Here is a 56387-nt window from a genome sequence, read left to right as displayed (position 1 = left end):
TCAGGGGCGTCTACGACGACGTGGTCGCCGAAGTCGTGGACGAGCTGCACGCGCGCGTGGAGGCGGTGCTGGCCGGCGGCATCGCCCCCGACCGCATCGTCGTCGATCCCGGTCTCGGCTTCTCCAAGGACGGCGAGCACGACCTCGTCCTCCTCGCCCACCTCGACCGGCTGCTCGGCCTCGGCCACCCGCTGCTCGTCGCCGCCTCCCGCAAGCGCTTCCTCGGCCGGGTCCTGGCCGGGCCGGAGGGCGCCCCGCCGCCCGCACGCGAGCGGGACGCGGCCACGGCCGCCGTCTCCGCGCTCGCGGCGCACGCGGGCGCGTGGGCGGTGCGCGTGCACGAGGTCCGCGCGACGGCGGACGCCGTACGGGTCGCACGCGCCGTGGAAGGAGCGCGCGACATCGACCGCACGCCGGGCGCACAGAATCCCGTACCAGGCGCGCACTCCATCGAAGGAGCCCGGTGAGCGCCCCGCACACCGACGTCGAGCAGGTGGAGGCCGCGAACACCGCCTACTACGAGGCGGTGGAGCGCGGCGACTTCGAGGAACTGTCCTCGCTCTGGCTCACCCCGGCCGACCTCGGCGTCGACGAGACCTACCACGACCCGGCCGACAGCGGCGTGATCTCCTGCGTGCACCCCGGCTGGCCGGTGCTCACCGGCCGCGGCGAGGTGCTCAGGTCGTACGCCCTGATCATGGCGAACACCGACTACATCCAGTTCTTCCTCACCGACGTGCATGTCTCGGTCACCGGTGACACCGCGCTCGTCACCTGCACCGAGAACATCCTCAGCGGCGGCCCCGCGCCCGAGGGCAGCGAGGAGCTCGGCCCGCTCGTCGGCCAGCTGGTGGTCGCCACCAACGTCTTCCGCCGTACCCCGCACGGCTGGAAGATCTGGTCCCACCACGCCTCTCCCGTGCTGGCCGAAACCGATGACGAAGAAGGCGACGACACCCCCTCCTGAGTGGGTAGGCGCCCCACAGGGACCAACACGTGGTTGGAATCACCCGGCTCCGGGTAGGGGCGGCTACCAACCCATGAGCCGCCGGGTTCCCCGGGGGAAACACCCGATGAACCCTCCGGGACCGGCGCGGGCGCATGCCCCCGTGGAACGGCCCTGTCAGTGCCCGCAGGTAGATTCGTCCGAGGCCGGTGTGCCGTCCGCACACGGTTCGGACCGGCCGTCAACGACGATTGCAGGAGTGATTCGCGTGGATCGTGTCGCGCTGAGCGGCCTCAAGGCCCGCGGGCACCACGGTGTGTTCCCCAAGGAGCGCGAGGAGGGCCAGACCTTCATCGTGGACCTCGTGCTGGGCCTGGACACCCGGCCGGCCGCAGCCGACGACGACCTGGCGAAGACCGTGCACTACGGCATCGTGGCGGAGGAGGTCGTGGCCGTCGTCGAGGGCGAGCCCGTCAACCTCATCGAAACCCTCGCCGAGCGCATCGCCCAGGCCTGTCTGAAGCACGAAGGGGTCCAGGAGGTCGAGGTCCGCGTCCACAAACCGGACGCGCCGATCACGGTCCCCTTCGACGACGTGACCGTCACCATCATCCGGAGCCGAGTATGACCGCGTTCTTCACCGAGGGTTCCAGCGATCCGACCGTACAGCCGGTACCCGCCTCCGTCGTCGAGAAAGTGGACGCCGCCGACACCACCCTGCACAACCCGCAGCGAGCCGTGATCTCCCTGGGCTCGAACCTCGGCAACCGCCTGGAGACCCTCCAGGGCGCCATCGACGCGCTGGAGGACACCCCCGGCCTGCGCGTCAAGGCCGTCTCCCCCGTCTACGAGACCGAGCCGTGGGGCGTGCAGCCCGGCAGCCAGCCCTCGTACTTCAACGCGGTCGTGGTCCTGAAGACCACCCTTCCCCCGTCGTCGCTGCTGGAGCGCGCGCAGGCGGTCGAGGAGGCCTTCCACCGGGTGCGGGACGAGCGCTGGGGGCCGCGCACCCTCGACGTCGACATCGTCGCCTACGCCGACGTCGTCTCCGACGACCCGGCGCTCACCCTGCCCCACCCGCGGGCCCATGAGCGGGCCTTCGTCCTCGCCCCGTGGCACGACGTGGAACCCGAGGCCCAGCTGCCCGGACGCGGCGCGGTGGCCGATCTGCTCGGCACCGTCGCCCAGGAAGGCGTCTTTGCTCGCGGGGATCTGGAACTCCGACTGCCCGAGTAGTCGTTAAGGTCGAGACGACCACAGTCCGTGGGAGCCCGGGGGAGCTGAAGGGACACCGTGAGAGAGCTGCGTATCAGGGAGCTGGCCGGCGTGTTCGTCGTGGCCGGCGTCCTGTCCTGGGCGGGCGCCCGCCTCTGGAACTCGATCGGGACCCTGCCGAGCGTCCCCCTGGCCGCCCCCGTCGTCCTCGCCCTGATCGCCGCGGTGCTGCTGGCCACGGCGCTCTCGATCCGCTCCCGCCTCAGGGCGCAGCGCGAGCGCCGCCCGGGCGCCAAGGGCGTCGACCCCCTGATGGCCGCCCGAGCGGTCGTCTTCGGCCAGGCCAGCGCCCTGGTCGCCGCCCTGGTCGCGGGCATGTACGGCGGCACGGGCGTCTTCCTGCTGGAGGTCCTCGACATCCCCGCCCGCCGCGACCAGGCCATCTACGCCGGCTTCTCGGTCGTCGCGGGCATCGCCGTCATAGCGGCGGCCATTTTCCTGGAGCGCGTCTGCAAGCTCCCGGAGGACGACGAGCACAACGGCACGGGAGCCGCACCGGCCGCGTGACGAGCAGGCGCGTCAGCGCGCCATGATGAGGCTCATCGCCTCGTTGCGGGTGGCCGCGTCCCGCAGCTGTCCGCGCACCGCCGAGGTGAGCGTCTTCGCGCCGGGCTTGCGTATGCCGCGCATCGACATGCACATGTGCTCGCACTCCACGACGACGATCACGCCACGCGGCTCCAGGATCTCCATCAGGGAATCCGCGATCTGCGTGGTGAGTCGTTCCTGCACCTGCGGACGGCGGGCGTAGACATCGACGAGCCGGGCCAGCTTGGACAGTCCGGTGATCTTCCCGGAGGTCGCCGGGATGTACCCGACGTGCGCCACTCCCCGGAACGGCACCAGATGGTGCTCGCACGTGCTGTAGACCTCGATGTCCTTCACCAGCACCATCTCGTCGTGCCCGATGTCGAACGTCGTGGTCAGCACATCCTCGGGCTGCTGCCACAGGCCCGCGAATATCTCCTTGTAGGCCCTGGCCACCCGCCCCGGCGTCTCCTTCAGACCCTCGCGGTCCGGATCCTCGCCGACCGCGATCAGCAGTTCCCGCACGGCGTTCTCGGCGCGCTTCTCGTCGAACTCGCCGATGCGGCCCTCGCCGTCGAGCGTCACGGGGTCGGTCATGTGGTGCCTCGTTCCTGTGCGGGTGGCGCGTGTGGGTCACGCGTCTGAACTGCGGACATACGACGATGCCGCGCCCCCCAGGCTAAAACCAGGGGGACGCGGCATCCATTCCGGGGCCGGTGGGATCACCGGGCCCGGGTCAGCTCTCCGGGCGCTCCTCGGGAGCGGGCTCCGGGGTCGGCTCGGCGACCGTCGACTTGGCGGTGGTGATCGCCGGAGTCGAGCCGTTGGCGCCGTTCGTCAGGGCGAGCTCCTTGGGGGAGAGCACCGGCGGACGGGTGGACGGCGTACGGCGCGAGGACCCGGTCCACGCGGGCCGCGGCGGGCGCTTGACGATACCGGCGAAGATCTCGGCGATCTCCTCCTTGCCCAGCGTCTCCCGCTCCAGCAGCGCGAGAACGAGGTTGTCGAGGACGTCGCGGTTCTCGACCAGGATCTCCCAGGCCTCGTTGTGCGCGGTCTCGATGAGCTTCTTGACCTCTTCGTCGACCAGCGCGGCGACCTCTTCCGAGTAGTCGCGCTGGTGAGCCATCTCACGGCCGAGGAACGGCTCGGTGTTGTCCCCACCGAACTTGATCGCGCCGAGGCGCTCGGTCATGCCGTACTGCGTGACCATCGCGCGGGCCGTGGCGGTGGCCTTCTCGATGTCGTTCGCGGCACCCGTGGTCGGGTCGTGGAAGACGAGCTCCTCGGCCGCGCGGCCGCCCAGCATGTACGCCAGCTGGTCCAGCATTTCGTTGCGCGTCGTGGAGTACTTGTCCTCGTCCGGCAGGACCATCGTGTAACCGAGGGCCCGGCCTCGCGACAGGATCGTGATCTTGTGGACCGGGTCGGAGTTCGGGGAGGCCGCCGCGACCAGGGCGTGGCCGCCCTCGTGGTACGCGGTGATCTTCTTTTCCTTGTCCGACATGATCCGGGTCCGCTTCTGCGGGCCCGCCACGACACGGTCGATGGCCTCGTCGAGCATGTGGTTGTCGATCAGCTTCTTGTCCGAGCGGGCCGTCAGCAGGGCGGCCTCGTTCAGGACGTTGGACAGATCGGCACCGGTGAAGCCCGGAGTACGGCGGGCGACGGCGGACAGGTCGACATCGGGGGCGACCGGCTTGCCCTTCTGGTGGACCTTGAGGATCTCCAGACGGCCCAGCATGTCGGGGCGGTCGACCGCGATCTGGCGGTCGAAGCGGCCGGGGCGCAGGAGGGCCGGGTCCAGGATGTCGGGACGGTTCGTGGCGGCGATCAGGATGACGCCGCCCTTCACGTCGAAGCCGTCCATCTCGACGAGCAGCTGGTTCAGGGTCTGCTCGCGCTCGTCGTGACCACCGCCGAGGCCGGCGCCGCGGTGGCGGCCGACCGCGTCGATCTCGTCGACGAAGACGATCGCCGGGGCGTTCGCCTTGGCCTGCTCGAACAGGTCACGGACTCGGGAGGCACCGACACCGACGAACATCTCGACGAAGTCGGAACCGGAGATCGAGTAGAACGGCACGCCGGCCTCGCCCGCGACGGCACGCGCGAGCAGGGTCTTGCCGGTGCCGGGCGGGCCGTACAGCAGTACGCCCTTGGGAATCTTGGCGCCCACGGCCTGGAACTTGGCGGGCTCCTGGAGGAATTCCTTGATCTCGTGGAGTTCCTCGACCGCCTCGTCGGAACCGGCGACGTCGGCGAACGTCGTCTTCGGGGTGTCCTTGGTGATGAGCTTGGCCTTGGACTTCCCGAAGTTCATGACCCGGGAGCCGCCGCCCTGCATCTGATTCATCAGGAACAGGAACACGACCACGATGAGAACGAAGGGCAGCAGCGAGAGCAGGATGCTCACAAAGGCGTTCTGCTTCGTCGGCGAGACCGTGTAGCCGTCCGGGATCTGCTTGTCCTGGAACTTGGTCTGCAGGGTGGTGGCCAGGGCCGCGCCCTGGTCGCCGATGTAGCTCGCCTGGATCTTCGAGCTGTCCTCGATCTTTTCGCCGTCCTTGAGCTGGACCTTGATGGTCTGCTCGTCGCCGGTGGTCAGCTTGGCTGATTCGACCTTGTTGTCATTGATCGCCTGGACGACCTGGCCGGTGTCCACCGTCTTGTAGCCACCGGACGAGCCGACGACCTGCATCAACACGACCACGGCAAGGACGGCCAGCACGATCCACATGACCGGCCCACGGAAGTATCGCTTCACGTCCATCCATACGGAGCGGAGCCGCCCCGTCCCTCCTGCCATAGTGAGTTTGATAAGACAGTTCTTCTGACGGTACCCCAGCATTGTGGACCGAAGCCGCACGAAGCCGCTCGGCCGGCCGGCAATCCCGTCTCTGCATGCTCCAACGGTGCGGACCGCGCTGGGGTTCCCGATCGTCCTACCGGCGTCGCCCTTGTGGCTCAGCGCACGGCCGAGCCCGGGGGTCAGCCGCCGTAGACGTGGGGCGCGAGCGTACCGACGAACGGGAGGTTGCGGTACTTCTCGGCGTAGTCGAGGCCGTAGCCGACGACGAACTCGTTGGGAATGTCGAAGCCCACCCATTCGACGTCGATGGCGACCTTGGCGGCGTCCGGCTTGCGCAGCAGGGTGCACACCTTGAGGGACTCGGGCTCGCGCGAGCCGAGGTTGGACAGCAGCCAGGACAGGGTCAGCCCGGAGTCGATGATGTCCTCGACGATCAGGACGTGCTTGCCCTTGATGTCGGTGTCGAGGTCCTTGAGGATCCGCACCACCCCGGAGGACTGGGTGCCCGCCCCGTAGGAGGACACGGCCATCCAGTCCATGGTGACGGGGGTGGACAGCGCCCGCGCGAGGTCCGCCATCACCATCACCGCGCCCTTGAGGACGCCGACGATGAGCAGGTCCTTGCCCGCGTACTCCGCGTCGATCTTCGCGGCGAGCTCGATGAGCTTCGCGTCGATCTCTTCCTTGGTGATGAGTACCTGCTGAAGGTCGGCACCCATGTCGTTCGCGTCCACCCGCATCACTTTCGGTCGTCCCACCGGCCGTCCGCCCCCCTGGCGGGGGGCAAGGATTCAGCCTTGCCGAATCACCAGTCTGCCACCCTGGCGCTGGGCCACGACTTTGCCGGGGAGATTGATGACCCCCTGGCCGCGCCATCCGGTGATCAGGCGGTCGACTTCCTCGATGTGCCGGGCGAACAGCGAGCCGGCCGGAGCGCCCGCCTCGATGGCGGCGCGGCGCAGGATCCGGCGGCGTACGGCGGGCGGGAGGGCGTAGAGCTTGGCGCACTCCAGCAGCCCCGCGGCGTCCCGGACGCCGGTCTCGGCCTGGCCCGCCCAGGCGTCGAGGGCGTCGGCGTCGTCGCGGGACAGTTGCGCCGTACGGGCGAGCGCCTCCACGACGCCTTTGCCGAGGGCCTTTTCCAGGGCGGGCAGGCCCTCGTGGCGCAGGCGGGAGCGGGTGTAGGCGGGGTCGGCGTTGTGGGGGTCGTCCCAGACGGGCAGGGACTGGACCATGCAGGCCCGGCGGGCGGTCTGCCGGTCGATCTCCAGGAAGGGGCGCCGGTAACGGCCGCCGGCCCCCGAGACCGCGGCCATGCCGGACAGGGAGCGGATGCCGGAGCCGCGGGCGAGGCCGAGCAGGACGGTTTCGGCCTGGTCGTCGCGGGTGTGGCCGAGGAGGATCGCGGCGGCGCCGTGGCGCTGGGCGGCGGCGTCCAGGGCGGCGTAGCGGACGTCGCGGGCGGCGGCCTCGGGTCCGCCTTCGCGGCCGACGGTGACGGCGGCGGATTCGACCGGGTCGAGGCCGAGTTGCCGCAGGCGGAGGACGACTTCCTCGGCGCGCAGGTCGGAGCCGGGCTGGAGGCCGTGGTCGACGGTGACGCCGCCGGCCCGGATGCCGAGCTTGGGTGCCTCGAAGGCGAGGGCGGAGGCGAGGGCCATGGAGTCGGCGCCGCCGGAGCACGCCACGAGCACGAGCGGCGACGGCGGGCGCTCGTGCGGGGTGTGCTCGGGGGAGGTCTGTTGGTCGTTGAGGATGTCGTGGAGGACGCGGCGGACCGCCAGGCGTATCGCCGCGACCGCAGGATGGGGACCCATGTCCGGTTCCCTTCATGAAGTTTTCGGGGGGTGAGCCCGGGGTTCGGTCACTCAGAGTGTGTAGATGGTGACAGAACCGGGCGGTTCCCCGAGCATTGCACGCCTACCCATGGCTCACGGTCCCTCGGACGGGTGATTGAAGGGGCGTTCGCCTGCCGTCGGCCGGATTCGTTTCACGACCCCGCACGGGGGTTCACGACTCGGCCTTGCGGTGCACCCGCGTGACCCAGTCCGCCGGTTTGGCGATCTCCGCCTTGGTCGGGAGGGTGTTCGGGGAGGTCCACACGCGGTTGAAGCCGTCCATGCCGACCTCGTCGACGACGGCCCGCACGAAGCGTTCCCCGTCGCGGTACTGGCGGAGCTTGGCGTCCAGGCCGAGCAGTTTGCGCAGGGCGATGTCCAGCCGGGAGGCGCCCTTGGCCCGGCGCTGCTGGAACTTCTCGCGGATCTCCGCGACGGACGGCACGACGGCCGGGCCGACGCCGTCCATGACGAAGTCGGCGTGCCCCTCCAGCAGGGACATCACGGCGGTGATACGGCCGAGGATCTCGCGCTGGGCCGGGGTCTGCACGATCTCGACGAAGGAGCGGCCGCCGTCGTCCTCCTCCGCCTCGGGGCGGCCTCCGGCGAGGGACTGGGCGGCCTCGCGGACGCGCTCCAGGACGGTCATGGGGTCCACGTCGGTCTCCCCCAAGAACGACTGGATTTCGCCCTGGAGGTGGTCCTGCAGCCAGGGCACGGCGGTGAACTGGGTGCGGTGGGTCTCCTCGTGCAGGCACACCCACAGCCGGAAGTCGTGCGGCTGGACGTCGAGTTCGCGCTCGACGTGGACGATGTTCGGCGCGACGAGCAGCAGCCGCCCGCCGCCGTTCGCGCCCGCGGGGAGTTCGCGGGTGGCGGGGGCGAAGGTCTCGTACTGGCCGAGGACACGGGAGGCGAGGAACGACAGCAGCATGCCGAGCTCCACGCCGGTGACCTTGCCGCCGACGGCGCCGAGGACCGCGTTGCCGGGGCCGGAGCCGCGGCGCTCCTGCATCTTGTCGAACAGCGGCTTGAGCAGTTCCCGGAAGCCGGCGACATTGGCCCGGACCCAGCCGGGGCGGTCGACGACCAGGACGGGGGTGTCGTGGGTCTCCTCGGTGCCCAGCCGGGTGAAGCCCCGGACGTGTTCCTCCGAGGCCTTGGCGTGCCGGCGCAGCTCCGCGACGACGGCCCGGGCCTCGTCGCGGCTGATCTCGGGGCCCGGCCGCATGAGCCGGGTCGCGGTCGCCACCGCGAGATTCCAGTCGACCATCCCAGTTGCGGCACCACCGATGCTCGTCATGCGTCAACCGTACGTGAGCGCCGCCGTTGCGGGCAGGGCGTCGGCGGTCGGCACGTTCGGGTGCGGTTCAGCCGCAGCCGCACGCCGCCAGGGCCGTGGCCGCCGCGTCCAGGGCCGACTGGGCCGCTGACGGGTCGGTGGTGTCGGTGGCCAGGAAGGCGAAGGCCAGCAGGTGCCCGTCCTGGTCGACGACCGTGCCGGCGAGGGCGTTCACGCCGGTCAGGGTGCCGGTCTTCGCTCGTACGACGCCGGCCGCGCCGTCCGTGTAGCGGCTGGTCAGGGTGCCGGTGAAGCCCGCCACGGGCAGGCCGGTGAGGATCGGGCGAAGTTCGGGGTGGGCCGGGTCGCCCGACTTCGCCAGCAGGGCGGTCAGGGTGTCGGCCGTGAGGCGGTCGTCGCGGTTCAGGCCGCTGCCGTCCTTGAAGTCGGCGCCTTTCACCGGCACTCCGAGCTTTTTGAGCTCGGCGCGCAGGGCGCGGCCCGCGCCGTCGAAGTCGGCGCGTTCGCCGGTGGCGAGGGCGGTCTGGCGGGCGAGGGCCTCGGCGATGTCGTTGTCGCTGTGGGTGAGCATGCGTTCGACCAGGGCCGCGAGCGGCGGCGAGGAGACCTCGGCGAGGGTCCGGGCGCGGCCGGTCGCCTTGGAGGGGCCCGGGGAGGTGGTCTTGATGCCGTGGCCCTTGAGGAGGCCGGCGAAGGTGCGGGACGCCTCGGCCGCCGGGTCCGCCGCGCGGGGCGCCGGGCCGCTGACGGAGTCGTCGGTGCGGGCCTCGTCGGCCATCAGGGCGCTGACCTGGGCGAGGTTGTCGTTGACCCCGATCGGGTGGTCCGCGTCGCCCGCGTAGAGCGTGGTGTCGTACGACAGGGTCACCTCGCGCATGCCGTCCTTCTTCAGGGCGGTGGCGGTGTCCTCGGCGAGGGCGCGCAGGCTGGCCCAGCCCTCGGCGTCCTTGCGGGCGGTGAGCGTGGGGTCTCCGCCGCCGACCAGGACGAGTTCGCCGGTGTCGGGTTCCAGGGCGGCGCGGGTGGTGAGGCGGTGGTCGGGGCCGAGGGCGGACAGGGCCGCGGCGGCGGTGGCGATCTTCGTGGTGGAGGCCGGGGTGAGCGCGGTGCCCGAGCCGGTGCCGTACAGGCGCTTGCCGGTGGTCACGTCGACGACGGCGGCGGATCGGCGCCCGCCGAGCGCGGAGGTGTCCAGGAGCGGGTCCAGGACGCCGGCCAGGGCCTTGGCGCCGGGGGCGGATCTCACCCCGCCGGCCGAGCCGCCGAGGCCGCTGAGGACTGATGCGGCGCTGGGGGCGGCGTGGGGCGCCGTGGCCGTCGTAGCGGAATCACGACCGTGATCTGCGCCACCCGTGTGCTCCTGGGCGGCTGCCCGGTCCCGCTCGGCCGTACGCTGACCCGAGGAGTCCCAGGGACCGGCGGTGGACACCGCACCCACGGCGAGCGCGAGGCCGACGGTGGCGGCGCCGGCGGTGTACTGCCAGGTCTTTACCCTGATGACCTGCGCCGAGGCGGCTCGGCCGAGCCGTGCCAGGCGCGGTCGGCCGGCTGTGACGGCCTGTGCGAGACGCGGTCGTACGGCGTTCGCGAGCCGCGCCACCCGCGGTCCCGCGGCCCGCCAAGGCCTCAGCTCTGGCACGACCACCAGCCCCTTTCGCGATCACACACCTGCGTGAGGGACACTTAACCACCAGAACTATGTGTTGATCATGGAGGAGCCACCGGTGGAGTTCGACGTCACGATCGAGATTCCGAAGGGTTCGCGGAACAAGTACGAGGTGGACCACGAGACCGGTCGGATCCGCCTGGACCGTCGCCTCTTCACCTCGACCAGCTACCCGGCCGACTACGGCTTCGTCGAGAACACCCTCGGCGAGGACGGCGACCCGCTGGACGCGCTGGTCATCCTGGACGAGCCGACCTTCCCGGGCTGCCTCATCCAGTGCCGCGCGATCGGCATGTTCCGGATGACGGACGAGGCCGGCGGCGACGACAAGCTGCTGTGCGTCCCGGCGCACGACCCGCGCGTGGAGCACCTGCGCGACATCCACCACGTGTCGGAGTTCGACCGCCTGGAGATCCAGCACTTCTTCGAGGTCTACAAGGACCTGGAGCCCGGCAAGTCCGTCGAGGGCGCCGACTGGGTCGGCCGTACCGAGGCCGAGGCCGAGATCGAGCGGTCCTACAAGCGCTTCAAGGACCAGGGCGGCCACTGAGCCCCCAGGTCACCGACGGGCCGCACGCGACGCGTGCGGCCCTTTGGCATGGGTGTGCGCATACTGAAGCCTGGCCTGAATGCGTCGTACAGGGAGCGCTGCGCAAGTGACGGACGCGGAGGACCGCAAGCCGCAGTCGGACGAGGCGACCGGCACGTTCGACCCTGAGATCACATCCGAGTTCGCCATTCCCCAGGGGCTCGCCGTACCCAAGGCCGGCGGTGAGCCGGAGACCACGTCCGAGTTCGCCCTGCCGCGCGGGCTGGACACCCGCCCGGGTCCGGTGGCCGAGCCCGAGAAGTCGGCGTTCAGTACGCCGCGGACCTACCACGCCAAGGACGCGCCCCCCGTGTTCACCCCGGCGTCCGGGGTGCCAGCGGTCAGTCTGACCAAGGACGTGCCCTGGCAGGACCGGATGCGCACGATGCTGCGCATGCCGGTGACCGAGCGGCCCGCGCCGGAGCGGATTCCGAAGACCGAGGACGAGGGTCCGGCCGTCCCCCGCGTGCTCGACCTGACCCTGCGGATCGGCGAGCTGCTGCTGGCGGGCGGGGAGGGCGCGGAGGACGTCGAGGCGGCGATGTTCGCGGTCTGCCGGTCCTACGGCCTGGACCGCTGCGAGCCGAACGTCACCTTCACACTGCTGTCGATCTCCTACCAGCCGTCGCTGGTGGACGACCCGGTGACGGCCTCGCGGACCGTGCGGCGGCGCGGGACCGACTACACGCGGCTCGCGGCCGTGTTCCGGCTGGTGGACGACCTCAGCGATCCGGAGAGCCATGTCTCCCTGGAGGAGTCCTACCGGCGGCTCGCGGAGATCCGCCGCAACCGGCACCCGTATCCGACCTGGGTGCTGACCTCGGCGAGCGGACTGCTGGCCGGCGCCGCCTCGGTGCTGGTCGGTGGTGATCTGATCGTGTTCGTGGCCGCGGCGGTGGGCGCGATGCTCGGCGACCGGCTGGCGTGGCTGTGCGCGGGGCGCGGGCTGCCGGAGTTCTACCAGTTCATGGTGGCCGCGATGCCGCCGGCCGCGATAGGCATCGCCCTCAACCTCGCGCACGTGGACGCCAAGGCGTCCGCGGTGATCACCGGTGGGCTGTTCGCGCTCCTGCCCGGGCGGGCGCTGGTGGCGGGGGTGCAGGACGGTCTGACCGGGTTCTACATCACCGCGGCCGCGCGGCTGCTGGAGGTCATGTACTTCTTCGTCGGGATCGTCGCCGGGGTGCTGGTGATCCTGTACTTCGGCGTGAACCTCGGCGCCAAGCTGAACCCGGACGCGGCCCTGAACATCTCCGAGCGGCCGCTGTGGCAGATCGGCGCCTCGATGCTGCTGTCGCTGACCTTCGCGGTGCTGCTGCAGCAGGAGCGGTCCACCGTGCTGGCGGTCACCCTGAACGGCGGAGTCGCCTGGTCGGTGTACGGGGCGCTGCACTACACCGGCGGCCTGTCGCCGGTCGCCTCCACGGCCGTGGCGGCGGGCCTGGTGGGGCTGTTCGGGCAGCTGCTGTCGCGGTTCCGGTTCGCTTCGGCGCTGCCGTACACGACCGCGGCGATCGGGCCGCTGCTGCCGGGCTCGTCGACCTACTTCGGGCTGCTGTCCATCGCTCAGAACGAGGTGGACAAGGGGCTGGTGTCGCTGGCGACGGCGGCATCCCTGGCGATGGCCATCGCGATCGGCGTCAACCTGGGGTCGGAGATCTCGCGGTTGTTCCTGCGGCTTCCGGCCGGGGCCGGGGAGGGACGCAAGGCGGCGAAGCGGACCCGGGGGTTCTGAACTCCTCGCGGGTCCGCGTCCGTCACCGGTGTTGCTAGTAGCCCTGGTTGGGCGGGTACTGGTCGTTCGGCCGGCCGCCGTACTGCTGCTGGTTGCCGTAACCCTGCGGGTACTGCTGGGCGTAGGGCTGCTGCTGGCCGTAGTACTGCTGCTGCTGCGGGGGCTGGTCGGTCGGGTCGATGCGGCGGAGCTGGGTCGTCGCGTCGTCCATCATCTGCGGGTGCTGCTGGTGGGGGGGCCGGGCCGCCGGGGCCTGGGCCGCCGCCCGCTTCTTCTTGGCGCGCTCGCGCAGGTACTCGACGATGATCGGGACGACCGAGAGGAAGACGATCAGGATGAGGATCGCCTCGACGTTTTTCGCGATGAAGTCGATCTGGCCGAGCCAGTACCCGGCCACGGTGACTCCGGTGCCCCAGGCGATGCCGCCGATGATGTTGTACGTCAGGAAGGTGCGGTACTTCATGCGGCCGGCGCCGGCCACGATGGGCGCGAAGGTCCGCACGATCGGCACGAATCGGGCCAGCACGATCGCCTTCGGGCCGTACTTCTCCATGAACTCATGGGCCTTCTCCAGGTTCTCCTGTTTGAAGAGCTTGGAGTTGGGGCGGTTGAAGAGCCTCGGGCCGAAGAACTTGCCGATCATGTAGCCGACCTGGTCACCGATGACGGCGGCCAGCACGATCAGGGTGCAGACCAGCCACAGGGGCTGGGTGATGTACGTCCCCTCGGCCACGAAGAGACCTGCCGTGAACAGCAGCGAGTCACCGGGCAGGAACGCGAAGAGGCCGGATTCGGCGAAGACGATCAGAAGGATGCCGGGCAGCGCGAAGGCCTCGATGAGGTATTCCGGGCTGAGCCACTCGGGGCCGAGCGCAAGCGTGGTCACGGGTTGTGGCTCCTGCGGGGGTGGGGCGGGCGGGGGCTGGTGCTCAAAAGTACCAACGCGGTACCCCTATCAACGCACCGCCGGAGGCCCAGGTTCCATGGGTGCGCACAGGATGCCTTTTACGGCGGCCCGGGGAAGGCTGTCCACCATGGGAATCGATGAATACGGCGGCGGACAGGGCCCTCAGCCCGATGTCCTGGTGGTGACCACGAACGACGTACCCGGTCACCGGGTCCAGGAGGTCATCGGGGAAGTGTTCGGGTTGACGGTGCGCTCCCGGCATCTGGGCAGCCAGATCGGCGCGGGGCTGAAGTCGATGGTCGGCGGTGAGCTCAAGGGGCTCACCAAGACGCTCGTGCAGACCCGCAACCAGGCCATGGAACGGTTGGTGGAGCAGGCACGCGCGCGTGGCGCCAATGCAGTGCTCGCCTTCCGCTTCGATGTGACCGATGCCTCGGACGTCGGCACCGAGGTGTGCGCGTACGGCACGGCCGTGGTCCTGGTCCGGGAGTAGCGGCACTCCCGGACCGGGGATCACGCGGTGCGGCGGGCGGCGTTGGCGCGGATGGCGTCGCGCAGGTGGGCCGCCATGCCTGGGTGCATGGCGTCGTAGAACGCCGTGAAGCGTTCGTCGGCGACGTACATGTCACCCAGGCACTGGTGCATCTCGTACGGGCATTCGTAGAACCACCTGCCGAGGTACCGGCGGTGCTCCTCCGCCAGCTCCATGGCCGCCTCGCCGGTCGGCGGCTCACCGGAGGTCATCAGGGCCTTGTAGCGCTCGCCCCACTCGGCCCCCTCGTCCTGCATCCGCTTCCAGTCGTCCTTGGTGTATGCCGCCGCGCGGCGCTGCGACTCGGCGTACGCCTCCGTGCTGCCCCAGCGTGCCTGCGCCTCCTCGGCGTACTGCTCGGGGTCGTGGTCGCCGAAGACCTCGAAGCGCTCTTCGGGGGTGAGGTTGATGCCCATCGTGCGTGCCTCCATGGCCTGTTCCACGGCCGTCGCCATCTTCTGCAGCTTCTCGATCCGGGCGGTCAGCAGGTCGTGCTGGCGGCGCAGGTGCGCGCGCGGGTCTGCTTTTCCGGCGGCCTGATCGTCGAGCAGGGCGGCGACCTCGTCGAGCGGAAAGCCGAGCTCCCGGTAGAACAGGATCTGCTGCAACCGGTCGAGGTCGCCGTCGCTGTAGCGCCGGTGGCCCGCGTGGTTGCGCTCGCTGGGGACGAGCAGGCCGATGTCGTCGTAGTGGTGCAGTGTGCGCACCGTCACTCCGGCGAAGCCCGCGACCTGTCCCACGGAGTAGCTCACGTCGTCCGCTCCCTTCTCGGTACGCGCTCCACGATGAATCCTCACGCCACGTGAGGCGCAAGCCCATGGAATACGACCGTATTACCCGGTTTGCCGGTTTAACGTGTCCCCGTGCCCCAGGAGACCGCGCCGCAGGCGCCCGCCGCGCCGGCGACCTCGGCCCGCGCCCTGCTGCCGCTGATCCTCCCCGCCCTGGTGGTGGGCGTGGCTGCCGCCCTGCTGTTCCTCGGGGTGAGCGAGGCGGCCGAGGCCCTCCAGCACGTGCTCTGGCAGGACCTGCCCGACGCGCTGGGGGTGGGCCGCTTCTCCGTGCCGTGGATGCTGACCGTGCTGACCGCGACCGGGGTGGCCGTCGGGCTGGTGGTCTGGAAGGCGCCCGGGCACGCCGGGCCCGATCCGGCCACCACCGGGCTCGACGCGCCCGCGCTGCCGCCCGTCGTCCTGCCGGGACTGCTGCTGGCGACCGCTCTGATGCTCGCGGGCGGGCCGAGCCTCGGCCCGGAGAACCCGATCATCGCCGTCAATGTCGGGCTGGCCCTCTGGCTCGGGCACCGGCTCCTGCCCCGGGTGCCGGGCGGCCTGTGGGCGGCGCTGGCGGAGGCCGCGACGATCGGCGCGCTGTTCGGCACGCCGGTGGCCGCGGCGCTGGTGATCTCGGAGGCGCTGGCCGGGCGGCCGGCCAAGGGGGCGCTGTGGGACAACGTCTTCGCGCCCCTCGTCGCGGCCGCCGCCGGGGCGATCACCACCGAACTGGTCGCCCGTCCCACCTTCGACCTGGGTCTTCCCGCCTTCGACCACCCCGGCTGGGGCGATCTGCTCGCGGCGCCGGTGGTCGCGTCCGCCGCCGCGCTGCTCGGCATGGCGGCCGTGTACGCCTTCCCGTACGTCCACGCCGCCTTCGGAAAGCTGCGGCACCCGATGCTGATGCTTCCGGTGGGCGGGCTCGTGCTGGGGCTGCTGGGGGCCCTGGGCGGCCATCTGACGCTCTTCAAGGGGCTGGAGGAGGTCGGGGAGCTCGCGGCCGACCCCGGCGGCTGGACGGCGGGTGAGTTCGCGGGGATGGCGGTGGTGAAGCTGGCCGCGCTGCTCGTCGCCGCCTGCTGCGGCTTCCGGGGCGGGCGGATCTTCCCGGCCGTGTTCGTCGGGGCGGCCCTCGGTCTGTGCGCCCACGCCCTGGTGCCGGGGGTGCATCCGGCGGTCGGCGTCTCGGCGGGCGTGCTCGGGGTGCTGCTGGCGGTGACCCGGCAGGGCTGGGTGAGCCTGTTCGTCGCCGCCGTCCTGGTGGCTTCCCCCGCGGTCCTGGCCCTGCTGTGCATCGCGTCGCTGCCCGCCTGGCTGCTGGTGACGGGGCGCCCGCAGATGCAGCTGCGCGAGGACGGCACCCCGCTCCGCTGAACTCCCCACCCCCTTTGGAGAAGTCGATGGCACTGCACCAAGGACCCGGCCGTTCCGACGACCTGCCCCCGTCCGTCAACCCCTTCTACGGTCAGGCCAATCCGGTCGGCGGCATGACCGAGGCACCGCCCCGGCACCGGCTCCCGGACAGCCCGCTGCCGCCGATGACGGCGTACCAGCTGGTCCACGACGAGTTGATGCTGGACGGCAACGCCCGGCTGAATCTGGCCACCTTCGTCACCACCTGGATGGAGCCGCAGGCCGGGGTGCTGATGGCGGAGTGCCGGGACAAGAACATGATCGACAAGGACGAGTACCCGCGCACCGCCGAGCTGGAGCGGCGCTGTGTGGCGATGCTCGCCGACCTGTGGAACGCGCCCGATCCGGCGGCCGCCGTGGGCTGTTCGACGACCGGTTCCAGCGAGGCGTGCATGCTGGCGGGGATGGCGTTCAAGCGGCGGTGGAGCAGACGGAACACCGGAGGTCGCCCGAATCTCGTCATGGGCGTCAACGTCCAGGTGTGCTGGGAGAAGTTCTGCAACTTCTGGGAGGTGGAGGCCCGTCCGGTCCCCATGGAGGGCGGGCGGTTCCACCTCGATCCCCAGGCGGCGGCCGAGCTGTGCGACGAGAACACCATCGGGGTCGTGGGCATCCTCGGCTCCACCTTCGACGGCTCCTACGAGCCGATCGCCGAGCTGTGCGCCGCCCTGGACGCCCTCCAGGAGCGCACCGGGCTCGACATCCCGGTGCACGTGGACGGCGCCTCGGGCGCGATGGTCGCGCCCTTCCTCGACGAGGACCTGGTGTGGGACTTCCGCCTCCCGCGCGTGGCCTCGATCAACACCTCCGGGCACAAGTACGGGCTGGTCTACCCGGGCGTCGGCTGGGCGCTGTGGCGGGACAAGGACGCCCTGCCCGACGAACTCGTCTTCCACGTGAACTACCTGGGCGGCGACATGCCGACCTTCGCGCTGAACTTCTCCCGCCCCGGCGCCCAGGTCGTCGCGCAGTACTACACCTTCCTGCGGCTGGGCCGCGAGGGCTACCGGGCCGTGCAGCAGGCCTCGCGGGACGTCGCGACCCGGCTGGCCGGACAGATCGAAGCCCTCGGCGACTTCGACCTGCTCACCCGGGGCGACCAGTTGCCCGTCTTCGCCTTCACCACGGCGCCGGAGGTGAAGGCGTACGACGTCTTCGACGTGTCCCGCAGGCTGCGCGAGCGCGGCTGGCTGGTGCCCGCGTACACCTTCCCGCCGAACCGGGAGGACCTGTCGGTGCTGCGGGTGGTGTGCCGCAACGGCTTCTCGACCGACCTCGCGGCGCTCCTCCTGGACGACCTCCAGCGCCTGCTGCCGGAACTCAGAAGGCAACCAGGTCCCTTGGGGCGGGACGCGGGCCAGGCGACGGCCTTTCATCACTAGCCCGCACGGCCCCGCCCCACCCCGCGCGGGCGGCGGCTCACTTGCTGAGCCGCCCGAACCGCCGCACCGCCAGCGGGAAGAACACCGCCAGGAGCACCAAGGGCCAGACGACCGCCGCCGCCACCTGATCCGTGCCGGTGCCGCCGAACAGGTCGCGGACCGCCGTCGCCGTGGCGGACATCGGGTTCCACTCGACGACCGTGCCCAGCCAGTCGGGCATGGACTCCGGATGGGCGAGGGCGTTGGACAGGAAGCCGACCGGCCAGACCAGGATCTGCACCGCCTGCACCATCTCCGGCTTCCCGGCCACCAGCGCCAGGTGGATGCCGATCCAGAGCATGGCGAAGCGGAAGAGCAGCAGCAGCCCCACCGCGCCCAGGAAGGCCCCGGGCCCGCCGTCCACCCGCCAGCCCAGGGCGTAGCCGACGCCCATGAGGACGAACAGGGACAGTGCCGACTGGAGCATGTCGGCCGCCGAACGGCCCACCAGCACCGCTCCGTTGGCCATCGGCAGGGAGCGGAAGCGGTCGATCACCCCCTTGTTGAGGTCCTGGGTGACCGCGATCATCGTGCCCTCCAGGCCGAAGGCCATGGTGAGCGCCAGCATGCCGGGGACCAGATAGTCGATGTAGGAGCCCTGGACGCCCCGGCCGCCGCCGATGAGGTAGCCGAACATCAGCAGCAGCATCACCGGGAAGACCAGGTTCACCACGACCTGCACCGGCTGGCGTGCCCAGTGGGCCAGCTCGCGGCGGGTCATGGTCCAGGAGTCGGTCAGTGCGTAGGCGGTCATACGGCCTCCTTCACTCGGTGATCGCCGGTGAGGTGCAGGAACACCTCGTCCAGCGTCGGGCGGCGCAGGGCGATGTCCTCCGCCTCGATGCCGGCCTCCTCAAGGGCGCGTACGACTCCGGAGAGCGCCGCCATCCGGTCGGTGACCGGGGCGCTCAGCAGCCGGCGGTCGGCGTCGGCCCGGACCGTCGCCGGGTCGAGCGGCAGCAGGGCGAGGGCGGCGCCGAGCTGGCCCGCGTCCCGCAGGACGACGTCGATGCGGTCGCCGCCGAGGGCGGACTTCAGCTCGTCGGCGGTGCCGTCGGCGATGACCCGGCCCGCGTCGACGACCGAGATCCGGTCGGCGAGCTGGTCGGCCTCCTCCAGGTACTGGGTGGTGAGCAGGACCGTCGTACCGCCGCCGACCAGGGAGCGGACCGCGGCCCACACCTCGGCGCGGCCGCGGGGGTCGAGGCCGGTCGTGGGTTCGTCCAGGAACAGCACCTCCGGGTCGGTGATCAGGGACGCGGCGAGGTCCAGCCGGCGCCGCATGCCGCCGCTGTACTGCCGTACCGCCTTGCGTCCGGTGTCGGCGAGTCCGAAGCGCTCCAGGAGCTCGTCGGCCCGCACGCGCGCGGGGCGGGCGCCCAGGTGGTAGAGGCGGCCGAACAGCTCCAGGTTCTGCCTGCCGCTGAGTTCCTCGTCGAGGGCCGCGTGCTGGCCGAGCAGGCCGATGCGGAAGCGGACCGCGCGGGCCTCGGTCAGCACGTCGTGACCGGCCACCTCGATCCGGCCCGCGTCGGGTCGCAGGAGGGTCGACAGCACCCGGACCAAGGTGGTCTTGCCCGCGCCGTTCGGCCCCAGCACCCCGTGCACGGTGCCGCGCCCGACCCGGAGGTCCAGCCCGTCCAGTGCCTTCTTCTCGCCGTACTTCTTGTGCGCGCCTTCGACGGTGATCGCCGGATCGGCCACGGACTCTCCTTTACTAGTCAAAGTTGACTACGGGCCCCGAGGGTAATACCCGGCCCCTCGGTCGTCAAACTTGATTAGCCCGCATCTCCCGGATGCGGCTCCCCCGTCGCGTACGGGTTCTCCTCGCCCTCGGCGAGGACGCCGACGAACGGCTCGCCCTCCCCCGCGAAGGTGTACGCGCCGCCCTCGATCCGCTCGATCAGCCCCTGGGTCCACTCGGCCTCGGCGTCGGCCGTGTGCACCCAGAGGTTCATGATCTCGCCGATGTGGCCCAGCTGGCCGGGGCCGTTCTCGGGCACGTAGTGCTCGGTGACGGCCGACCGCCACTCCTCGCTGCGCCGGATGCGCTCCCTGAGCAGGGCCACCGTCTCCGCGCGCGGGAGGTCCACCATGAAGCCGATGGCCGCCGACTTCACGTCCATCTTCTGGTCGTAGGAGACCAGCGCCTCACGGACCAGCCGCAGGTACTCCTCGGTACCTTGGTCCGTGATCTCGTACTCGGTGCGGGGCGGCCCCCCCGCGGTGGAGGGCGCGATCTCGTGCGCGTGCAGCAGTCCCTGTTTCGCCATCTGCTTCAGGGCGTGATAGATCGAGCCGGGTTTGGCGTTGGACCACTCGTGCGCGCCCCAGTACTCCAGGTCGTTGCGCACCTGGTAGCCGTGGGCCCGCCCGTGCTGACGCACCGCGCCGAGCACCAGGAGACGGATCGCTGACATGCGCCCCAGGTTATGACCTCAGCTTTCGGCGAGGGCAACCAGCTCGAAGGCCGTCTTCCCGTCCAGGGACTCCCGGATGATGTCGGCGTGGCCCGCGTGCCGGGCGGTCTCGCGGATCAGGTGCAGCACCAGCCAGCGCAGGGAGACCCGGCCCTCCGGGGGGAACCAGGGCATCTCGGGCAGCGCGAAGGTGTCGTCGAGGCTCGGTGCCGAGTGGATCAGGGCCTCCGTCTCGGCGGCGACCTTCTCCCAGTAGTCCAGCTGCGAGGCGAGCGTCTCCCCCTCGACCAGCACGAAGCACTCGTGCCAGTTCGACCGGTCCCGCTGCACGGCCGGCGGCTCGCCCTTGGCCAGCGAGACCCAGTACTGCTCGACCTCGGCCACATGCTTGACCAGGCCGGCCAGGGACAGCTCGCTGGCGCTGGGCCGCGAGGACGCCTGCTCGTCGGTGAGCGCGAGCACCGAGCGGCGGATGCCGCCGCGCTGCTCGTCCAGGAAGCCGAGCAGCGCTCCGCGCTCGTCGCCGGGTGCTTCCGCGGGAACGTGGGTGACCATGGCGGCCGCCTTCCGTCGATGGGGCTCCTTGCCTGACACCCACGAAACTACGGACCATTGAGGTCAGTTGCTGTCCTCAATGGCCCGCCCCGGAGAAAAAATCTGCGGCCAGGGAAAAGACCCAGCCGAAGAAGAGACCTAGAAGGGGAACCCGCTGCGTCCGTGCTGCACGGAGATCCACTTCAGCGTGGAGAACGCGTCCAGCATGGTGTCGCCGTTGAGGCGGCCGACGCCGGAGTGCTTCTCGCCGCCGAAGGGCACGATCGGCTCGTCGTGCACGGTGCCGTCGTTCACATGGAACATGCCGGTGTCGATCCGCTTGGCGAAGGACACGCCCCGCTCGATGTCACCGGTGTGGACGGCGCCGCTCAGGCCGTACGGGGTGTCGTTGACGAGGCGCACGGCCTCCTCCTCGCCGTCGAACGGGACGAGGAAGACGACCGGTCCGAAGACCTCCTGCTGGAGCAGGGCGGAGTCGGCCGGCAACCCGGTCAGCACGGACGGCTCGACCAGGTTGTCGGTGGTCGTCCCCCGCACCAGGGCGGTGGCTCCCTCGGCGACGGCCTGCTCGACGACACCGGACAGGGCGTCCGCCTGCGAGGAGTTGATGACCGGGCCGATGACGGTCTCGGGGTCGCGCGGGTCGCCCGCCTTGAGCGTGCGCACCTTGGCGACGAACTTCTCGGTGAACTCGTCGGCGACGGTACGGTCGACCAGGACCCGGTTGGCGGCCATGCAGACCTGGCCCTGGTGGACGTAGCGGCTGAAGACCGCGGCGTCGACGGCGTAGTCGAGGTCGGCGTCGTCGAGGACCACCAGGGCGCTGTTGCCGCCGAGTTCGAGGACCGAGCGCTTGAAGTGCGAGGCGCAGACGGTGGCCACATGGCGGCCGACCTTGTCGGAGCCGGTGAAGGAGATGACCTTCGGGACCGGGTGCTCGATGAAGGCGTCGCCGATCTCCGCTATGTCGGTGACGACGACATTGAGCAGTCCGGCGGGCAGGCCCGCGTCCTCGAAGAGCCTCGCGACCAGGGTGCCGCCGACGATCGGGGTGTTCTGGTGCGGCTTGAGCACGACGGCGTTGCCGAGCGCGAGGGCGGGGGCGACGGACTTCAGCGACAGCAGGAAGGGGAAGTTGAAGGGGCTGATCACACCGACGACGCCGACCGGGACGCGGTAGACGCGGTTCTCCTTGCCGTCCACCGGCGAGGGGATGATCCGACCCTCGGGGCGCAGCGCCAGGTGGACCGCCTCGCGCAGGAACTCCTTGGCGAGGTGGAGCTCGAAGGCCGCCTTCAGCCGGGTGCCGCCCAGCTCGGCGATGATCATCTCGCTGATCTCCGCCTCCCGGTCCTCGATCAGCCGCAGGGCCTTCTCGAAGACGGCGCGACGCGCGTACGCGTTGGTCGCGGCCCATTCCTTCTGGGCGCGGGCGGCGGCCCGGTAGGCCTGATCCACCTCGTCGACCGTGGCTATGGTGATCGAGGCGAGCTTCTCACCGTCGTACGGGTTGAAGTCGATGATGTCCCAGGAACCTGTGCCCGGGCGCCACTCACCGTCGATGTACTGCTGGGCCAGGTCGGTGAAGCAGGACGACATGTGATCCCTCGAATCCCTAGCGGACACCTGATCAGTTTCTGATCATCTCCACGGTCTGATCACACGTCATCGTACTTGTGTTTCAAGACAGTTGAAGGAGTCCTCGGAGAAGATCGCGGCTCTCGGCCGGCCCCGGGCTGTCCTGCTGGAGCTCCTTGAGCGCCTTCTCGTACTGGGCGACGTCCTCCTGCTTGTCCAGATACAGCGCACTGGTGAGCTGCTCCAGATAGACGACGTCCGACAGGTCGGACTCCGGGAAGCTGAGGATGGTGAAGGCGCCGGACTCGCCGGAGTGCCCGCCGAAGCTGAACGGCATGATCTGCAGCCGGACGTTGGGGCGCTCGGAGACCTCGATCAGATGCTGGAGCTGGCCGCGCATCACCTCGCGGTCGCCGTAGGGGCGGCGCAGGGCGGCCTCGTCGAGGACGATGTGGAGCTCGGGGGAGCTCTCGTCGACGAGGTGCTTCTGCCGCTCCAGCCGCAGCGCCACCCGCCGCTCGACGTCGGCCTCGCTCGCGCCCTTCATCCCGCGCCGGACGACCGCGCGGGCGTAGGCCTCGGTCTGGAGCAGGCCGTGCACGAACTGCACCTCGTACACCCGGATCAGCGCGGCGGCGCCCTCCAGGCCGACATAGGTGGGGAACCAGCTGGGCAGCACGTCGGAGTAACTGTGCCACCAGCCCGCGACGTTGGCCTCCTTGGCGAGGGCGAGCAGCGACGTGCGCTCGACCTCGTCGGTGATGCCGTACAGCGTCAACAGGTCTTCCACGTCCCTGGTCTTGAAGCTCACCCGGCCCAACTCCATCCGGCTGATCTTCGACTCGGACGCGCGGATCGAGTACCCCGCGGCCTCACGCGTGATCCCGCGCGCCTCACGCAGCCGCCTGAGTTGCGAGCCGAGCAGCATGCGCCGCACCACCGATCCGGGCTCTCCCGCGCTCACGTTCGCCAGCCTCCCCAACCTCTCCAGGGCCCGAAGTCTGCCACTAAAACACTCCGAGCTGTACTCGTCCGATTACAGAGAAGGAAAGAAGCCAAAGATTTCCCTCAGGAAGGAGGAAGCAGAAGGCAAGCCGGGAGTACCAAGATGGCGGAAAAAATGGCCAACAAGCGGTACGGGAGGGTCCAATTCGGTCACGTGCACGTGCATCTGCCCTTGCATCTGCTGTACGCATCCGAAACCATGGTCCCGCGCAACCGCTGCATCGCAACGACCGCGAATTCCCGGGAGTGCCTCGCATGGGGACGAATGGATCGACCATGCTCGAGCCGTTACGGCAGGGCCTTCCGCCGCTCGATCCCGCGGCCGTGTCCAACGCCGCCTCCTGCGCACTGCCCGCCCGTTACGAAGCCGTACGCGAGGCCCGGCACTTCACCCGCAGAACCCTCGACCAGTGGGACACGGGCGAGCGCTTCGACGACGTCTGTCTGGTGGTGTCCGAACTCGTCACCAACGCGCTCCGGCACGCGCTGCCCGCGCACCACACGCGCGTGCCCGACCAGACGCCTCCGGTACGGCTGCATCTGATGCGGTGGACCGAGCGGCTGGTGTGCGCGGTGCGCGACCCCAGCCACGACAGCCCCGTCGCCCGCGACTCGGACGACTTCTCGGCGGAGTCCGGACGCGGCCTGTTCCTGGTGGACTCCTTCGCCGACAGCTGGGGCTGGCACCCGCTGGCCGGCACACTCAACGGCAAGGTGGTCTGGGCACTGTTCCGGCTGCCGCACAAGCCGCAGCCGAGCCCCGCCGACTGAGGGGCCGCGGCGCTGTACGGCGCCGCGGCCCTACGCGCGTCACACGCGCATGACGTCCCGGCCACCGTCCCGATAGCCGGAAAAGTCCCCCGAATTGCCCGGCCGGATCTCAGCCCGCTATCAGGTGATCGAACTCGCCGTCCTTGATGCCCAGCAGCATCGCCTCGATCTCGGCGCGTGTGTAGACGAGCGCCGGACCGTCCGGGAACCGCGAGTTGCGCACGGCGACATCGCCGCCGGGCAATCGGGCGAACTCCACGCAGGATCCCTGCGAGTTGCTGTGCCTGCTCTTCTGCCAGGCCACACCGCCGATCTGGGCGGCGGCCATGCCGTTGTACACGCCGGACGCGTCTTCAACGTCGTACACGTCGTGGTCCACAGGTCGCTCCCCGGTGGTGCACTGGCTGGTGAGGCCATTGATGCAATGGTCAACTGACCCGGATCATAACCTTGTTCAAGTGCTGATGCATGGGAGGATGCACGGCCAGATGCACGTGCACGCGGGGTGTTCCTGCGGTTACAGCTGTGACGTGCGCGTCGGCGAAGCCGTTCCGGCGTCTGCCCCGGAGCTCGCAGAACATGCGACCGCCATCCCCCGTCCGAGCCGGATCGTCCGGATCGAATCCCTCGTGTACTAGGAACAGACGCGCACGGAGCCGTTCATGTTCCGCCATCCGACCGACGGTCCGGCGACCGGACCGACCGGACCGTCGCCCTCCCAGTGGACGCCCGCCGTCCGCCTCGCCGGCACCGGGCGACCACCTGGTGCCGGAGGCCTGTGCACCCGGCACCAGCCCGCGCAAGCGCCCGCACCCGATGACGGGGAGGTCGTCATCGGGTGCGGTGTCCGGATCGGGTCTTCGTCGGGTATACGACCGGGCAGTGGGCCGAGGTCGGCCGGACAGGCGTGCGGAAACACTCGTACGAATGGGGGCGGCCCCGTACGTCGGTGAGCGCAGTGTCCGCCTGGTGACGGGTGCGGTGTCGGCCGTTGCCTCAGCGGCTCGCGTACGGCAGCAGCGCCATCTCGCGGGCGTTCTTGACGGCCTTGGCCAGCTGCCGCTGCTGTTGCGCGGAGACCCGGGTCACGCGGCGGCTGCGGATCTTGCCGCGGTCGGAGACGAACTTCCGCAGCAGGTCGGTGTCCTTGTAGTCGACGTACTCGATCCCGGCCCGGTCGAGCGGGTTGGGGCGGTTCTTGGCGGGCATGCGGTCGCTCTTGCGGGGCATGGCGGGTCAGACCTCCAGGAGGGTGTCGAAGGCGGGCGGCAGCCGCTTCCAGGCGTCGCGCCCGGCGGCGTACTCGGCGTCGGTCAGCAGGCAGGACTCCAGCAGTTGGGCGAGGCCGTCCCGGTCCAGGCCGGGCGAGGTGAACACCAGGTGCTGGCCGCGGTCGCCGTGCTCGGGGTGCCAGTCCAGCGCGGCGGCGGCCCGGCGTACCGGCGGGACCATCTCCCAGGCCGCGTCGGGCAGCGAGGCGAGCCAGGGGCCGGCGCTCTCCACGCACAGGGCGCCCCCGGCCGCGTCCCAGTGCAGTAGCGTGTCCGGCTTGTCGGCGAGCCAGAACCTGCCCCTGCTGCGGGCGGCGGCACAGGTCAGGTCCTCCAGCGCCGCGTACAGCCGCTCCGGATGGAAGGGCCGGCGCCGGTGCCACACCAGCGTGGCCACGCCGTGCGCGTCGGCCTCGGCGGGCAGCAGCGCGCAGGCCGGGTGCTGGGCGGCCGCGGCGGCCTCGACGTCGAACCCGGCGCGTGCGGCGCCCGCCAGGTCGCCGTGGCCGATCAGGACCCGGCGGGCGGTCGGGTGCAGCTGGGCGAGCAGTTCCCGGTCCTCGTCGTCGGCCTCCGGGGAGTCGAGGAGGGCCAGCACGGGGGCGTACTCCAGCTGGCGCGCGAAGGTGTCGGCGACCGTGCGCTGGTCGGTGGCGGCGGCTGCCAGGCCCCGCTCGGCCAGGTCGTCGCCGTTGCCGAGGTACGGCAGCAGCAGCGCCGGGTCGACGGCGGTCACCACTCCGGTGACGGTGAGGCCGCCGGAGGTGACGACCTCCGCCATCGCCTTGGGTTCGACGGAGTCCCACAGCTCGACGACCGCGAGCGAGGTGCCGCCCGCGGCTTCGAGGCGCTTCAGCTCCGGCACCAGGTCCTCGCGCAGGGCGCAGCAGGCGCAGTCGTTGACGAGGGGGGCCTCTCCGGTGTCCAGGACGCCGGTGGCGTCGCGGACCGTCCGTACGACCGTGCCCGCCGGGGCCGTGGCCAGGTCGTGGTGGAGCACGACGCTGCCGGGGACCTCGGCGAGCAGCCGGTCCACGGCGGCCCTGCGGGCGTCGGCGTGCAGTCCGCCGACGAGCACGACGGGGAGCATCAGTCCTGCTTTCCGTACCGGCGCTCGAAGCGCTCCACCCGTCCCGCGGTGTCCAGCACGCGCGCGGTGCCGGTGTAGAAGGGGTGGCTGACGTCGGAGATCTCGACGTCCACGACGGGGTAGGTGTGGCCGTCCTCCCACTCGATGGTCTTCTCGCTCGTCATCGTCGAGCGGGTGAGGAAGGCGTAGTCGGCGGCGCGGTCGCGGAAGACGACGGGGCCGTAGGGCGGGTGGATTCCCTCGCGCATGTCCTCAGCGCTCCTCTCGGAAGTCGACGTGGCGGCCGGCGACCGGGTCGTACTTGCGCAGGGTCAGGCGGTCCGGGTCGTTGCGGCGGTTCTTGCGGGTCACGTAGGTGTAGCCGGTGCCGGCGGTGGACCGGAGCTTGATGACCGGCCGGAGTTCGTTGCGAGCCATGCTGGTACCTTACTGAAAATGAATTCCATTTACACACCGCGTTCGAGAGAGGTGCGTCACCTGTGTCCGCCCACTGCATGCTGACCGGCGCCCGGCCCGGCTTCGGCAACCACATCTCCCACTCCCACCGGCGGACCTCCCGCCGCTTCGACCCCAACATCCAGTCCAAGCGGTACTGGCTGCCGAGCGAGGGCCGCCATGTGCGGCTGAGGCTGAGCGCGAAGGGGATCAAGACCGTCGACTCGATCGGGGTCGAGGCGGCGGTGGCACGCATCCGCGCGCGGGGGGTGCGGGTCTGATGGCGAAGCAGAACACGCGGGAGGTACGGGGCTGATGGCGAAGCAGAGCAAGATCGCGAAGAACGAGAAGCGGCAGGAGATCGTCGCGCGATACGCCCGGCGGCGGGCCGAGCTGAAGGAGATCATCCGGCGGCCGTCGTCGACGGAGGCCGAACGGCTCGCGGCACAGCGGGAGCTGCGGCGCCAGCCGCGCGACGCGAGCCCCACGCGCGTGCGCAACCGGGACCAGGTCGACGGGCGCCCGCGCGGCTACTTCCGGACGTTCGGGCTGTCCCGGGTGTCGCTGCGGCAGCAGGCACACGCGGGCTATCTCCCAGGGGTGCGCAAGTCGTCCTGGTGACGGTCGTCGCCCTGGTCCTGGTTACGTCCTGGTAGCTTGCTGCGGTCGTGGCGTCCTAACCGGCTCATCCTGGGGGCTTGCAGTGACTTCGGCGAGGTACGCGCGCGTGGCGCGCAGGCGGATGCGGATCATGGCCGCGGCCACGGGGCTGACCGGCGTGCTCGTGCTGGGCGGGTGCGGCGACGGCGACTCCTCGGACGACGCCTCGCCCAGCGCGAGCGCCACGCCGTCCGCCACGGGGGCCGACACCGGCGGGGGCGGCGGGAGTACGGCGTCCCCCGCCGGTGACCTGGAGGGCAGCTGGCTCGCCACGACCAAGGGCAAGGCGGTGGCGCTGGTCGTCACCGGCAGCAAGGCGGGGCTGTTCGCGACCGGCGGGACCGTGTGCAGCGGCACCGCGCGCGGGACGATCGAACTCACCTGCACGGACGGCAGCAAGGACCGGTCGAGCGGGACGGTCGAATCCGTCGGCGCGAACACGCTCAAGGTGACCTGGGACAGCGGTCTGGGCACCGAGACCTACCGGAAGGCAGACGGCGCCACTCTGCCCACGGGGCTGCCGACGGCGGGCCAGTAGGCCCGGAGCCGCCGGGCCCCGGAGGTTCGGCAACCTGCGCACAGCCGTATGCGGGATGAGCGGCACACAGCCGGATACGGGATGAGCGGCATACAGCCGTATGCGGGATGATCGGTGCACGCGATCGTATGCGTGATGATCGGTGCACGCGATCCGTCACGCACGCCTCAGAGGACACCACATGCGCGCCACCGCCCTCCCCCTCGCCGCCCTCGCCGCGGCGCTTCTGCTGACCTCCTGCGGCGACAGTGAGGGCGGTGACGGCGGCGGGGACGCGAAGCAGGGCGACAAGGCCACGGCCGCCTGCCGGCTCGCCGCCCTGGAGGTGCAGGTCGGTCCGGCCAACGCCGCCCCGGCCGCCGGGGACACCGGCAACGTGCCCGTCACCCTCACCAACGACGGCGCCGACTGCACCCTGGCCGGCCTGCCCTCGGTCACCCTCAAGGCGGGCGGCACCTCGGCGGAGGTGGCCCCCGACGCGGCGGCGACGCAGGAGGAGCGGACGCTCGCGCAGGGCGGCTCGGTGTCCGTCACCGTCACCTATGTGCGCGCGGAGGCGGGCAGCGGCCTCGCCGTGAAGACGGCCGACTTCGCGCTGCCCGGCGCCGACACCTCGCACAGCTTCCCCTGGACGTACGGCGATGTCGCGCTCAAGGGCGACCAGCCCGACGCCACGGTGAGCGGATTCCAGCAGGGCGACTGAGCTCACTCCAGCCGGCGCCTGGCCCGCACCTGGGCCTGATCGGCGGCCTCCGCGCCCTCGGTCCAGCCCGCCGCGTCGGTCACGCCGCGCAGCCGGGTCGTGGTGGTCTCGGGGAACATGTGGTCGACCCGGGCGGTGACCGCGACCTCCCGGGAGGCCAGGACCGGCAGCAGGTCGTCGCTCACCTGGGTCTCGGCGGCCCGCGCCAGCCGGGTGCCGATGCGGTGGGCGTAGGCGGCGAGGAAGGACTGCCGGAACGTCTTGGTCCGCTTGCGCCCGCCGGCGCGTTGGGCCGCCTCCGCCTTCGTCATCGCGGTCTGCGCCTGCACGAGGAGCGAGGTGTGGAGCAGCTCGACCACCTCCAGATCGGCCTCGAACCCGACGACGGTGGAGAAGCCGACGGCCTCGTTCCACACCGCGCGGCAGTGGTTCGCGGCGGCCACCGCGTCCAGCAGCATCGCCTTGGCCTGCTCGTACGGCGGCTCGACGCCGATCCGGCAGGCGCCGGGGGCGTCGGGCGCGGGCGACCGGGCCGCCAGCAGCGCCTCGTCGACGCTGTGCCGGGCCATCAGCTCCTGCGCCTTGGCGGTCAGCGCCTCCGCCTCCTCCGGGAACCCCGTCCCCTCCGCCTTGGCGAGCAGCGCGCGGATCCGGGTCAGCATGCGGGACTCGGGCCTGCGGGAGTGCCGTGGATCGTCGAGGGGTTCCAGGGGCGGCAGGCGCAGCAGCAGGCGGTACAGCTCCAAGACGGCGGTGGCGTGCGTGAAACGGTCGCCCGCGCGCGTGGGCGGCGCGTCCAGCTCGTCGAGCTGCGCCCGCCACCGCGGGCCGCGCGGCACGTCGTCCGGCGCCTGCGCGTGGATGAGGGCGGCGAGCAGGCACAGATGTACGTCGTCCAGGTCGCGCCGGACTACGCGTACGACGTCGGCGGGCTGCCAGCCGCGCCGCCAGGCCGCCGCGACGAACTCCCGGCCCCGGCGCTCCAGTTCCGCGTCCGCCCCGGCGTCGGCGGCGAGGAGGGAGGCGCCGGTGTCCAGGGCGCTGTCGGAGTCGGTGTGGAGGGCGGCCTCGAAGGCGCGGTCCACGGTGCCGCGCGTGCCACTCTTGCTGTTCTTGCCGCTCGAACTGTTCGTGCTGCTCACCCGCCGATCGTCTCACTCCCCGAAAATCGGTCGCCCGCGCGCGTGGGTGCTCCGAGCATGGCTCGCATGGTGGACACGTCTTTGTACGCGGCGTTCCTGGTCGCCGCCTTCGCGCTCTGCATCACCCCGGGCCCCGACATGATGTTCATCGTGGCGATGGGCGGGCGGGGCGGACCCACGGCGGGAGTGATGGCGGCGTTCGGGGTGGCCTGCGCGATGCTCGTCCACACGGTCGCCGCGGCGCTCGGTCTGTCGGCGCTGTTCACGACGCTGCCGACGCTGTACCACGTGCTGCGCTGGGTGGGCGCGGCCTATCTGCTCTACCTCGCGGTGAAGGCGTTCCGGGACCGCTCGGTGCCGGGCGAGGACGGGACCGCCGACACCGGCTCGGGCATGCGGCGGGCCTTCTGGCAGGGTGCCGTCACCAATCTGCTGAACCCCAAGGTGATCCTGTTCAACGTGGCGTTCCTGCCGCAGTTCGTGGACCCGTCGCTCGGGCATGTGCCGGGACAGCTGCTGCTGCTCGGCGGGACGCTGGTGCTGATGGGGTTCCTCTGGGACGGCTGCGTGGGCCTGCTGGCCGGCCGGCTGGCGGACCTGCTCCGCCGCAGCAGGCGGGTGAACCGCTGGCTCAACATCGTCTCCGGCACGGTGTTCACGGGCCTCGCGGTGCGGCTGGCGGTGACCTCGCCGAAGTAGCCGAGGGCCGTTGTCAGACCCTCCTGCCACACTCCTGACATGACCGACCGGTGGGCTCTCGCACCGGCCGAGGACGGTGGCACGGAGCTCGCCCCCCTCGGCCCGGACGGGCTGCCCGCGGGGCCGGTCGTGCGGGAGCCGGATCTCGCCGCGGCGGTGCGCGGCAGGCCGGAGGTCGCGCGCTGGGTCTGGCGTTCCACCGCCGAGGTCTACCCGCGCCTGCTCGCCACGGGGGTGCGAGTGGAGCGGTGCTACGACATCGAGGACGCCGAGACCCTCCTGCTCGGCCACGAGGGGCGGTACGGCGAGCCCCGTTCCGCGGCCGCGGCCCTGGCCCGGCTGCGCGGCGGCCCCGTACCGCCCGACCCGCCCCAGCGGCCCGCCGAGCCGGGCGCCCAGTCCTCGCTCTTCGAGCCGCAGGCCGTCCACGTGCCGCTGGCCGACCTGCTGGAGGTCTACGCCGAGCAGCAGCGGCGGCACGACAAGGCCGCGCACCCGGAGCGGATGCGGCTGCTGACGGCCGCCGAGTCGGCGGGGATGCTGGTCGCCGCCGAGATGAACCGCGCCGGGCTGCCGTGGAGCGCCGACGTCCACCGCCGGGTGCTGCACGACCTGCTCGGCGAGCGGTACGCGGGCGGTGGCGAGCCCCGTCGCCTCGCCGAGCTGGCCGACGAGGTGTCCGCCGCCTTCGGCCGCCGGGTCCGGCCCGATCTGCCCGCCGATGTCGTCAAGGCCTTCGCGCAGGCCGGCATCAAGGTCCGGTCGACCCGGCGCTGGGAGATCGCGTCCGTCGACCATCCGGCCGTGGCGCCGCTGCTCGAATACAAGAAGCTGTACCGGATCTGGGTGGCCCACGGCTGGTCCTGGCTCCAGGACTGGGTGCGCGAGGGGCGGTTCCGCCCGGAGTTCCTCGCGGGCGGCACGGTCACCGGACGGTGGGTGACCAATGGCGGGGGCGGGCTCCAGATCCCCAAGGTGATCCGGCGGGCGGTCGTCGCCGACCCCGGGTGGCGGCTCGTCGTCGCCGACGCCGACCAGATGGAGCCGCGTGTGCTGGCCGCCATCTCCCGCGACCCCGGTCTGATGGAGGTGGCGGGCCGGGAGAGCGATCTGTACCAGTCGGTCTCCGACCGGGCCTTCTCCGGCGACCGCGCCCAGGCGAAGCTCGCGGTGCTCGGCGCGGTCTACGGCCAGACCTCCGGCGACGGCCTGAAGAACCTCGCCGCCCTCCGCCGCCGCTTCCCCCTCGCCGTGGCCTACGTCGACGACGCGGCGCGGGCCGGTGAGGAGGGGCGGCTGGTGCGCACCTGGCTGGGCCGCACCTGCCCGCCCGCGGCCGGAGCGGGCGAGGAGTCGGCGGAGGAGGCGGGCATCCCGGTCGGCGACGACTCCGACGACGCCCCGCAGTGGGTGCCCGGGTACGCCTCCACCGACGCCCGCGCGCGGGGCCGCTTCGCCCGTAACTTCGTCGTCCAGGGCAGCGCCGCCGACTGGGCGCTGCTGCTGCTCGCCGCGTTGCGGCAAGCCTGCGCGGGCAAGGCGGCCGAGCTGGTGTTCTTCCAGCACGACGAGGTGATCGTGCACTGTCCCGAGGAGGAGGCGGAGGCGGTCGCGGCGGCGATCCGGGAGGCGGCCGAGCTGGCGGGGCGGCTGACGTTCGGGGAGACGCCGGTGCGGTTTCCGTTCACCACGGCGGTGGTGGAGTGCTATGCGGACGCGAAGTGATCAGGCGAGAGGAGCGGGGTGATCAGGTGGGGGTTGCGAGGAGTGTCGCGAGTTCGGTGAGCACCGTCTTCTCGTCGGTCCCGTCCAGGGCCTCCCGCGCCGCCGTCCATGCCGAGCGGGCCTCCTCGGTACGGCCCGACTCGCGCAGCAGGAGTCCGTGCTGGTGGCGGGCGAGGCCGCCCATGTAGCGGTCGGCGCGGGCGTCGGCGCGGCGCAGCAGTTCGGCGCACTCCTGGGCGGCCCGCTCGGTGCGGCCCAGCAGCCGCAGGGAGCGGACCAGGCCGAGGCGGGCCTGCGACTCACCGTGCCAGTCGCCCTGGTCGGCGAGGTCCCGCAGGGTCTCCTCGAAGTGCCGGGCGGCCGCGTCCGGTTCGCCGAGGGTGAGATGGGCGTAGCCGATGTTGCACCGCGCGTAGAGCTGGAGGAGGGCGTTGCCGATGGTCTCGCCGATGGCCAGCGAGAGGCGGTGCTGCTCGATGGCGGCCCGGGGGTCGGTGTGCTCGTACAGGTTCCCGAGGTGCTGGTGGGTCACCGCCTCGCCGTACGGGTCGTTCAGCCGCCGCGAGTAGGCGAGGCTCTGGCGCAGCGCCCGCCCCGACTCCTCGTAGCGGCCGAGTCCTTCGAGCAGCAGGCCGCGGTTGTTGAGGGAGCGGCGGATCCAGGAGAGGACGCCGAGCCGCCGCCAGATGGCCAGGGCCTGGTCGTTGAGGGCGAGGGCGTCGTTCTGCCGGCCGGTGAGGAAGTGCAGTCCGGCCAGGTCACCGAGGGCGTACGCCTCGGCCGCCTCGTCCCCGAGCCGCCGCGCCACCCGCAGCGCGGCCCGGCCGAGGGTCTCCATCTCGGCGACCCGGCCGCCGCGTTGGAGGTACGGGAAGATCAGGCGCAGCAGCGTGCACAGGCGGGCGGCGATACAGGGCTCGGGCGCGTCGGCGTACCGCTCGGCAAGCGCCACCACGTTCTCCAGCTCGGTGTCGCCCCAAGCGAACGCCTCCTCGGGACCGGTGAAGGGGTGGGTGCCGGTGACGTGGGACGCGTGCTCGGGCGGCTGGCTGGCGGTGGGACGACGGCGGTCGTCCTGGTCGAGGCCGGGGTCGACGATCGCGGTGAGGGTGCGTTCGGCGAGGGCGGCGTACCAGTTCAGGGCGGTTTCGACGACGGCGGTGCCGCCTTCGGTGCCGGCCAGTTCGCGGGCGAAGTCTCGGACCAGGTCGTGGGGGACGTAGCGGCCGAGCGCCGTCTCCTCCAGGAGGGCCACGTCGACGAGCCGGTCGAGGGCGTCCTCGGCGCGCCGGGTGCCGATGTCGCTCAGGCGGGCCAGCAGGGGGGCGCCGTACTCGGGCAGGTCGAGGGCGCCGATGCGGCACAGCACGAGGGCGGCGTCCCGGTCGGCCTCGCGGTCGGAGGCGGCGAGCGCGTCGTGCGCGACGGCCAGGGAGCGGCGGACGCTGAGGTCGTCGTACTCCAGGTGGTGCAACCGCCCCTCGGTGGCGGCCAGTTGACCGGCCAGCACGTCCGGGGTGAGGGCGCGGCGGGCGGCGAGGCGGGCGGCGACCACCCGCAGGGCGAGCGGAAGGCGGCCGGTGAGTTCGACGAGGGGGTGGCCGGCGTCGATCCCGTCGTCGCGTCCGGACACCGCTCGCAGCAGCGCGGCGCTGTCCTCGGCGGACAGGGGCGTGAGCGGGATGCGCCGGGCGCCGTCGAGGGCGGCGAGGGAGGAACGGCTGGTGATGATCACGGCGCAGCCGGGGCCCGCGGGGAGCAAGGGGCGTACCTGTGCGGCGTTCGCGGCATCGTCCAGGACCAGCAGGGTGCGGGTGGGGGCGAGCATCGAGCGCAGCAACGCGGCGGCGGCGTCGGGGTGTTCGGGGATGGCGCGGGGGTCGGCTCCGACGTCCCGCAGGAGCGCGGCCAGGGCCTGGGCGGAGGTGAGAGGGAGCATGCCCGGGGTGGCGCCGTGCAGGTTGACGTAGAGCTGGCCGTCGGGGAAGCGGTCCGTCAGGGCGTGGGCGATGTGGAGGGCCAGGGCGCTCTTGCCGAGGCCGGCCATGCCGGTCAGGACGGTGATGGCGGGGCGGAGGGCCGGGCCGGCGAGGGTGCGGCGGAGGTCGTCGGCGAGGTGGGCGCGGCCGGTGAAGTGGGCGGGGGGTGGGGGGAGTTGGGCTGGGCGGATGGGGGGTGCCGGGATCTTGGCGTCGTCGGCAACGGCTCCGGGGGATGCCGGGGTGTGGGGATCGCCAGGGGTTTTGGAGGGCGCGGGGGCGTTGGCCTGGCGTGCTGCTCCGGAGGGCACCGGGCTATTCGCCTCGCCTGCAGCTCCGGAGGGCGGGAGGGTGCTGGCCTCGCCTGCGGCTCCGGAGGACGCCGGGCTATTCGCCTCGCCTGCGGCTCCGGAGGGCGGGAGGGTGCTGGCCTCGCCTGCGGCTCCGGAGGACGCCGGGCTCTTGGCCTCACCCGCGGCTCCGGAAGACGCCGAGGACTTAGCCTCACCCGCAGCTCCGGAGGACGCCGGGGCCATGGCCCCGGTAACGACGCCGGAAGACACCGGAACCTTGGCCTCACCCACAGCTCCAGAGCGCTCAACGCCGCCCGCTTCCTCCACCGGCTCCCGCAGCACCTCCAGGTGCGCCCCGCGGACGGCGACCCCCGGCTCCACGCCGAGTTCCTCCACGAGCCGGTGCCGCAGGTCTCGGTGGACGGCGAGAGCCTCCGCCTGGCGTCCGCTGCGATGCAGCGCGAGCATCAGCTGGCGGTGGTAGGCCTCGCGCAACGGGTGTTCGGCGGCGAGGGCGGACAACTCCGGGAGCAGGACGTCCGGTCGGCCGTCGGCGAGGGCCAACTCGGCGTCGTAGCGCCACTCCAGGAGCAGCAGCCGGGCCTCCCTGAGGCGTTCCACGAACGGGTAACCGCCCAGGTCGGCGGGGAGTCCGCTCAAGGGTGCGCCGCGCCACAGGGCGAGCGCTGCGGTGCACTCGCACAGGGTGCGGCGCCAGTCCCGGGAGGCGTGGGCGGCGCGCGCGGTGGTGAGGTACGCCTCGAAGACATGGACGTCCAGCTCGCCGTTGTCGACGCGCAGCAGATACCCGGGGGACACGGCGCGCAGTCGCGCCGGGTCGTCGAGGAGGCGGCGCAGCCGGGTGACGTGGTTGTGCAGGGAGGCGTGCGCGGAAGCGGGCGGCGCGCCGCCCCAGAGCGCGTCCTTGAGCGCGTCGACGGAGACGGTACGGCCCGCTTCGAGCAGGAGGGCGGCCAGGAGGGCCCGGAGCTTGGGGCTGCCGACGGGGCGGGCCACGGCGCCGTCGCCGCCGGAGTCGTAGAGCACCGGCGGCCCCAGCAGTCCGAACCGCAGCTCGTACCGCTTCACGCCGCCCACTGCCTTTCCGCGCCCCGCGCGCCACGGCGTAGCCCGGCCGTCGTGGCGGATTTCCGCCGGTCGACGGCGGTATTCCGCCACCCTGTCCCCGACGGGCCACCCGCCGGGATCCGCTGCCGTTCCGCCCGTCCGGCACGATGGCCCCGGCGTCTTCACGCCAGTCGGCCGACGGCGGCACGGAGAAGCTTTGGCCATATGTTAGCGATCCGTTGGTGGGACCTGATGTGATCACTACATCGGATCCGGCTCGACGGTGCGCGCGTAAGACGCGTTGCTCGGGGGAGTGTTACCGCCGCGGCCGGTCCGGGGACGCACAGGGTCCCGGTCGTCGGAGGTGAGCGACCGGGACCCGCGTCCACCCCCTCGCTTCGCAGGTGCTCCCGCCCCCGGTCCGCGCGCCTCCACTACCGCTTCCGCGCAACAAAAAAGACCCCGGCTCGGAACTGTCCGACCGGGGTCCTGGTGGAGCCGCCTTCGGGATTCGAACCCGAGACCTACGCATTACGAGTGCGTTGCTCTGGCCATCTGAGCTAAGGCGGCGCGCTGTCCGCACTATGGTGCGATCAGCAACGTCGGTAAGTCTACACAGTTTCGGAAGGTGCTCCGTACCGGCCCCGGCGGGGGTGGGACCGGGGCCGGTACGGGGCCTATGAGCAGCGCTTCCGGTCCGTCGGCGGGGTCCCTCGCAGGAGGTACGCGTTGACCGTGCGGTCGATGCAGTCACTGCCCCGGCCGTACGCGGTGTGGCCGTCGCCCTCGTAGGTGAGCAGGCGGGCCGAGGAGAGCTGGGCGGCCAGCGCGCGGGCCCAGCGGTACGGCGTCGCCGGGTCGCGGGTGGTGCCGACCACGACGATCGGGGCCGCGCCCTTCGCCTCGATGCGGTGCGGCTCGCCCGTGGGGGCCACCGGCCAGTACGCGCAGTTCAGCGAAGCCCAGGCCAGGCCCTCACCGAAGACGGGGGACGCCTTCTCGAAGGCCGGCAGGGCGTCCCGCACCTGCTCGGGGGTGTCGAAGGCGGGCGGGAGGTCCAGGCAGTTCACGGCGGCGTTGGCGAACATCAGGTTCGAGTAGCGGCCCTCCGCGTCCCGTTCGTAATAGCTGTCCGCGAGGGCCAGCAGACCCGCGCCGTCGTTCTCCTTCATCGCCGCGGTCAGCGCCTCGCGCAGCTGTGCCCAGGCCGCCTCGTCGTACATCGCCGCGATCACGCCGATGGTGGCCAGGGACTCGCCCAGCTCACGGCCGTCCGCGTCGCCCGTGGGGATCGGCCGGGCGTCGAGCTTCCCGAAGAACGCCTTGAGGTTCTTGCCGACCTCGCCGGCCTTCGCACCCAGCGGGCAGTCGGGCTGCTGGACACAGTCCCGCGCGAACGCCTGGAACGCCGTCTCGAACCCCGCGGTCTGGTCGAGGTTCAGCCGGCGGGCAGGCAGCGACGGGTCCATCGCGCCGTCCAGGACCAGCCGGCCGGCGCGCTTGGGGAACAGTCCCGCGTACGTCGCCCCGAGGAAGGTGCCGTAGGACGCCCCGACGTAGTTCAGCCGCTCGTCCCCCAGCACCGCGCGCAGGATGTCCATGTCCCGGGCCGCCTCGACGGTGGACACATGGCGCAGCAGCTCCGGGGAGTCCGCCCCGCAGCCCTCCGCGAACGTCTTGTACGCGTCGACCAGTGCCGTCTGCTCCCGGTCGTCGTCGGGTGTCAGATCGGTCCGGGTGTACGTGTCCATCTCGGGCCCGTCGAGGCATTCGACCGGTTCGCTGCGGGCGACGCCCCGCGGGTCGAGGGCGACCATGTCGTAGCGGGCGCGGACCTCGGCCGGGTAGCCGATCCCGGCGTACGCCTGGAGGTAGGCGACCGCCGAGCCTCCCGGCCCGCCTGGGTTGACCAGCAGCGACCCGATCCGCTTGCCCGGGCCCGTGGCCTTTTTGCGGGCGACGGCCAGCCGGACGTCGTCCTCCCCCGGCTCGGCGTAGTCGAGCGGCGCCTTCAGCGTGGCGCACTCGAAGCCGGGAGTCCCGCACTCGCGCCAGTTCAGCTTCTGGCCGTAGTACGGCGACAGCGCGTCCGGGGTCGCCTGCGGCAGCGCGGCCAGCGCGGCCTCCGCCGCCGGGCTCGCGGACGTGGTCGAGCCGCCCGTGGAACAGGCGGAGACCACCAGGGCGGCGACGCCGATGAGAGCTGCGGCCGCGCGGACTCCGTGGGGCCGGGGGCGGGCGTGCCGGTGGGACCGGGTACTTGGGGTGGGGGTCGGGTGGGGGCGCCTGAGGTGCATCAAGCGAGCGTAACTCTGTGCAGCGGCGGGGGAGCCCTCTGTGAGGATCACAGCTCGTACGGGTTACGTGGTCAACCTGCCGTTGATGCGACGGGGGACGGGGTGTGGGTGAGCTGCCCGCCTGGCGCGTGGGCCGCGCCGCAGGGTGACCGGTTGCCGCCCGGCGCCGACGGGCTCAGCCCGCTCTCAGCGCCATCGTCATCGCCTCCACCGCCAGCAGCGGAGCCACATTGCGGTCCAGCGCGTCCCGGCACGCGGCGATGGCCTCGATCCGGCGCAGCGTGGACTCCGGGGTGCTGCCGCGGGCGAGCCGCTGCAGGGTGTCCTCGGCGTCGGCGTTGGCGATGGCCACGCGGGAGCCGAGCTGGAGGGCGAGGACGTCGCGGTAGAAGGCGGTGAGGTCGGTCAGGGCGAGGTCGAGGCTGTCGCGCTGGGTGCGGGTGCGGCGGCGCTTCTGCTTGTCCTCCAGGTCCTTCATCACGCCCGCCGTGCCGCGCGGGAGCCGGCCGCCCTGGGCCGCGCCGAGGGCCGTCTTCAGCTCCTCGGTCTCCTTGCCGTCCATCTCCTCGGCGAGCTGCTTGGCGTCCTCGGCCGCCGCGTCGACGAGTTCCTGCGCGGCCCTGAGGCAGCCGCCGATGTCCTCGACCCGCAACGGCAGCTTGAGAACGGCGGCCCGGCGCTCGCGCGCGGCCGGGTCCGTGGCCAGCCGGCGCGCCCGGTCGACGTGGCCCTGCGTGGCGCGGGCCGCGGCGGCGGCGACCGCGGGCTCGATGCCCTCCCGGCGTACCAGCATGTCCGCGATCGCGTCGACGGAGGGCGTACGCAGGTTCAGGTGGCGGCAGCGGGAGCGGATCGTGGGCAGGACGTCCTCGATGGACGGGGCACACAGCATCCAGACCGTACGGGGGGCAGGCTCCTCCACCGCCTTCAGGACGGCGTTGGCCGACTTCTCGTTCAGCCGCTCGGCGTCCTCGACCAGGATGATCTGCCAGCGGCCGGTGGCCGGTGAGGTGAACGACTTGCGGACGGTGTCCCTCATGTCGTCGACGAGGATCTGCGAACCCACGGCGGCGACGGTGCTGACGTCGGCATGGGTGCCCACCAGCGCCGTATGACAGCCGTCGCAGAAGCCGCAGCCGGGGGTCCCGCCGAGGGCGCGGTCGGGGCTGACGCATTGGAGCGCGGCGGCGAAGGCCCGGGCCGTCTGGGCGCGGCCGGCGCCGGGGGGGCCCGTGAAGAGCCAGGCGTGCGTCATCTTCGACGCCTCGGGGGGCGGGACGTGGGTGGCGGCCGCGGTGACCAGGGCGTCGGCGTCCCGGGCAGCGGCGATCAGCTGCTCGCTCACCTTCTCCTGCCCGACGAGGTCATCCCACACGGTCATGCCACACGCCGCCTTTCCGTCCACCTGCAGCGGTACGGCATCCATTGTGCGGGTCGCCACTGACAACGAGGTCCGCCCACCGCCACGCGGACGCCGACCGACAGCTCAACACGGCCCCCGGCCCCCGCAACTCGACACCGCAACCGCACCCGCACGGACACGGGCCGACGGCGCAGCACCGCCCCGGCCCCGCATCTCGACACCACAGCCGCACCAACACGAGCCGAAGGCTCTGCACCCCGCCCCGGCCCCGCTCATCGGCACCGCAGCCCCCGACGCCCAGCCGAGGACTGAGCACCGCCCCCATCCCCGGCCGACAGCTCACCGACACCCCCGCCCCGCTCATCGGCACCGCAGCCCCCGGCACCCGGCCGAGGACTGAGCACCGCCCCATCCTCGACACCGGCCGACGGCTCAGCGCCGCCCCCGCCCCCGGCCGCGCTCATCGTCCGGCTCGTCATCCCGCGGGCCGAGCAGTTCGTCCGCCAGTGACGGCAGATCGTCCAGCGGTGTCTCCTCCGCCCAGTCCGACCGCGGCCGCCGGCGCCGCCGACCCGACTGCGCTCCGCCACCCCCGGAACCGCCCTGCCCATCGCCCCGCGCCTGACCCTCGGCATCGACCTGCGGCAGCTCCCGCGTTCGGTCGTTCGCCCCGTCGCGCCGGGCGTCGTCCCGGGCATCCTCCCGGAAGAACCCCGGCGGAACCCGGTCCGCCGGATCCCCGCCCCGCACGGGCGGCAGCACCGCGGTCTCGTCCGCGGCGCCCGGAGCGACCTTCGGCAGCACGGCCGTCTCATCAGCAGCCCGCGCCGGAGCCGCCGCCGTGTCATCAGCAGCCCGCGCCGGAGCCGCCGCCTCATCCACGTCCCTCACCGGACGCAGCACCGCCGTCTCCTCAGCGCCCCGCACCGGAGGCAGCACCGCCGTCTCGTCAGAGGCCCCCGAGGGCTCCCCCGGCCGCGGCAGCACGCTCGTCTCCTCCGAGGCCCCCGACGGCTCCCCCGGCCGCGGCACCTCCGCAGTGTCCTCGGAATCAGTGACCCCGGCATCAGCCTCCCGGGCATCCGCCGCCCCGGAACCCGACACCTCGGCATCCGTCACCCGGGCATCAGCCACCCGGGACTCCGCCACCCCGTAACCCGCACCCGGCACACCCGGCACACCCGCCGCACCCGCCGCACCCGCCGCACCCGCCGCACCCGCCGCCCCAGCGTCAGCCCGCGGCAACACCGCAGTATCCTCCGCAGGCCCCCCGGAGGCATTCGTCGGCGTCACCACCGGCGTAGGAACCGTAGCCGCGTCCTGCGCGGCCGCAGGTGCCGCCGGAGTCGCCCGCTTCGGCCCCGCCCCGGCCGTCTCCGCCGCCGCGGCCGCCGCCTCGGCCAGTCGCCGCGCCTCCTCGGCCCGCAGCAGCGCCTCTTCCGCCTTGCGCTGCTTCTCCAGGCGCCGCGCCTCGGCCTCGGCGCGCAGCCGTGCCTCCTCCTCGGCCTGCCTGCGGCGGCGTTCCTCCTCCGCCCTGCGGCGGGCCTCTTCCTCGGCGCGGGCCTTCTCCTCGGCGAGCAGCCGCTGCCGTTCCTCCTCGGCACGGCGAGCCGCCTCCTCGGCGCGCTGCCGGGCCTCCTCCGCCTGGCGTTCGGCCTCGCGGCGCTGCGCCTCCTCCAGCTCGCGGCGCTTGCGCTCCTCTTCCTCGGCGCGCAGCCGGGCGAGCTGCTCCTGGCGTTCGCGCTCCTGCCGCTCCTCCTCGGCCTTGCGGGCGGCCTCTTCCTCGGCCTTGCGGCGGGCCTCCTCCTCGGCCCTGCGCCGCGCCTCCTCCTGCTCCCGGATCTCCTGCTCGGACAACGGCAGCGCCTGGTCGAGCCGGTGCCGGATGACGGTCGTGACGGCCTCCGGCTCCTGGCCCGCGTCGACCACGAGGTAGCGGCCGGGGTCGGAGGCGGCCAGCGTGAGGAAACCGGACCGCACGCGCGCGTGGAACTCCGCGGGCTCCGACTCCAGCCGGTCCGGCGCCTCGGTGAAGCGCTCGCGCGCGGTCGCCGGGTCGACGTCCAGCAGCACGGTCAGATGCGGCACCAGACCGTTGGTGGCCCAGCGGTTGATACGGGCGATCTCGGTGGGCGAGAGGTCACGGCCCGCCCCCTGGTAGGCCACCGACGAGTCGATGTACCGGTCGGAGATGACCACGGCGCCCCGCTCCAGCGCGGGCCGGACCACCGTGTCGACGTGCTCCGCGCGGTCCGCGGCGTACAGCAGCGCCTCCGCGCGGTGCGAGAGCCCGGCGCTGGAGACGTCCAGCAGGATCGAGCGCAGCCGCTTGCCCACCGGCGTGGCGCCCGGCTCGCGCGTGACGACGACCTCGTGGCCCTTGCCCCGGATCCACTCGGCGAGCGCCTCGGCCTGGGTGGACTTGCCGGCGCCGTCGCCGCCCTCCAGGGCGAGGAAGAAGCCGGACGCGGTGGGCGTCTGCTCGGGGTCGTCACCGCCGCGCAGCGCGTCGCGCAGATCGTGCCGCAGCGGCACACCGGACCGGTCGTCCACCTTGGCCAGCACCAGCGCGGCCACCGGCAGCAGCAGCGCGCCGACCAGCATCAGCGTGAACGCGGCACCTCCGTGCGCGAACACGAACCGGCCGCTCTCCAGCCGGTGCGGGCCGATCGCCGCGGCCACCAAGGGCGCGACGACCGCACCGAGCGCCACGAACACCCGTACGACCGCGTGCAGATGCTCGGTCGTACGGGGGCGGCGGAACTCCTCGGTCTCCTGGTCCAGCAGCGTGTGACCGGTGTTGGCGGCCACGCCCGCGGCGGCGCCCGCGAGGGCGACGACCAGCAGGACGGTGGTGACGTCCGGGACGAGACCCGCGGTGAGCAGCGCGACGCCGGTGAGCGCGATGGCCAGTGCCAGCAGGCGGCGCCGCGACAGCGAGACCAGCGCCTTGGGCGCCGTACGGATGCCGACGACGACTCCGCCGGTCAGCGCGAGCACCAGCAGGCCGTACAGCACCGGGCCGCCGCCCAGGTCCTTGGCGTGCAGCACCGACACGGCGACGGCGGCGGCCACCGCGCCCGCGACGGACGCGCAGGCCGGCACCAGCAGCGGGATCGCGCCGGTGCGGCCCTTGTCGACACCGGTGCCCGTCTTGGGGCGGCGCAGTCCCTCCAGCGGGGAACGCGCGCGTGGGGTGCGGGTGTCCGGCAGTTCCAGGAAGGTCAGCACGGACAGGGACGCGGCGAACAGACCGGCCGCGACATACGAGGGCAGCGCGGCCTGGTGCTCGCCGAACCAGTCGATCCCGGTGGCCAGCAGGTTGTTGAACAGGGCCGCGGTGACCAGCGCGGCGGCCGCGAGCGGCACCGCGAGGAAGCCGGTACGCAGGGACAGCCGGCGCAGCGCGTCCATGTGGTCGGGCAGCGGGCGTACCGTCGCGCCCTCCGGCGGCGGGGCGGGCAGCAGCGCGGGCGCCGCGCTCTCCCGGCACACGGCCCAGAACCGCTCGGCGACTCCGGTCACGAAGACGGTCACCAGCAGCAGGGCCAGGGCGTTGTCAGGCGTCCAGTCGATCCACAGCGGCGCGACGATCAGCATCGCGGCCCGCACGCCGTCCGCGCCGACCATCGTCCAGCGGCGGTCGAGCGGCCCTTCCTGCGAGGTCAGCGAGGTGAGCGGGCCGAGCAGGACGGCGCCGAAGAGGAGGGTCGCGAGGATCCGCGCCCCGAAGACGGTCGCCACTGCGAACGCCACGCCCCGGTATCCCCCGCCGAAGGACCCCTCGGCGATGGCCGCTTGGAGCGCGAGGAGGACCAGCACCAGCAGGGCGAGGACATCGCCGACGCTGCCCACCAGCTGTGCGCTCCACAACCGCTTGAGCTGCGGTCGGCGCAGCAGGGCGCGGACGGCGCGTTCGCGCGAGTCCGCCGCGAGGGCGTCGTCGGGGGCCGGCGGATGGGCCGTTGGCTGCTCGGCACGCGTCATGCATTCAGCCTATCGGCAGCCACCGACAGTCCGCGGGGGCCGTCCGAACGTACGCCCGCCCCGACACCAAAGAGTGATGCCGGGGCGTTCGTTTCGCGAAGAAGTACGGGGATTGAGCCGGGTGCGGCTCAGTCCTCCGCGGCCGGCTTGGCGGCCGTCGCCTTCTTCGCCGCGGTCTTCTTCGCGGTCGTGGTCTTCTTCGCCACGGTCTTCGTCGCAGCGGTCTTCTTCGCGGCCGTCGCCTTCTTGGCCGGGGCCTTCTTGGCGGCGGTCTTCTTCGTCGTCGCCTTCTTCGCCGTCTTCTTGGCGGGCGTCTTGGCACGCTTCTCGGCGAGCAGCTCGAAGCCGCGCTCCGGGGTGATCTCCTCGACGCTGTCGCCGGAGCGCAGGGTCGCGTTGGTCTCCCCGTCGGTGACGTACGGACCGAAGCGGCCGTCCTTCACCACGACTGGCTTCTCGCTGACCGGGTCGACGCCCAGCTCCTTCAGCGGCGGCTTGGCGGCGGCCCGGCCACGCTGCTTGGGCTGGGAGTAGATCTCCAGCGCCTCTTCGATGGTGATCGTGAAGAGCTGGTCCTCGGACTGGAGCGAACGCGAGTCCGTGCCCTTCTTCAGATACGGGCCGTAGCGGCCGTTCTGCGCGGTGATCTCCTGGCCCTCGGCGTCGGTGCCGACGACCCGCGGCAGCGACATCAGCTTCAGGGCGTCGTCGAGCGTGACCGTGTCCAGCGCCATCGACTTGAACAGCGAGGCCGTCCGCGGCTTCACGGCGTTCTTGCCGGTCTTCGGGGTGCCCTCGGGGAGGATCTCGGTGACGTACGGGCCGTAGCGGCCGTCCTTGGCGACGATCTGGTGACCGGTCGCCGGGTCGGTGCCCAGCTCGAAGTCGCCGCTCGGCTTGGCGAGCAGTTCCTCGGCCAGCTCCACGGACAGCTCGTCGGGCGCCAGGTCCTCGGGGATGTCCGCGCGCTGGTGGTTCTCGGAGTCCTTCTCGCCGCGCTCGATGTACGGGCCGTAGCGGCCGACCCGCAGCACGATGCCGTCACCCACCGGGAACGAGGACACCTCGCGCGCGTCGATCGCGCCCAGGTCGGTCACCAGCTCCTTGAGGCCGCCGAGGTGGTCCCCGTCGCCGTTGCCCGCCTCGGCGGCACCGCCGACGGCCGCGGCCTCGCCCTCACCGAAGTAGAACCGCTTCAGCCACGGCACGGACTGGGCCTCACCGCGGGCGATGCGGTCGAGGTCGTCCTCCATCCTGGCGGTGAAGTCGTAGTCGACGAGCCGCCCGAAGTGCTTCTCCAGGAGGTTGACCACGGCGAAGGACAGGAAGGACGGCACGAGGGCCGTGCCCTTCTTGAAGACATAGCCGCGGTCGAGGATCGTGCCGATGATCGAGGCGTACGTCGACGGGCGGCCGATCTCGCGCTCTTCGAGCTCCTTGACCAGGCTGGCCTCGGTGTAGCGGGCCGGGGGCTTGGTGGCGTGCCCGTCGACCGTGATCTCCTCGGCGCTGAGCGCGTCGCCCTCGCTGACCTGGGGCAGCCGGCGCTCGCGGTCGTCCAGCTCGGCGTTCGGGTCGTCGGCGCCCTCGACGTAGGCCTTGAGGAAGCCGTGGAAGGTGATCGTCTTGCCGGAGGCGCTGAACTCGACGTCGCGGCCGTCGGCGGCGGTGCCGGCGATCTTCACGGTCACGCTGTTGCCGGTCGCGTCCTTCATCTGGGAAGCGACGGTCCGCTTCCAGATCAGCTCGTAGAGCCTGAACTGGTCGCCGGTCAGTCCGGTCTCGGCGGGCGTGCGGAAACGATCACCCGAGGGGCGGATCGCCTCGTGCGCCTCCTGCGCGTTCTTCACCTTCCCGGCGTAGGTGCGCGGGGCGGCGGGCAGGTAGTCGGCGCCGTACAGCTGCGTGACCTGCGCACGGGCGGCGGCGACGGCGGTGTCGCTGAGCGTCGTGGAGTCCGTACGCATGTACGTGATGTAGCCGTTCTCGTACAGCTTCTGGGCGACCTGCATGGTCGCCTTCGCGCCGAAACCGAGCTTGCGCGACGCCTCCTGCTGGAGTGTCGTCGTACGGAAGGGGGCGTACGGCGAGCGGCGGTACGGCTTGGACTCGACCGAGCGGACCGCGAACCGCGTCTGCTCCAGGGCGGCGGCCAGGGCGCGGGCGTTCGCCTCGTCGAGGTGCAGGGTGTTCGCGCTCTTGAGCTGTCCCAGGGAGTCGAAGTCGCGGCCCTGCGCGACCCGCCTGCCGTCGACGGTCTGCAGGCGGGCGACCAGCGACGACGGGTCCGACGAATCCCCGGCGCGGCCGGTCGCGAAGGTGCCCGTCAGGTCCCAGTACTCAGCGGAACGAAACGCGATGCGCTCGCGTTCCCGCTCCACCACGAGCCGGGTGGCGACCGACTGGACGCGGCCCGCCGACAGCCGGGGCATGACCTTCTTCCACAGGACCGGCGAGACCTCGTAGCCGTAGAGGCGGTCGAGGATGCGGCGGGTCTCCTGGGCGTCCACCAGCTTCTGGTTCAGCTGCCGGGGGTTGGCCACGGCGGCCTGGATCGCGGCCTTGGTGATCTCGTGGAAGACCATCCGCTTGACCGGGACCTTGGGCTTGAGCACCTCCTGGAGGTGCCAGGCGATGGCCTCGCCCTCGCGGTCCTCATCGGTGGCGAGGTAGAGCTCGTCCGAATCCTTCAGCAGGTCCTTGAGCTTCTTGACCTGGGCCTTCTTGTCGGCGTTGACCACATAGATCGGGGCGAAGTCATGTTCTACGTCCACACCGAGGCGGCGGACCTCACCGGTGTACTTCTCGGGCACCTCCGCGGCGCCGTTGGGGAGGTCGCGGATGTGCCCGACGCTCGCCTCGACAACGTATCCGGGGCCGAGATAGCCCTTGATCGTCTTCGCCTTGGCAGGCGACTCGACGATGACGAGTCGGCGGCCGCCCTTCGCGGTCTCGCTGGTCGGGGACAACTTCGCTCTTCTCTCCGGTCGACGCTGGGTGATCTCCCCAGGCCTGCTCTCCCGGGGTCGGGTACTGGTGACGCTGCGGAGTGTGACGGTACATCCCGCCCCCGTGTCAAACGGGAAAAGCCCGCAACGGCCACTCGAACGGTAACCCGACTACCGCCATTCCTGCCGCCCGGAGTGGCCACCGGCCTTTTCGAGCGTTTCCGGAGGAGTGCCTCCCAGTTATCGGAGTCCCAGCCCGGGCCCGGTACCAACAGCGGTTCTCACAGGCGGGTGAAGCACCACACGGCGAGGGCGAGCGCGATCACCGCGGCACAGCTCGCGAGGGTCGTGGATGCGACGGGGTTCACACCGTGGGCGACCGGTTCCCGGTGCCGCGCCCGGGCCGCCGTCCACACCAGGAGCCCGGCTCCGAACAGGCCGAACACCAGTCCCGCGAAGATCGCCGGTCCGCTCTCCATGGCGCCCCTGCCCCCTATTCCCCGCTCCGCGCATGCCTCGGCACCGCGAGGCTGACACGCGCGGGCGGCGGCGGGGCGAACCCGAGGTGAACGCCGGGGCGACGCGGCGGAGGGCCCACGGGGGTCGTCCCCCGGGCGTGCCGCCGGAATGCACGTGAAGGATGCCGGCCGGCGATCCAGGCGCAGGATCTCGGCCGAATTCACGCCCCTTGAAGCGGCCCGCGAGGCCCCGCCAGGGCGCCCCCGAACCCCGGCGCCCCCGCCCTCACGCCGGATCCAGGAACCCCTGCTCCACCAGCAGCCGGATCTGCGCGGGCGTACGGTCGCGCAGCAGCACCGGGTCCTCGCCGACCAGCTGGGCGATGGCGTCCAGGATGCGCCCCGCGCTGAGCGTGCCGTCGCACACGCCCGCGAACCCGGCGCCGACCGTGTCCACCTTGGTGGCCCGGCGCATCCCGCGGTTCTGGCGCAGCACGACATGCTCGGGGTCCTCGGCGCCGGGCAGTCCGACCTGCTCCTGGACGATTTCCGCGGCGAGCCGGAAGTGCCCTTCGAGCAGGGCCGCGTCGTCGTGCGCCCGCAGGTAGTCGAGGCGGCCGAAATGCGCCCGTACCGTGTCGCCGAGCGGCTGCTCGACGGGGTGCGGCCACTCCTCCACGGTGACGGAGGGCACGGCGGCGCCCGTCCTGCGCAGCGTGATCCAGCCGAAGCCGACGGCCTTCACCTTGCGCGCCTCGAACTCGTCCAGCCAGGCGTCGTACCGCGCCTGGTACTCGGCGGGGTCACCGTGGTGGTCGCCGGCGTCCCGCAGCCACAGCTCGGCGTACTGCGTGACGTCCTGCACTTCGCGCTGGACGATCCACGCGTCACACCCTCGCGGCACCCATGACCTCAGCCTGTCCTGCCAGTCCTCCCCCGCGACGTGCTGCCAGTTGGCGAGGAACTGCGCGAACCCGCCCTCGTTCAGGCGGTCGCCCGCACCGACAACGAGCGACCGGCACAGATCGTCCCCGCCCATCCCGCCGTCCCGGTACGTCAGCCGCGCGCCCGGCGAGATCACGAAGGGCGGGTTGGAGACGATCAAGTCGTACGTCTCGTCGTCCCGGACCGGCTCGAACAGCGAGCCCGCGCGCAGATCCGCGTCCGGCGCGCCGGACAGGGCGAGGGTCAGCGCGGTGATGTGCAGCGCGCGCGGGTTGAGATCGGTCGCCGTCACGCGCGTGGCGTGCTGGGCGGCGTGCAGGGCCTGGATCCCGGAGCCGGTGCCGAGATCGAGGGCGGCGGAGACGGGCGTACGGACGGTGATGCCAGCGAGGGTCGTGGAGGCGCCGCCGACGCCGAGGACGACGCCCTCCTCGGTGCTGCCGATGCCCCCGGCGCCGCCAACAGCGCATCCGAGGTCCGAGACGATGAACCAGTCCTCGTCCGCGGGGCCGCCGTAGGGCCGTACATCCACGGTCGCGGCCAGCTCGTCTGCGCCGGCCTCGACCAGCCAGCCGGTCTCCAGGCACGCGTCGACGGGCAGCACGTCCGCCACGCGCGCGTGCGGGACGGGCTGCTGAAGAAGGAACAGCCGGACGAGCGTCTCCAGCGGCGTGTCCCCGCGGGTCGCCCGGAGCGCGGGGACGGTCTCGCTGCGGGCGAGCGCCGCATACGCGGGCGCACCGAGCAGTTCGAGCAGTCCGTCGGCGGTGAAGGAGGCCCCGAGCAGGGCCTCCCGCAGCCGGGCGGTGACATCGGAACGATCGGAAGCGGGCAGAGCGGGCAGCCTGGAGGTACTCACGCCCCCATTGTGACCCGCACTACCCGCTCCTCGCGGCTGCTCGGCGTCAGCTCGCCGCGGCCGTGGCCGCCCCGGACGCCGCGTTGCAGCTGGGCTGCTTCGCCATCGCCTGGCCGACCTCGCCCTCCTCCAGTTCCTTGAGGGCGTTGCTGCCGCTGGTGCTGAGCTTGTTCAGCTCGGTGGCGATGTCCTTGAGGCCGTCCGCGAACTTCGCCTGGTCCTTGGTGTCGAGTTCGTCGACCTGCTTCTTCAGGGAGGCGTAGGACGCGGAGATGCTGTTGAGCTCCTTGACCGCGTCCTGCTGCTTCTTCTCGCTGTTCTTGGCGTCCCCGGCGTCCGGCGCGCCGGCCTTGTCCACGGCGTCGCCGATCGCCTTGTAGGCGTCGGACATGTCCTGGAACGCCTTGGCGTCGGTCTTCTGGACGTCCTCCGGCGAGCTGTTGTCCGAGGTTTCCTTCTGGATGGCGATGTTGGCGGCCTCGATCTTCTTGGCCTGCGGCTTTACGGCGTCGCAGACCTGCTTGGCCCAGGCGTCGAGCTTCTCGTTGCCGTCATCGCTGCTGCATCCCGACAGCGCCATTACCAGTACCGCACCGCCGGACAGCGCGGCCGTGAGCTTCTTGTTCACCGGATTGGTCCCTTCCATGGCTCTCGGCCCCGGAACATACACGGCAGAGGGTCGAGATCCCTACGCCGACTGTCCGTTACGTTCACTTCTGGGCCGTTTGCACCATGTGAGAGAAGGCTCACGAAGGGGGCGTGAACACACAGAGCGGGCGGGAAGCGCGTCCGTACGCGCCTCTCGCCCGCCCTGGTGAGCCGGGCCGTGCGCCTAGCTCCCCGAAATCACCGCCCGGTCGCCCGAGTCGGCCGTCCGCTCCGCGCTGTCGTCGTCGCCCATGGCGATCCCGCGCCGCTTGGAGATGTACACGGCACCGGCGATCACCAGGAACGACAGCACCGCGATCAGTACCCGTGCGCCGATGTTCTCGTCGTCGCCGTACGAGAAATCGATCACCGCGGGAGCGATCAGCAGCGCCACCAGGTTCATCACCTTCAGCAGCGGGTTGATCGCGGGACCGGCGGTGTCCTTGAAGGGGTCGCCGACCGTGTCGCCGATCACCGTGGCGGCGTGGGCCTCGCTGCCCTTGCCGCCGTGGTGGCCGTCCTCGACGAGTTTCTTGGCGTTGTCCCAGGCGCCGCCGGAGTTGGCCAGGAACACCGCCATCAGCGTGCCCGCACCGATCGCGCCCGCCAGGAAGGCGCCGAGGGGGCCGACGCCGAGCGTGAACCCGATGAAGATGGGCGCCATCACGGCGAGCAGACCGGGAGTCGTCAGTTCCCTGAGCGCGTCCCGCGTACAGATGTCGACGACCTTGCCGTACTCCGGCTTCTCCGTGTAGTCCATGATTCCGGGCCGCTCGCGGAACTGCCGCCGCACCTCGTAGACCACCGAACCGGCCGACCGCGACACGGCGTTGATGGCCAGTCCGGAGAAGAGGAACACGACCGCCGCGCCGGCGATGAGGCCGACGAGGTTGTTGGGCTGCGAGATGTCCATCATCAGGCTCAGGGGCGCGTCGTCGCCCGACAGCTTCTCGCCCACGTCACGGGCGCCGGTGGTGATGGCGTCGCGGTAGGAGCCGAAGAGCGCCGCGGCCGCGAGGACCGCGGTGGCGATGGCGATGCCCTTGGTGATGGCCTTGGTGGTGTTGCCGACCGCGTCCAGGTTGGTGAGCACCTGGGCGCCCGCGCCCTCGACGTCGCCGGACATCTCGGCGATGCCCTGGGCGTTGTCGGAGACCGGCCCGAAGGTGTCCATCGCGACGATCACACCGACCGTGGTGAGCAGGCCGGTACCGGCCAGCGCCACCGCGAACAGCGCCAGCATGATCGACGTACCGCCGAGCAGGAAGGCCCCGTAGACGCCGAGGCCGATCAACAGGGCGGTGTAGACGGCCGATTCGAGGCCGACGGAGACACCGGCGAGGACGACGGTCGCGGGACCGGTCAGGGAGCTCTTGCCGATGTCCCTCACCGGACGGCGGTTGGTCTCGGTGAAGTAGCCGGTCAGCTGCTGGATGACGGCGGCGAGCAGGATGCCGATCGCCACGGCGATGAGCGCGAGGATCCGCGGGTCGCCGCTCTTGCCCTGGATGGTCGCGTGGGTGACGCCGTCCAGGTCGGCGTAGGACGAGGGCAGGTAGACGAAGACCGCGATGGCCACCAGGACCAGCGAGATCACCGCGGAGATGAAGAAGCCGCGGTTGATCGCCGTCATGCCGCTGCGGTCGCTGCGGCGCGGGGCCACGGCGAAGATGCCGATCATGGCCGTGATCACGCCGATCGCGGGCACCAGCAACGGGAAGGCGAGACCGGCGTCGCCGAAGGCGGCCATGCCGAGGATCAGCGCGGCGACCAGGGTGACGGCGTACGACTCGAAGAGGTCGGCCGCCATGCCCGCGCAGTCGCCGACGTTGTCGCCCACGTTGTCGGCGATGGTCGCGGCATTGCGCGGGTCGTCCTCCGGAATGCCTTTCTCGACCTTGCCGACCAGGTCGGCGCCGACGTCGGCGGCCTTGGTGAAGATGCCGCCGCCGACCCGCATGAACATCGCGATCAGCGCGGCACCCAGACCGAAGCCCTCGAGCACCTTCGGCGCGTCGGCCGCGTACACCAGCACCACACAGGAGGCTCCCAGCAGACCGAGCCCCACCGTGAACATGCCGACGACGCCGCCCGTGCGGAAAGCGATCTTCATGGCTTTGTGCGAGACGGCGGTGAGATCCTTTTCCGGCTCACCCTCCGCCGGGGTCGCTTCCCGGGCCGCGGCGGCCACCCGCACATTGCTGCGTACGGCGAGCCACATGCCGATATAGCCGGTGGCCGCCGAGAACGCGGCGCCGATCAAGAAGAACACCGATCGGCCGATGCGCTGATTCCAGTCGTCCGCGGGGAGCAGCATGAGCAGGAAGAAGACGACCACGGCGAATACGCCGAGCGTGCGCATCTGCCGGGCCAGATAGGCGTTGGCGCCTTCCTGGATGGCCGTCGCGATCTTCTTCATGCTGTCGGTGCCCTCGCCCGCCGCGAGCACCTGGCGCAGCAGGATGCCGGCCACCACGAGCGCCGCCAGGGCGACGACGCCGATGACCACGATCAGTCCGCGGTTGCCATCGGTCAGGACTGCGGCTGCGAAGGTTGTGGGCTGATCCAACTGATGAGGGGTAGAAAGCCCCGCCATTCGTCCTCCTTGACGCTTGGGCTGAGCTCAAGATGTGGACGGATTGTAGGTACCGGAACCTGATCAAAACAGTGCGCGGTAAACGGAATTAATCTTCGCATGCCCTTCAGCAAATGATCGACCCCCGAGCACGGAACCCGAACGAGCTAATGCCTCAAAGGCATTGACGTCGCGATTCGGCCCGCCATGAACTTGATCGAATTATCGGGGGGATTGATCGTGAAGGAATTCACGAAATGCCGAAGGGCCCTACCAGGGGTAGGGCCCTTCGGATGGTCTTCGCGGAGAACGTCGCGGAGGACGTCAGGGAAGTTCGGTGACGGCCGGAATGCTCGGCCAGGTCATACGGATCAGCCCGCCGTGCTCCCCGGCGGTGACCTCGACGTCGTCGACGAGCCCGCTGATGACCGCGAGGCCCATCTCGTCCTCCTCGGCCTCCGCGTCATCGGCCGCGGTGCCCGGCGCCCGGTCGCCCGGGGCGGAGCGCGGCGCCTCGTCGCCGACCTCGATGGAGAACTGCTTCTCCTCCTCGATCAGCACCACCTTCACCGGTGCCGTGACGCCGCCCAGCTGATGCAGTCCGACGGCACGGCTGCAGGCCTCACCGACCGCGAGGCGCACCTCGTCGAGTACGGCCTCGTCCACTCCGGCCCTGCGCGCCACCGCTGCCGCCACCAGTCGGGCGGTCCTGACGTGCTCGGGCAGCGCGCTGAAGCGGAGTTCAACGGTGGCCATGCATCCCCCTCGGAACTACGGGCGTGCTGTCCGGAGGGCCGGGCCGCCGAAGCCCGGTCCTCCTTCTTGAACTACTTCCGTCCCGGGGCCGAAGCCCGAAGGCGGTGATCAGTCGGTCGCCGCCACCGCTTCCTCGACCGAGGTGTGGATCGGGAACACCTTGGTGAGGCCGGTGATGCGGAAGATCTTCAGAATGCGCTCCTGGTTGCAGACCAGGCGCAGCGAGCCCTCATGGGCACGCACTCGCTTCAGGCCGCCGACCAGTACGCCGAGCCCGGTGGAGTCGAGGAAGTCCACGCCCTCCATGTCCACGACGAGGTGGAAACTCCCGTCGTTCACCAGCTCGACCAGCTGTTCGCGCAACTTGGGCGCGGTATATACGTCGATTTCGCCACCGACCTCGACGACCGTACGATCGCCGACGGTACGGGTCGACAGGGACAGGTCCACGGATCCTCCAGCACCTTGCTAATCGAGCGGTCGTCCCGCGGGACACCTCGGCTTGAAGCCCCCAGGACGGTTCGCCAGCCGCGATGGCATTCAATCACTTACCGGCGGGCGTGCACGACGCCTTGGTCCCATTGTCCGTCACGCCAGTGACACACTCGGTGCCGATGGCCAAGAATCACCGATCCGATCGATCCCCGACGGGCCCCGCTTCCCGGGTGGACCCGGGCACGGTCCTGGGCCGGCTCGCCTCGGGCCCGAGCCGGGCTTCGCGCATCACTCATACGGAGCATGTGCCCCCGCGGGAGGGTCGGCATGCCGTCTGGCCTGACCGGATTCGATCCGAGGTGATCGCGGCCGTGCAGGCGTGCGGTGTCGATCACCCCTGGGCCCATCAGGCACGGGCCGCCGAGCACGCCCTGGACGGCGAGTCGGTGGTCGTCGCCACCGGCACCGCGTCCGGCAAGTCGCTGGCTTATCTGGTGCCCGTGCTCTCCGCCCTCCTGGACGGCTCGGAGGCCGCCAACGGCCGCGGCGCCACCGCGCTCTACCTGGCGCCGACCAAGGCTCTCGCGGCGGATCAGTGCAGATCGGTGAAGGAACTTTCACAACCGCTGGGCAATTCCGTCCGGCCCGCGGTGTACGACGGGGACACGCCGTTCGAGGAACGCGAATGGATCCGCCAGTACGCCAACTACGTCCTGACCAACCCCGACATGCTGCACCGCGGCATCCTCCCGTCCCACCCCCGCTGGTCCTCCTTCCTGAAGTCGCTGAAGTACGTCGTCATCGACGAGTGCCACACCTACCGGGGCGTCTTCGGCTCGCACGTGGCCCAGGTACTGCGCCGGCTGCGCCGCCTGTGCGCCCGCTACGGCGCCTCTCCCGTCTTCCTGCTGGCCTCCGCGACCTCCGCCGAGCCTTCGGTCGCCGCCGGCCGCCTGACCGGCCTGCCCGTGGTGGAGGTGGCCGACGACGCCTCACCGCGCGGTGAACTGGTGTTCGCCCTCTGGGAGCCCCCGCTCACCGAGCTGCAGGGCGAGAAGGGCGCCCCGGTCCGCCGTACCGCCACCGCCGAGACCGCCGACCTGCTGACCGACCTCGCCGTCCAGGGGGTGCGCTCGGTCGCCTTCGTCCGCTCCCGGCGCGGCGCCGAGCTGATCTCGGTGATCGCCCAGGAACGCCTCGCCGAGATCGACCGCTCGCTCGCCCGGCGGGTGGCGGCCTACCGGGGCGGCTACCTCCCCGAGGAGCGCCGCGCCCTCGAACAGGCCCTGCACTCCGGCGAACTCCTCGGCCTCGCCGCGACCACCGCCCTGGAACTCGGCATCGACGTCTCCGGACTGGACGCCGTGGTGATCGCCGGTTACCCGGGCACGCGCGCGTCGCTGTGGCAGCAGGCGGGCCGGGCCGGCCGCTCCGGCCAGGGCGCGCTCGCCGTCCTGGTCGCCCGGGACGACCCGCTGGACACGTTCCTCGTCCACCACCCCGACGCCCTGTTCGACCGGCCCGTGGAGTCCACCGTCCTCGACCCCGACAACCCGTACGTCCTCGCCCCGCACCTGTGCGCCGCGGCGGCGGAGCTGCCGCTGACCGAGGAGGACCTGGCGCTGTTCGGCCCCGCCTGCGAGGAGCTGCTCCCCCAGCTGGAGGCCGCGAAGCTGCTCCGCCGCCGGACCAGTGCCTGGCACTGGACCCGCCGGGAACGGGCCGCCGACCTCACCGACATCCGCGGCGGGGGCGGCCGCCCGGTCCAGGTCGTCGAGTCCGGTACGGGACGGCTGCTCGGCACGGTCGACGCGGGCGCCGCCCACGCCACCGTGCACGAGGGCGCCGTCCATCTGCACCAGGGCCGCACCTACCTGGTGCGCTCCCTGGACCTGGAGGACTCCGTCGCCCTGGTCCAGGAGGCCAGCCCCTCCTACGCCACGGTCGCCCGCGACACGACGTCCATCACCGTCCTGGAGACGGACACCGAGATCCCCTGGGGCGACGGCCGCCTCTGCTACGGCTCCGTCGAAGTCACCAACCAGGTCGTCTCCTTCCTCCGCCGGCGCCTGATCACCGGCGAGATCCTGGGCGAGACCAAGCTCGACCTCCCTCCTCGGACGCTGCGCACGCGCGCGGTGTGGTGGACGGTCACCGAGGACCAGCTCGACGCGGCCCGGATCACTCCGGAGATCCTCGGCGGCGCCCTGCACGCCGCCGAGCACGCGTCGATCGGCCTGCTGCCCCTCTTCGCGACCTGCGACCGCTGGGACATCGGCGGCGTCTCCGTCCCCCTGCACCCCGACACCCTGCTCCCGACGGTCTTCGTCTACGACGGCCATCCCGGCGGCGCGGGCTTCGCGGAGCGCGCCTTCCACACCGCCCGCGCCTGGCTGACCGCCACCCGCGAGGCCATCGCCTCCTGCGAGTGCGAGGCCGGCTGCCCGTCCTGCATCCAGTCCCCGAAGTGCGGCAACGGCAACGACCCGCTGCACAAGAGGGGCGCGGTACGGCTGCTCACGGAACTCCTGCGGGGGGCGCCGCAGAAGGAGACCCCGGCGGAGACGGGGGCCCCGCCCGCGCCCTGACCTCCGCGGCGAACGGTCCCCGGCCCGCGGCCGCGGACACGTCCGAGACGTCACCCACGAGCGCGCACCGCACCAGCCGGGTGCCCTGGGCCCGGGCCACCCTCTCCGCCCGCTCGCAGGCCGCTGGGGCACCCTCCGCCCAGTGGTCCGCCGCCGCGAGGGCGGCGAGATCGGCGCCACCCGCCGCGCGGTGCCGGGTGACCACGGCTTGGCCGAGGGCAAGCACGACTGCGAACACCACGCAGAGGACGGCCAGGGTGGTGACGGTCCATACGGTGGCGGAGCCGCGGTCGTCGGGGCGGCGGTCGCTCGAGCGGCGATCACCCGAGTGGGGGTCACCCGAGTGGCGGGGGCTCATGGACCCACCCCGGGCTCGGTCCCGGTCCCGGGCGCGGCTTCCGGCACCGCCCCGGTGTCCGGCGCGGCCTCGGTGTCCGGCGCCGCCGCCGAGTCCGGCACCGCCCCGGCAGGCGGAGCATCCAGCCCCACCCCGCCCTCCTCCACCGCCGCCACGGCCTCCTCCCGTACCTCGAAGGGCAGTCCCCGCAGCACCGGCGGCTTGGCCACGACGAGCACCCGGACCTGGTCCCCGGTGCGGCTGACGGTGACCTCCGCGCCGGACGGGGCGGCCTCCCGGGTGACCGCGGTGACCGCGTCGGCCGGGTCTTGGCGTGCCGCGGCACGGGCGCCCGTGCGGGCCGCGTCCACGCACTGGATCTGGGCGGCGATCACGAGCAGCCCCCACACCAGCGCCATCGCGAACATCACCAGCACGGGCAGCACCACGGCCGACTCCGCCGTCACGAACCCCCGGTCGGCGCCGCGCCGCTCACATCCGCGCATCGAGCGCCCGCTTCACGA

The 56387-nt window shown here is 71.7% G+C and carries 51 protein-coding genes, 1 tRNA gene and 1 pseudogene (2 of these 53 cut by a window edge); 18 read left to right on the top strand and 35 right to left on the bottom strand.

Annotated elements, in window-relative coordinates:
- The 5 genes from folP to ACWD11_RS09615 all read left to right on the top strand — a co-directional run.
- Positions 1 to 467 carry the 3' portion of a dihydropteroate synthase gene (gene folP / locus ACWD11_RS09635; protein ID WP_451282264.1) on the top strand. 460 nt of this gene lie to the left of the window's left edge, so the window shows 467 of its 927 coding nt (coding positions 461–927); the start codon falls outside the window, past its left edge; it ends in the stop codon at positions 465 to 467.
- Positions 464 to 967 (top strand): nuclear transport factor 2 family protein, encoded by a 504-nt coding sequence (locus ACWD11_RS09630; RefSeq protein ID WP_389416942.1) that lies wholly within the window; start codon positions 464 to 466, stop codon positions 965 to 967. Before folP ends, ACWD11_RS09630 begins: the two co-directional genes overlap by 4 nt.
- Before the next feature lie 247 nt (positions 968 to 1214).
- A complete protein-coding gene (gene folB, locus ACWD11_RS09625; protein ID WP_389416941.1) occupies positions 1215 to 1574 on the top strand; it encodes a dihydroneopterin aldolase in 360 nt (119 codons plus the stop codon).
- Positions 1571 to 2182, top strand: a complete 612-nt coding sequence (gene folK / locus ACWD11_RS09620) for a 2-amino-4-hydroxy-6-hydroxymethyldihydropteridine diphosphokinase (protein ID WP_389416940.1) — start codon at positions 1571 to 1573, stop codon at positions 2180 to 2182. The genes folB and folK overlap by 4 nt, the downstream gene beginning before the upstream one ends.
- A 57-nt stretch (positions 2183 to 2239) precedes the next feature.
- Positions 2240 to 2728: a DUF3180 domain-containing protein gene (locus ACWD11_RS09615; protein WP_389416939.1), complete on the top strand. Its 489-nt coding sequence runs from the start codon at positions 2240 to 2242 to the stop codon at positions 2726 to 2728.
- Between the two features lie 12 nt (positions 2729 to 2740).
- On the opposite strand, the gene folE is transcribed toward ACWD11_RS09615, so the two are convergent.
- The 6 genes from folE to dacB all read right to left on the bottom strand — a co-directional run bounded on the left by folE (position 2741) and on the right by dacB (position 10344).
- Positions 2741 to 3346 (bottom strand): GTP cyclohydrolase I FolE, encoded by a 606-nt coding sequence (gene folE / locus ACWD11_RS09610; RefSeq protein ID WP_389416938.1) that lies wholly within the window; start codon positions 3344 to 3346, stop codon positions 2741 to 2743.
- A gap of 139 nt (positions 3347 to 3485) precedes the next feature.
- The gene (gene ftsH, locus ACWD11_RS09605) at positions 3486 to 5519 is read right to left on the bottom strand and encodes an ATP-dependent zinc metalloprotease FtsH (RefSeq protein ID WP_389416937.1); all 2034 of its coding nucleotides are present in this window, start codon (positions 5517 to 5519) and stop codon (positions 3486 to 3488) included.
- 218 nt (positions 5520 to 5737) lie between these two features.
- Positions 5738 to 6298 (bottom strand): hypoxanthine phosphoribosyltransferase, encoded by a 561-nt coding sequence (gene hpt / locus ACWD11_RS09600; RefSeq protein WP_451121633.1) that lies wholly within the window; start codon positions 6296 to 6298, stop codon positions 5738 to 5740.
- 51 nt (positions 6299 to 6349) lie between these two features.
- Positions 6350 to 7375 carry a tRNA lysidine(34) synthetase TilS gene (tilS, locus tag ACWD11_RS09595; RefSeq protein ID WP_451282261.1) on the bottom strand — a complete coding sequence of 342 codons (1026 nt, stop codon included), beginning with the start codon at positions 7373 to 7375 and terminating at the stop codon, positions 6350 to 6352.
- Positions 7376 to 7568: 193 nt separating this feature from the next.
- Positions 7569 to 8699, bottom strand: coding sequence for a zinc-dependent metalloprotease (locus tag ACWD11_RS09590; RefSeq protein WP_451282259.1), 1131 nt, complete (start codon positions 8697 to 8699; stop codon positions 7569 to 7571).
- A gap of 67 nt (positions 8700 to 8766) precedes the next feature.
- Positions 8767 to 10344, bottom strand: coding sequence for a D-alanyl-D-alanine carboxypeptidase/D-alanyl-D-alanine endopeptidase (gene dacB / locus ACWD11_RS09585; RefSeq protein ID WP_451282258.1), 1578 nt, complete (start codon positions 10342 to 10344; stop codon positions 8767 to 8769).
- Positions 10345 to 10423: 79 nt separating this feature from the next.
- Between dacB and ACWD11_RS09580 the strand changes: the two genes are divergently transcribed.
- On the top strand, positions 10424 to 10915 hold the full coding sequence (locus tag ACWD11_RS09580) for an inorganic diphosphatase (RefSeq protein ID WP_030599677.1): 492 nt from the start codon (positions 10424 to 10426) through the stop codon (positions 10913 to 10915).
- Positions 10916 to 11021: 106 nt separating this feature from the next.
- Entirely contained in the window at positions 11022 to 12689 is a 1668-nt protein-coding gene (locus ACWD11_RS09575; protein WP_451282256.1) for a threonine/serine ThrE exporter family protein, read from the top strand.
- 34 nt (positions 12690 to 12723) lie between these two features.
- Here ACWD11_RS09575 and ACWD11_RS09570 read toward each other — a convergent pair whose 3' ends face one another.
- Positions 12724 to 13575, bottom strand: coding sequence for a DedA family protein (locus ACWD11_RS09570; protein WP_451282254.1), 852 nt, complete (start codon positions 13573 to 13575; stop codon positions 12724 to 12726).
- Between the two features lie 148 nt (positions 13576 to 13723).
- Here ACWD11_RS09570 and ACWD11_RS09565 point away from each other — a divergent pair, with 148 nt between their 5' ends.
- Positions 13724 to 14089 (top strand): YbjQ family protein, encoded by a 366-nt coding sequence (locus tag ACWD11_RS09565; protein WP_389416931.1) that lies wholly within the window; start codon positions 13724 to 13726, stop codon positions 14087 to 14089.
- 20 nt (positions 14090 to 14109) lie between these two features.
- On the opposite strand, the gene ACWD11_RS09560 is transcribed toward ACWD11_RS09565, so the two are convergent.
- Positions 14110 to 14880, bottom strand: a complete 771-nt coding sequence (locus tag ACWD11_RS09560) for a MerR family transcriptional regulator (RefSeq protein WP_451282252.1) — start codon at positions 14878 to 14880, stop codon at positions 14110 to 14112.
- Between the two features lie 111 nt (positions 14881 to 14991).
- On the opposite strand from ACWD11_RS09560, the gene ACWD11_RS09555 reads away from it, so the two are divergent.
- On the top strand, positions 14992 to 16275 hold the full coding sequence (locus ACWD11_RS09555; RefSeq protein WP_451282250.1) for an ion channel protein: 1284 nt from the start codon (positions 14992 to 14994) through the stop codon (positions 16273 to 16275).
- Between the two features lie 26 nt (positions 16276 to 16301).
- Positions 16302 to 17696, top strand: a complete 1395-nt coding sequence (locus ACWD11_RS09550) for a glutamate decarboxylase (protein WP_389416928.1) — start codon at positions 16302 to 16304, stop codon at positions 17694 to 17696.
- Between the two features lie 37 nt (positions 17697 to 17733).
- Here the strand turns inward: ACWD11_RS09550 and ACWD11_RS09545 are convergent, their stop codons facing one another.
- From ACWD11_RS09545 to ACWD11_RS09520, 6 genes are all read right to left on the bottom strand, one after another.
- The gene (locus ACWD11_RS09545) at positions 17734 to 18489 is read right to left on the bottom strand and encodes an ABC transporter permease (protein WP_389416927.1); all 756 of its coding nucleotides are present in this window, start codon (positions 18487 to 18489) and stop codon (positions 17734 to 17736) included.
- On the bottom strand, positions 18486 to 19439 hold the full coding sequence (locus ACWD11_RS09540; RefSeq protein ID WP_389416926.1) for an ATP-binding cassette domain-containing protein: 954 nt from the start codon (positions 19437 to 19439) through the stop codon (positions 18486 to 18488). Before ACWD11_RS09540 ends, ACWD11_RS09545 begins: the two co-directional genes overlap by 4 nt.
- Before the next feature lie 74 nt (positions 19440 to 19513).
- Positions 19514 to 20155: a PadR family transcriptional regulator gene (locus ACWD11_RS09535; RefSeq protein WP_451282248.1), complete on the bottom strand. Its 642-nt coding sequence runs from the start codon at positions 20153 to 20155 to the stop codon at positions 19514 to 19516.
- Between the two features lie 18 nt (positions 20156 to 20173).
- A complete protein-coding gene (locus tag ACWD11_RS09530) occupies positions 20174 to 20710 on the bottom strand; it encodes a DinB family protein (RefSeq protein ID WP_451282246.1) in 537 nt (178 codons plus the stop codon).
- Between the two features lie 138 nt (positions 20711 to 20848).
- Complete coding sequence (locus ACWD11_RS09525; protein WP_451282244.1) at positions 20849 to 22309, bottom strand: aldehyde dehydrogenase family protein; 1461 nt, start codon at positions 22307 to 22309, stop codon at positions 20849 to 20851.
- Between the two features lie 82 nt (positions 22310 to 22391).
- On the bottom strand, positions 22392 to 23216 hold the full coding sequence (locus ACWD11_RS09520; RefSeq protein ID WP_389417014.1) for a helix-turn-helix domain-containing protein: 825 nt from the start codon (positions 23214 to 23216) through the stop codon (positions 22392 to 22394).
- 353 nt (positions 23217 to 23569) lie between these two features.
- Here ACWD11_RS09520 and ACWD11_RS09515 point away from each other — a divergent pair, with 353 nt between their 5' ends.
- A complete protein-coding gene (locus ACWD11_RS09515) occupies positions 23570 to 24064 on the top strand; it encodes an ATP-binding protein (protein ID WP_389416922.1) in 495 nt (164 codons plus the stop codon).
- A 109-nt stretch (positions 24065 to 24173) separates the two neighbouring features.
- Here ACWD11_RS09515 and ACWD11_RS09510 read toward each other — a convergent pair whose 3' ends face one another.
- The 5 genes from ACWD11_RS09510 to rpmG all read right to left on the bottom strand — a co-directional run bounded on the left by ACWD11_RS09510 (position 24174) and on the right by rpmG (position 26842).
- On the bottom strand, positions 24174 to 24443 hold the full coding sequence (locus ACWD11_RS09510) for a DUF397 domain-containing protein (RefSeq protein WP_389416921.1): 270 nt from the start codon (positions 24441 to 24443) through the stop codon (positions 24174 to 24176).
- A gap of 617 nt (positions 24444 to 25060) precedes the next feature.
- Positions 25061 to 25294 (bottom strand): 30S ribosomal protein S18, encoded by a 234-nt coding sequence (rpsR, locus tag ACWD11_RS09505; RefSeq protein ID WP_389416920.1) that lies wholly within the window; start codon positions 25292 to 25294, stop codon positions 25061 to 25063.
- Between the two features lie 6 nt (positions 25295 to 25300).
- On the bottom strand, positions 25301 to 26425 hold the full coding sequence (locus tag ACWD11_RS09500) for a CobW family GTP-binding protein (protein ID WP_451121508.1): 1125 nt from the start codon (positions 26423 to 26425) through the stop codon (positions 25301 to 25303).
- Positions 26425 to 26673, bottom strand: coding sequence for a type B 50S ribosomal protein L31 (locus ACWD11_RS09495; RefSeq protein ID WP_389416918.1), 249 nt, complete (start codon positions 26671 to 26673; stop codon positions 26425 to 26427). Before ACWD11_RS09495 ends, ACWD11_RS09500 begins: the two co-directional genes overlap by 1 nt.
- A gap of 4 nt (positions 26674 to 26677) precedes the next feature.
- A complete protein-coding gene (gene rpmG, locus ACWD11_RS09490) occupies positions 26678 to 26842 on the bottom strand; it encodes a 50S ribosomal protein L33 (protein ID WP_030361075.1) in 165 nt (54 codons plus the stop codon).
- A 62-nt stretch (positions 26843 to 26904) separates the two neighbouring features.
- Between rpmG and rpmB the strand changes: the two genes are divergently transcribed.
- The 4 genes from rpmB to ACWD11_RS09470 all read left to right on the top strand — a co-directional run bounded on the left by rpmB (position 26905) and on the right by ACWD11_RS09470 (position 28761).
- Positions 26905 to 27141, top strand: coding sequence for a 50S ribosomal protein L28 (rpmB, locus tag ACWD11_RS09485; RefSeq protein WP_389416917.1), 237 nt, complete (start codon positions 26905 to 26907; stop codon positions 27139 to 27141).
- Positions 27142 to 27175: 34 nt separating this feature from the next.
- A complete protein-coding gene (gene rpsN, locus ACWD11_RS09480; RefSeq protein WP_389416916.1) occupies positions 27176 to 27481 on the top strand; it encodes a 30S ribosomal protein S14 in 306 nt (101 codons plus the stop codon).
- 121 nt (positions 27482 to 27602) lie between these two features.
- On the top strand, positions 27603 to 28058 hold the full coding sequence (locus ACWD11_RS09475) for a hypothetical protein (RefSeq protein WP_451282331.1): 456 nt from the start codon (positions 27603 to 27605) through the stop codon (positions 28056 to 28058).
- A gap of 181 nt (positions 28059 to 28239) precedes the next feature.
- Positions 28240 to 28761 carry a DUF4232 domain-containing protein gene (locus ACWD11_RS09470; protein ID WP_389416915.1) on the top strand — a complete coding sequence of 174 codons (522 nt, stop codon included), beginning with the start codon at positions 28240 to 28242 and terminating at the stop codon, positions 28759 to 28761.
- A gap of 2 nt (positions 28762 to 28763) precedes the next feature.
- On the opposite strand, the gene ACWD11_RS09465 is transcribed toward ACWD11_RS09470, so the two are convergent.
- The gene (locus ACWD11_RS09465; RefSeq protein ID WP_451282241.1) at positions 28764 to 29903 is read right to left on the bottom strand and encodes a DUF2786 domain-containing protein; all 1140 of its coding nucleotides are present in this window, start codon (positions 29901 to 29903) and stop codon (positions 28764 to 28766) included.
- A gap of 66 nt (positions 29904 to 29969) precedes the next feature.
- Here ACWD11_RS09465 and ACWD11_RS09460 point away from each other — a divergent pair, with 66 nt between their 5' ends.
- Both ACWD11_RS09460 and ACWD11_RS09455 read left to right on the top strand, forming a co-directional pair.
- Entirely contained in the window at positions 29970 to 30602 is a 633-nt protein-coding gene (locus ACWD11_RS09460) for a LysE family translocator (RefSeq protein ID WP_389416914.1), read from the top strand.
- 39 nt (positions 30603 to 30641) lie between these two features.
- Positions 30642 to 32327, top strand: coding sequence for a bifunctional 3'-5' exonuclease/DNA polymerase (locus ACWD11_RS09455; protein ID WP_389416913.1), 1686 nt, complete (start codon positions 30642 to 30644; stop codon positions 32325 to 32327).
- Between the two features lie 22 nt (positions 32328 to 32349).
- Here the strand turns inward: ACWD11_RS09455 and ACWD11_RS09450 are convergent, their stop codons facing one another.
- The 12 genes from ACWD11_RS09450 to bldG form a co-directional block, all read right to left on the bottom strand.
- Positions 32350 to 35688 (bottom strand): BTAD domain-containing putative transcriptional regulator, encoded by a 3339-nt coding sequence (locus ACWD11_RS09450; RefSeq protein ID WP_451282238.1) that lies wholly within the window; start codon positions 35686 to 35688, stop codon positions 32350 to 32352.
- Positions 35689 to 36160: 472 nt separating this feature from the next.
- A tRNA-Thr gene (locus tag ACWD11_RS09445) sits at positions 36161 to 36237 on the bottom strand.
- A gap of 107 nt (positions 36238 to 36344) precedes the next feature.
- Positions 36345 to 37964 (bottom strand): alpha/beta hydrolase, encoded by a 1620-nt coding sequence (locus ACWD11_RS09440; protein WP_389416911.1) that lies wholly within the window; start codon positions 37962 to 37964, stop codon positions 36345 to 36347.
- 175 nt (positions 37965 to 38139) lie between these two features.
- Positions 38140 to 39345, bottom strand: a complete 1206-nt coding sequence (locus tag ACWD11_RS09435; RefSeq protein WP_451282236.1) for a DNA polymerase III subunit delta' — start codon at positions 39343 to 39345, stop codon at positions 38140 to 38142.
- A gap of 414 nt (positions 39346 to 39759) precedes the next feature.
- Entirely contained in the window at positions 39760 to 43314 is a 3555-nt protein-coding gene (gene tmk / locus ACWD11_RS09430; RefSeq protein WP_451282234.1) for a dTMP kinase, read from the bottom strand.
- Between the two features lie 128 nt (positions 43315 to 43442).
- Complete coding sequence (gene topA, locus ACWD11_RS09425; RefSeq protein WP_451282232.1) at positions 43443 to 46283, bottom strand: type I DNA topoisomerase; 2841 nt, start codon at positions 46281 to 46283, stop codon at positions 43443 to 43445.
- Between the two features lie 260 nt (positions 46284 to 46543).
- Positions 46544 to 46741, bottom strand: a complete 198-nt coding sequence (locus ACWD11_RS09420; RefSeq protein ID WP_389416907.1) for a hypothetical protein — start codon at positions 46739 to 46741, stop codon at positions 46544 to 46546.
- Positions 46742 to 47006: 265 nt separating this feature from the next.
- Positions 47007 to 48524 carry a DUF7059 domain-containing protein gene (locus ACWD11_RS09415; RefSeq protein WP_451282230.1) on the bottom strand — a complete coding sequence of 506 codons (1518 nt, stop codon included), beginning with the start codon at positions 48522 to 48524 and terminating at the stop codon, positions 47007 to 47009.
- 46 nt (positions 48525 to 48570) lie between these two features.
- Positions 48571 to 49170, bottom strand: coding sequence for a small secreted protein (locus ACWD11_RS09410; RefSeq protein ID WP_389416905.1), 600 nt, complete (start codon positions 49168 to 49170; stop codon positions 48571 to 48573).
- A gap of 186 nt (positions 49171 to 49356) precedes the next feature.
- Positions 49357 to 51768, bottom strand: coding sequence for a sodium-translocating pyrophosphatase (locus ACWD11_RS09405; protein ID WP_451282228.1), 2412 nt, complete (start codon positions 51766 to 51768; stop codon positions 49357 to 49359).
- A gap of 303 nt (positions 51769 to 52071) precedes the next feature.
- A complete protein-coding gene (locus tag ACWD11_RS09400; RefSeq protein ID WP_389416903.1) occupies positions 52072 to 52503 on the bottom strand; it encodes an ATP-binding protein in 432 nt (143 codons plus the stop codon).
- A gap of 108 nt (positions 52504 to 52611) precedes the next feature.
- Positions 52612 to 52953: an anti-sigma factor antagonist BldG gene (bldG, locus tag ACWD11_RS09395; protein ID WP_003975386.1), complete on the bottom strand. Its 342-nt coding sequence runs from the start codon at positions 52951 to 52953 to the stop codon at positions 52612 to 52614.
- Between the two features lie 83 nt (positions 52954 to 53036).
- On the opposite strand from bldG, the gene ACWD11_RS09390 reads away from it, so the two are divergent.
- The gene (locus tag ACWD11_RS09390; protein ID WP_451282226.1) at positions 53037 to 55526 is read left to right on the top strand and encodes a DEAD/DEAH box helicase; all 2490 of its coding nucleotides are present in this window, start codon (positions 53037 to 53039) and stop codon (positions 55524 to 55526) included.
- Here the strand turns inward: ACWD11_RS09390 and ACWD11_RS09385 are convergent.
- From ACWD11_RS09385 to ACWD11_RS09375, 3 genes and pseudogenes are all read right to left on the bottom strand, one after another.
- Entirely contained in the window at positions 55456 to 55884 is a 429-nt protein-coding gene (locus ACWD11_RS09385; protein WP_451282224.1) for an Rv3654c family TadE-like protein, read from the bottom strand. The genes ACWD11_RS09390 and ACWD11_RS09385 overlap by 71 nt on opposite strands.
- A 137-nt stretch (positions 55885 to 56021) precedes the next feature.
- Positions 56022 to 56369, bottom strand: a pseudogene (locus ACWD11_RS09380) (TadE family type IV pilus minor pilin); the annotation flags it as partial.
- Positions 56356 to 56387, bottom strand: the 3' portion of a protein-coding gene (locus tag ACWD11_RS09375; protein WP_389416900.1) for a DUF4244 domain-containing protein. 184 nt of this gene lie beyond the right edge of the window; the window shows 32 of its 216 coding nt (coding positions 185–216); its start codon lies beyond the right edge, outside the window; its stop codon occupies positions 56356 to 56358. The pseudogene ACWD11_RS09380 and the gene ACWD11_RS09375, both read right to left, overlap by 14 nt.

The organism is Streptomyces sp. NPDC002776 (assembly GCF_053592195.1).
Note: the sequence above shows the minus strand (reverse complement) of the source record. Positions and strands in the feature narration are given on the sequence as shown.

Coding starts and splice junctions, on each gene's coding strand:
- ACWD11_RS09590 (WP_451282259.1), bottom strand. CDS start 8,699: ATGACGAGCATCGGTGGTGCCGCAACTGGGATGGTCGACTGGAATCTC.
- ACWD11_RS09470 (WP_389416915.1), top strand. CDS start 28,240: ATGCGCGCCACCGCCCTCCCCCTCGCCGCCCTCGCCGCGGCGCTTCTG.
- ACWD11_RS09515 (WP_389416922.1), top strand. CDS start 23,570: ATGCTCGAGCCGTTACGGCAGGGCCTTCCGCCGCTCGATCCCGCGGCC.
- ACWD11_RS09400 (WP_389416903.1), bottom strand. CDS start 52,503: ATGGCCACCGTTGAACTCCGCTTCAGCGCGCTGCCCGAGCACGTCAGG.
- rpsR (WP_389416920.1), bottom strand. CDS start 25,294: ATGCCCCGCAAGAGCGACCGCATGCCCGCCAAGAACCGCCCCAACCCG.
- folE (WP_389416938.1), bottom strand. CDS start 3,346: ATGACCGACCCCGTGACGCTCGACGGCGAGGGCCGCATCGGCGAGTTC.
- tmk (WP_451282234.1), bottom strand. CDS start 43,314: ATGACGCGTGCCGAGCAGCCAACGGCCCATCCGCCGGCCCCCGACGAC.
- ACWD11_RS09550 (WP_389416928.1), top strand. CDS start 16,302: ATGGCACTGCACCAAGGACCCGGCCGTTCCGACGACCTGCCCCCGTCC.
- ACWD11_RS09410 (WP_389416905.1), bottom strand. CDS start 49,170: ATGGAAGGGACCAATCCGGTGAACAAGAAGCTCACGGCCGCGCTGTCC.
- ACWD11_RS09460 (WP_389416914.1), top strand. CDS start 29,970: ATGGTGGACACGTCTTTGTACGCGGCGTTCCTGGTCGCCGCCTTCGCG.
- ACWD11_RS09455 (WP_389416913.1), top strand. CDS start 30,642: ATGACCGACCGGTGGGCTCTCGCACCGGCCGAGGACGGTGGCACGGAG.
- ACWD11_RS09435 (WP_451282236.1), bottom strand. CDS start 39,345: ATGACCGTGTGGGATGACCTCGTCGGGCAGGAGAAGGTGAGCGAGCAG.
- tilS (WP_451282261.1), bottom strand. CDS start 7,375: ATGGGTCCCCATCCTGCGGTCGCGGCGATACGCCTGGCGGTCCGCCGC.
- ACWD11_RS09520 (WP_389417014.1), bottom strand. CDS start 23,216: ATGCTGCTCGGCTCGCAACTCAGGCGGCTGCGTGAGGCGCGCGGGATC.
- ACWD11_RS09420 (WP_389416907.1), bottom strand. CDS start 46,741: ATGGAGAGCGGACCGGCGATCTTCGCGGGACTGGTGTTCGGCCTGTTC.
- ACWD11_RS09545 (WP_389416927.1), bottom strand. CDS start 18,489: ATGACCGCCTACGCACTGACCGACTCCTGGACCATGACCCGCCGCGAG.
- ACWD11_RS09385 (WP_451282224.1), bottom strand. CDS start 55,884: ATGAGCCCCCGCCACTCGGGTGACCCCCACTCGGGTGATCGCCGCTCG.
- ftsH (WP_389416937.1), bottom strand. CDS start 5,519: ATGGACGTGAAGCGATACTTCCGTGGGCCGGTCATGTGGATCGTGCTG.
- rpmG (WP_030361075.1), bottom strand. CDS start 26,842: ATGGCTCGCAACGAACTCCGGCCGGTCATCAAGCTCCGGTCCACCGCC.
- ACWD11_RS09440 (WP_389416911.1), bottom strand. CDS start 37,964: ATGCACCTCAGGCGCCCCCACCCGACCCCCACCCCAAGTACCCGGTCC.
- ACWD11_RS09475 (WP_451282331.1), top strand. CDS start 27,603: ATGCGGATCATGGCCGCGGCCACGGGGCTGACCGGCGTGCTCGTGCTG.
- ACWD11_RS09565 (WP_389416931.1), top strand. CDS start 13,724: ATGGGAATCGATGAATACGGCGGCGGACAGGGCCCTCAGCCCGATGTC.
- rpsN (WP_389416916.1), top strand. CDS start 27,176: ATGGCGAAGCAGAGCAAGATCGCGAAGAACGAGAAGCGGCAGGAGATC.
- hpt (WP_451121633.1), bottom strand. CDS start 6,298: ATGCGGGTGGACGCGAACGACATGGGTGCCGACCTTCAGCAGGTACTC.
- ACWD11_RS09530 (WP_451282246.1), bottom strand. CDS start 20,710: ATGGTCACCCACGTTCCCGCGGAAGCACCCGGCGACGAGCGCGGAGCG.
- ACWD11_RS09405 (WP_451282228.1), bottom strand. CDS start 51,768: ATGGCGGGGCTTTCTACCCCTCATCAGTTGGATCAGCCCACAACCTTC.
- ACWD11_RS09535 (WP_451282248.1), bottom strand. CDS start 20,155: ATGTCAGCGATCCGTCTCCTGGTGCTCGGCGCGGTGCGTCAGCACGGG.
- folK (WP_389416940.1), top strand. CDS start 1,571: ATGACCGCGTTCTTCACCGAGGGTTCCAGCGATCCGACCGTACAGCCG.
- ACWD11_RS09390 (WP_451282226.1), top strand. CDS start 53,037: ATGGCATTCAATCACTTACCGGCGGGCGTGCACGACGCCTTGGTCCCA.
- ACWD11_RS09525 (WP_451282244.1), bottom strand. CDS start 22,309: ATGTCGTCCTGCTTCACCGACCTGGCCCAGCAGTACATCGACGGTGAG.
- ACWD11_RS09500 (WP_451121508.1), bottom strand. CDS start 26,425: ATGCTCCCCGTCGTGCTCGTCGGCGGACTGCACGCCGACGCCCGCAGG.
- ACWD11_RS09495 (WP_389416918.1), bottom strand. CDS start 26,673: ATGCGCGAGGGAATCCACCCGCCCTACGGCCCCGTCGTCTTCCGCGAC.